The 56,826-nt window shown below is 56.6% G+C and carries 54 protein-coding genes and 2 tRNA genes (1 of these 56 only partly in view); 22 read left to right on the plus strand and 34 right to left on the minus strand.

Translation table 11 applies throughout. The annotated features are described in order from the left end of the window. Positions 1-769 precede the first annotated feature (769 nt). The gene (locus JWR17_RS12055) at positions 770-2,605 is read left to right on the plus strand and encodes an autotransporter outer membrane beta-barrel domain-containing protein (protein ID WP_299831672.1); all 1,836 of its coding nucleotides are present in this window, start codon (positions 770-772) and stop codon (positions 2,603-2,605) included. A 134-nt stretch (positions 2,606-2,739) separates the two neighbouring features. Here the strand turns inward: JWR17_RS12055 and JWR17_RS12060 are convergent, their stop codons facing one another. After that, positions 2,740-3,702, minus strand: coding sequence for a zinc-binding dehydrogenase (locus JWR17_RS12060; RefSeq protein ID WP_299831674.1), 963 nt, complete (start codon positions 3,700-3,702; stop codon positions 2,740-2,742). Positions 3,703-3,841: 139 nt separating this feature from the next. Here JWR17_RS12060 and JWR17_RS12065 point away from each other — a divergent pair, with 139 nt between their 5' ends. Together JWR17_RS12065 and JWR17_RS12070 are read left to right on the plus strand one after the other, a co-directional pair. Continuing rightward, complete coding sequence (locus tag JWR17_RS12065) at positions 3,842-5,923, plus strand: carboxy terminal-processing peptidase (protein WP_299831676.1); 2,082 nt, start codon at positions 3,842-3,844, stop codon at positions 5,921-5,923. A gap of 142 nt (positions 5,924-6,065) precedes the next feature. Then, complete coding sequence (locus JWR17_RS12070) at positions 6,066-7,835, plus strand: bifunctional diguanylate cyclase/phosphodiesterase (RefSeq protein WP_299831678.1); 1,770 nt, start codon at positions 6,066-6,068, stop codon at positions 7,833-7,835. Between the two features lie 45 nt (positions 7,836-7,880). Here the strand turns inward: JWR17_RS12070 and JWR17_RS12075 are convergent, their stop codons facing one another. From JWR17_RS12075 to JWR17_RS12095, 5 genes are all read right to left on the minus strand, one after another. Beyond that, complete coding sequence (locus JWR17_RS12075; RefSeq protein WP_299831679.1) at positions 7,881-8,357, minus strand: sel1 repeat family protein; 477 nt, start codon at positions 8,355-8,357, stop codon at positions 7,881-7,883. Then, complete coding sequence (locus tag JWR17_RS12080) at positions 8,354-8,719, minus strand: hypothetical protein (protein ID WP_299831681.1); 366 nt, start codon at positions 8,717-8,719, stop codon at positions 8,354-8,356. The genes JWR17_RS12075 and JWR17_RS12080 overlap by 4 nt, the downstream gene beginning before the upstream one ends. Next, entirely contained in the window at positions 8,716-9,057 is a 342-nt protein-coding gene (locus JWR17_RS12085; protein WP_299831684.1) for a helix-turn-helix transcriptional regulator, read from the minus strand. The genes JWR17_RS12080 and JWR17_RS12085 overlap by 4 nt, the downstream gene beginning before the upstream one ends. Before the next feature lie 145 nt (positions 9,058-9,202). After that, a complete protein-coding gene (locus JWR17_RS12090) occupies positions 9,203-9,655 on the minus strand; it encodes a YkvA family protein (RefSeq protein WP_299831685.1) in 453 nt (150 codons plus the stop codon). A gap of 483 nt (positions 9,656-10,138) precedes the next feature. Then, a complete protein-coding gene (locus JWR17_RS12095) occupies positions 10,139-10,873 on the minus strand; it encodes an FKBP-type peptidyl-prolyl cis-trans isomerase (RefSeq protein ID WP_299831688.1) in 735 nt (244 codons plus the stop codon). Positions 10,874-11,243: 370 nt separating this feature from the next. Between JWR17_RS12095 and JWR17_RS12100 the strand changes: the two genes are divergently transcribed. Together JWR17_RS12100 and JWR17_RS12105 are read left to right on the plus strand one after the other, a co-directional pair. Next, positions 11,244-13,052 (plus strand): di-heme-cytochrome C peroxidase, encoded by a 1,809-nt coding sequence (locus JWR17_RS12100; protein WP_299831691.1) that lies wholly within the window; start codon positions 11,244-11,246, stop codon positions 13,050-13,052. Between the two features lie 35 nt (positions 13,053-13,087). Next, complete coding sequence (locus tag JWR17_RS12105) at positions 13,088-14,224, plus strand: catalase family protein (RefSeq protein WP_299831695.1); 1,137 nt, start codon at positions 13,088-13,090, stop codon at positions 14,222-14,224. Positions 14,225-14,310: 86 nt separating this feature from the next. On the opposite strand, the gene iolG is transcribed toward JWR17_RS12105, so the two are convergent. Both iolG and JWR17_RS12115 read right to left on the minus strand, forming a co-directional pair. Then, positions 14,311-15,309 (minus strand): inositol 2-dehydrogenase, encoded by a 999-nt coding sequence (iolG, locus tag JWR17_RS12110; RefSeq protein WP_299831698.1) that lies wholly within the window; start codon positions 15,307-15,309, stop codon positions 14,311-14,313. 43 nt (positions 15,310-15,352) lie between these two features. Further along, positions 15,353-16,378, minus strand: coding sequence for a LacI family DNA-binding transcriptional regulator (locus JWR17_RS12115; protein WP_299831701.1), 1,026 nt, complete (start codon positions 16,376-16,378; stop codon positions 15,353-15,355). A gap of 165 nt (positions 16,379-16,543) precedes the next feature. Between JWR17_RS12115 and JWR17_RS12120 the strand changes: the two genes are divergently transcribed. Together JWR17_RS12120 and JWR17_RS12125 are read left to right on the plus strand one after the other, a co-directional pair. Continuing rightward, positions 16,544-17,410, plus strand: coding sequence for an SDR family oxidoreductase (locus JWR17_RS12120; protein ID WP_299831704.1), 867 nt, complete (start codon positions 16,544-16,546; stop codon positions 17,408-17,410). Next, positions 17,407-18,579, plus strand: coding sequence for a phytanoyl-CoA dioxygenase family protein (locus tag JWR17_RS12125; RefSeq protein ID WP_299831707.1), 1,173 nt, complete (start codon positions 17,407-17,409; stop codon positions 18,577-18,579). Before JWR17_RS12120 ends, JWR17_RS12125 begins: the two co-directional genes overlap by 4 nt. Positions 18,580-18,717: 138 nt before the next feature. On the opposite strand, the gene JWR17_RS12130 is transcribed toward JWR17_RS12125, so the two are convergent. Both JWR17_RS12130 and JWR17_RS12135 read right to left on the minus strand, forming a co-directional pair. Further along, positions 18,718-18,794, minus strand: a tRNA-Asp gene (locus JWR17_RS12130). 20 nt (positions 18,795-18,814) lie between these two features. Next, positions 18,815-18,890 (minus strand) — tRNA-Val (locus JWR17_RS12135). Between the two features lie 160 nt (positions 18,891-19,050). Between JWR17_RS12135 and rdgC the strand changes: the two genes are divergently transcribed. From rdgC to sugE, 3 genes are all read left to right on the plus strand, one after another. Beyond that, positions 19,051-19,971, plus strand: coding sequence for a recombination-associated protein RdgC (gene rdgC, locus JWR17_RS12140; RefSeq protein WP_299831710.1), 921 nt, complete (start codon positions 19,051-19,053; stop codon positions 19,969-19,971). 76 nt (positions 19,972-20,047) lie between these two features. Then, positions 20,048-21,007, plus strand: a complete 960-nt coding sequence (locus tag JWR17_RS12145; protein WP_299831713.1) for a bile acid:sodium symporter family protein — start codon at positions 20,048-20,050, stop codon at positions 21,005-21,007. A 235-nt stretch (positions 21,008-21,242) separates the two neighbouring features. Further along, positions 21,243-21,557, plus strand: a complete 315-nt coding sequence (sugE, locus tag JWR17_RS12150; protein ID WP_299831716.1) for a quaternary ammonium compound efflux SMR transporter SugE — start codon at positions 21,243-21,245, stop codon at positions 21,555-21,557. A gap of 14 nt (positions 21,558-21,571) precedes the next feature. Here sugE and JWR17_RS12155 read toward each other — a convergent pair whose 3' ends face one another. Next, a complete protein-coding gene (locus JWR17_RS12155) occupies positions 21,572-23,446 on the minus strand; it encodes an MFS transporter (protein WP_299831719.1) in 1,875 nt (624 codons plus the stop codon). 125 nt (positions 23,447-23,571) lie between these two features. Then, positions 23,572-24,711 (minus strand): TDT family transporter, encoded by a 1,140-nt coding sequence (locus JWR17_RS12160; RefSeq protein ID WP_299831722.1) that lies wholly within the window; start codon positions 24,709-24,711, stop codon positions 23,572-23,574. Positions 24,712-24,977: 266 nt separating this feature from the next. Between JWR17_RS12160 and JWR17_RS12165 the strand changes: the two genes are divergently transcribed. Further along, positions 24,978-28,451: a PAS domain-containing hybrid sensor histidine kinase/response regulator gene (locus JWR17_RS12165; RefSeq protein WP_299831725.1), complete on the plus strand. Its 3,474-nt coding sequence runs from the start codon at positions 24,978-24,980 to the stop codon at positions 28,449-28,451. Positions 28,452-28,511: 60 nt separating this feature from the next. Here JWR17_RS12165 and aceK read toward each other — a convergent pair whose 3' ends face one another. The 5 genes from aceK to cysK all read right to left on the minus strand — a co-directional run bounded on the left by aceK (position 28,512) and on the right by cysK (position 33,692). After that, positions 28,512-30,224, minus strand: a complete 1,713-nt coding sequence (gene aceK / locus JWR17_RS12170; RefSeq protein ID WP_299831728.1) for a bifunctional isocitrate dehydrogenase kinase/phosphatase — start codon at positions 30,222-30,224, stop codon at positions 28,512-28,514. Positions 30,225-30,331: 107 nt separating this feature from the next. Beyond that, positions 30,332-31,213: a DMT family transporter gene (locus JWR17_RS12175; RefSeq protein ID WP_299831730.1), complete on the minus strand. Its 882-nt coding sequence runs from the start codon at positions 31,211-31,213 to the stop codon at positions 30,332-30,334. 116 nt (positions 31,214-31,329) lie between these two features. Continuing rightward, positions 31,330-31,497 carry a hypothetical protein gene (locus JWR17_RS12180; protein ID WP_299831733.1) on the minus strand — a complete coding sequence of 56 codons (168 nt, stop codon included), beginning with the start codon at positions 31,495-31,497 and terminating at the stop codon, positions 31,330-31,332. Between the two features lie 92 nt (positions 31,498-31,589). Then, the gene (locus JWR17_RS12185; protein WP_299831736.1) at positions 31,590-32,528 is read right to left on the minus strand and encodes an aspartyl/asparaginyl beta-hydroxylase domain-containing protein; all 939 of its coding nucleotides are present in this window, start codon (positions 32,526-32,528) and stop codon (positions 31,590-31,592) included. 189 nt (positions 32,529-32,717) lie between these two features. After that, entirely contained in the window at positions 32,718-33,692 is a 975-nt protein-coding gene (gene cysK / locus JWR17_RS12190; protein ID WP_299831739.1) for a cysteine synthase A, read from the minus strand. Positions 33,693-33,815: 123 nt separating this feature from the next. On the opposite strand from cysK, the gene JWR17_RS12195 reads away from it, so the two are divergent. Next, on the plus strand, positions 33,816-34,886 hold the full coding sequence (locus tag JWR17_RS12195; protein WP_299831742.1) for a DUF748 domain-containing protein: 1,071 nt from the start codon (positions 33,816-33,818) through the stop codon (positions 34,884-34,886). A gap of 7 nt (positions 34,887-34,893) precedes the next feature. On the opposite strand, the gene JWR17_RS12200 is transcribed toward JWR17_RS12195, so the two are convergent. Further along, a complete protein-coding gene (locus JWR17_RS12200) occupies positions 34,894-35,409 on the minus strand; it encodes a DUF2442 domain-containing protein (RefSeq protein ID WP_299831745.1) in 516 nt (171 codons plus the stop codon). Continuing rightward, on the minus strand, positions 35,406-35,600 hold the full coding sequence (locus JWR17_RS12205; protein WP_299831841.1) for a DUF4160 domain-containing protein: 195 nt from the start codon (positions 35,598-35,600) through the stop codon (positions 35,406-35,408). The genes JWR17_RS12200 and JWR17_RS12205 overlap by 4 nt, the downstream gene beginning before the upstream one ends. A gap of 231 nt (positions 35,601-35,831) precedes the next feature. Between JWR17_RS12205 and JWR17_RS12210 the strand changes: the two genes are divergently transcribed. From JWR17_RS12210 to JWR17_RS12220, 3 genes are all read left to right on the plus strand, one after another. Next, complete coding sequence (locus JWR17_RS12210; RefSeq protein ID WP_299831843.1) at positions 35,832-36,677, plus strand: MoxR family ATPase; 846 nt, start codon at positions 35,832-35,834, stop codon at positions 36,675-36,677. Between the two features lie 61 nt (positions 36,678-36,738). Further along, on the plus strand, positions 36,739-37,917 hold the full coding sequence (locus tag JWR17_RS12215; RefSeq protein WP_299831747.1) for a VWA domain-containing protein: 1,179 nt from the start codon (positions 36,739-36,741) through the stop codon (positions 37,915-37,917). Between the two features lie 237 nt (positions 37,918-38,154). After that, the gene (locus tag JWR17_RS12220) at positions 38,155-38,523 is read left to right on the plus strand and encodes a hypothetical protein (RefSeq protein WP_299831750.1); all 369 of its coding nucleotides are present in this window, start codon (positions 38,155-38,157) and stop codon (positions 38,521-38,523) included. 587 nt (positions 38,524-39,110) lie between these two features. Here JWR17_RS12220 and JWR17_RS12225 read toward each other — a convergent pair. The 7 genes from JWR17_RS12225 to JWR17_RS12255 form a co-directional block, all read right to left on the minus strand. After that, positions 39,111-39,794 (minus strand): hypothetical protein, encoded by a 684-nt coding sequence (locus tag JWR17_RS12225; RefSeq protein WP_299831752.1) that lies wholly within the window; start codon positions 39,792-39,794, stop codon positions 39,111-39,113. 397 nt (positions 39,795-40,191) lie between these two features. Next, positions 40,192-41,109, minus strand: coding sequence for a biotin-dependent carboxyltransferase family protein (locus JWR17_RS12230; protein WP_299831755.1), 918 nt, complete (start codon positions 41,107-41,109; stop codon positions 40,192-40,194). After that, a complete protein-coding gene (gene pxpB / locus JWR17_RS12235; protein ID WP_299831758.1) occupies positions 41,106-41,810 on the minus strand; it encodes a 5-oxoprolinase subunit PxpB in 705 nt (234 codons plus the stop codon). Before pxpB ends, JWR17_RS12230 begins: the two co-directional genes overlap by 4 nt. Next, positions 41,807-42,559 (minus strand): 5-oxoprolinase subunit PxpA, encoded by a 753-nt coding sequence (locus tag JWR17_RS12240; protein ID WP_299831761.1) that lies wholly within the window; start codon positions 42,557-42,559, stop codon positions 41,807-41,809. Before JWR17_RS12240 ends, pxpB begins: the two co-directional genes overlap by 4 nt. Before the next feature lie 130 nt (positions 42,560-42,689). Next, the gene (locus tag JWR17_RS12245; RefSeq protein WP_299831764.1) at positions 42,690-43,214 is read right to left on the minus strand and encodes a DUF2937 family protein; all 525 of its coding nucleotides are present in this window, start codon (positions 43,212-43,214) and stop codon (positions 42,690-42,692) included. Positions 43,215-43,227: 13 nt separating this feature from the next. Beyond that, positions 43,228-44,001 (minus strand): class II glutamine amidotransferase, encoded by a 774-nt coding sequence (locus tag JWR17_RS12250; RefSeq protein ID WP_299831767.1) that lies wholly within the window; start codon positions 43,999-44,001, stop codon positions 43,228-43,230. Positions 44,002-44,076: 75 nt separating this feature from the next. Beyond that, entirely contained in the window at positions 44,077-44,562 is a 486-nt protein-coding gene (locus JWR17_RS12255; RefSeq protein ID WP_299831770.1) for an MFS transporter, read from the minus strand. A 163-nt stretch (positions 44,563-44,725) separates the two neighbouring features. Here JWR17_RS12255 and JWR17_RS12260 point away from each other — a divergent pair, with 163 nt between their 5' ends. Together JWR17_RS12260 and JWR17_RS12265 are read left to right on the plus strand one after the other, a co-directional pair. Further along, positions 44,726-46,783: a S9 family peptidase gene (locus tag JWR17_RS12260; RefSeq protein WP_299831773.1), complete on the plus strand. Its 2,058-nt coding sequence runs from the start codon at positions 44,726-44,728 to the stop codon at positions 46,781-46,783. 86 nt (positions 46,784-46,869) lie between these two features. Next, positions 46,870-47,343, plus strand: a complete 474-nt coding sequence (locus JWR17_RS12265) for a cyclic nucleotide-binding domain-containing protein (RefSeq protein WP_299831776.1) — start codon at positions 46,870-46,872, stop codon at positions 47,341-47,343. 3 nt (positions 47,344-47,346) lie between these two features. Here JWR17_RS12265 and JWR17_RS12270 read toward each other — a convergent pair whose 3' ends face one another. Then, positions 47,347-47,622 (minus strand): hypothetical protein, encoded by a 276-nt coding sequence (locus JWR17_RS12270; protein ID WP_299831779.1) that lies wholly within the window; start codon positions 47,620-47,622, stop codon positions 47,347-47,349. Positions 47,623-47,719: 97 nt separating this feature from the next. Between JWR17_RS12270 and JWR17_RS12275 the strand changes: the two genes are divergently transcribed. Then, on the plus strand, positions 47,720-48,406 hold the full coding sequence (locus JWR17_RS12275) for an MnmC family methyltransferase (RefSeq protein ID WP_299831781.1): 687 nt from the start codon (positions 47,720-47,722) through the stop codon (positions 48,404-48,406). 19 nt (positions 48,407-48,425) lie between these two features. On the opposite strand, the gene JWR17_RS12280 is transcribed toward JWR17_RS12275, so the two are convergent. Genes JWR17_RS12280 through JWR17_RS12290 form a run of 3 tightly spaced genes read right to left on the minus strand, consistent with a single transcriptional unit; the run spans position 48,426 to position 52,314 of the window. Then, the gene (locus JWR17_RS12280; RefSeq protein ID WP_299831784.1) at positions 48,426-49,649 is read right to left on the minus strand and encodes a cytochrome c; all 1,224 of its coding nucleotides are present in this window, start codon (positions 49,647-49,649) and stop codon (positions 48,426-48,428) included. Positions 49,650-49,658: 9 nt separating this feature from the next. Next, a complete protein-coding gene (locus tag JWR17_RS12285) occupies positions 49,659-51,851 on the minus strand; it encodes a molybdopterin cofactor-binding domain-containing protein (RefSeq protein ID WP_299831787.1) in 2,193 nt (730 codons plus the stop codon). A gap of 10 nt (positions 51,852-51,861) precedes the next feature. Then, complete coding sequence (locus JWR17_RS12290; protein WP_299831790.1) at positions 51,862-52,314, minus strand: (2Fe-2S)-binding protein; 453 nt, start codon at positions 52,312-52,314, stop codon at positions 51,862-51,864. A gap of 288 nt (positions 52,315-52,602) precedes the next feature. Between JWR17_RS12290 and JWR17_RS12295 the strand changes: the two genes are divergently transcribed. The 3 genes from JWR17_RS12295 (at position 52,603) to JWR17_RS12305 (ending at position 53,989) form a co-directional block, all read left to right on the plus strand. Continuing rightward, complete coding sequence (locus JWR17_RS12295) at positions 52,603-52,977, plus strand: YajD family HNH nuclease (protein ID WP_299831793.1); 375 nt, start codon at positions 52,603-52,605, stop codon at positions 52,975-52,977. A 68-nt stretch (positions 52,978-53,045) separates the two neighbouring features. Then, positions 53,046-53,549, plus strand: a complete 504-nt coding sequence (locus JWR17_RS12300) for an RNA methyltransferase (RefSeq protein WP_299831796.1) — start codon at positions 53,046-53,048, stop codon at positions 53,547-53,549. A 62-nt stretch (positions 53,550-53,611) separates the two neighbouring features. Beyond that, on the plus strand, positions 53,612-53,989 hold the full coding sequence (locus JWR17_RS12305) for a DUF2892 domain-containing protein (RefSeq protein WP_299831799.1): 378 nt from the start codon (positions 53,612-53,614) through the stop codon (positions 53,987-53,989). A 118-nt stretch (positions 53,990-54,107) separates the two neighbouring features. On the opposite strand, the gene JWR17_RS12310 is transcribed toward JWR17_RS12305, so the two are convergent. Beyond that, positions 54,108-54,557 carry a YcgN family cysteine cluster protein gene (locus JWR17_RS12310; RefSeq protein WP_299831801.1) on the minus strand — a complete coding sequence of 150 codons (450 nt, stop codon included), beginning with the start codon at positions 54,555-54,557 and terminating at the stop codon, positions 54,108-54,110. A 236-nt stretch (positions 54,558-54,793) separates the two neighbouring features. Here JWR17_RS12310 and JWR17_RS12315 point away from each other — a divergent pair, with 236 nt between their 5' ends. Continuing rightward, positions 54,794-55,387, plus strand: a complete 594-nt coding sequence (locus JWR17_RS12315) for a nitroreductase family protein (RefSeq protein ID WP_299831805.1) — start codon at positions 54,794-54,796, stop codon at positions 55,385-55,387. 48 nt (positions 55,388-55,435) lie between these two features. Here the strand turns inward: JWR17_RS12315 and JWR17_RS12320 are convergent, their stop codons facing one another. From JWR17_RS12320 to rnd, 3 genes are all read right to left on the minus strand, one after another. Continuing rightward, positions 55,436-56,368, minus strand: coding sequence for a D-2-hydroxyacid dehydrogenase (locus JWR17_RS12320; protein ID WP_299831808.1), 933 nt, complete (start codon positions 56,366-56,368; stop codon positions 55,436-55,438). Positions 56,369-56,485: 117 nt separating this feature from the next. After that, the gene (locus JWR17_RS12325) at positions 56,486-56,779 is read right to left on the minus strand and encodes a YcgL domain-containing protein (protein ID WP_299831811.1); all 294 of its coding nucleotides are present in this window, start codon (positions 56,777-56,779) and stop codon (positions 56,486-56,488) included. Further along, positions 56,776-56,826, minus strand: partial view of a ribonuclease D gene (gene rnd / locus JWR17_RS12330; protein ID WP_299831813.1) — the 3' portion only. Its footprint extends 1,083 nt past the window's final position; the window shows 51 of its 1,134 coding nt (coding positions 1,084-1,134); its start codon lies beyond the right edge, outside the window; it ends in the stop codon at positions 56,776-56,778. Before rnd ends, JWR17_RS12325 begins: the two co-directional genes overlap by 4 nt.

Below are 56,826 nucleotides of genomic sequence, written 5' to 3' on the forward strand. Positions count from 1 at the left end.
CAAAAATCCCTTTCATCACTTCATTGCCCAAGCATTACTATCGCATTTCGCGATAAGCCTGCGTTTGTTATCGCCACGCAGGAGGCATTCCTACAATTATGCAAAAATGTAGGACCACTCCTACAAACATCTCAGAAAAGTCCTACATAGCAACTACTATCAATTACGGATAATGCGCGCCACTTTTAACGCCATGGAGGTGTCCCTCGTGAAACAGCTATTTATCAGATCCCGACTAACCTGTGCCGTCGCATTGGCAGTCTGTTGCAACGTTCCGACCGTTTTGGCGGGTAATCTTAACGGCCAACGCGCCACCGTTAACGCCGGAGACGCGCCCGATACATGGCAACTAATAAACGGCTCTACGCTGAACGTAACGCCTCTGGGAACGACCGACACTATTCGGGCTTCGTCCGGCTCAACCGTTAATTTGATCGGTAGCAGCACCTTCAGCTCAACAGGGCCCGGCGTTCAACTTAATCAAAGTACTGCCACTATTAGCGGCGCAAACATTACTAGCACCGGCGATTTTGGATTAAGCCTGATTACCGATCTTGCAGGTACGCCCGGCACTAAGGCAACGGTAACCGACAGCACCATCTCTGGATCTGGCAGAGGTATCAGTAATGCCTTCGGAGAAATCAACCTGTCCAACACAATCGTGAACGGCACCGACGCGGGGGGGACTGGCTTTTTAAACGGTGGAGTAGGGATAGCCTTATTCGCCGGCCAGGCGAGCCTCACCAATAACAGCAGGGTCACGGGGGATATGAACGGCATTCTGATCAGCCCGGATTCTGCCGGGGGATCAAACGTCTCCTCAACGTTAACGGTGGATAACTCGACCGTTACTGGCACTAACGGCAGCGCGATCATTGTTGGTTCGTACGATGATGCTCGCCCGGGCAATGCCACTATCACGATGCAGAACGGTTCCACCCTGTCCGGCGGCAACGGGATTATCCTGGAGGTCGCGAACAATTCGACAGCGGGGATAACCGTCGATAACAGCCGGCTGACCGGGGATGTGCTGGTTAATGCGGGCTCGGCAGCCGACGTCACTCTGCAAAACAATGCAGCCCTCAATGGTAACGTGAACAACGTTGCAAACTTCACCTTGAATAACGGTTCGAGCCTCTCGGGCAACCTGACCGACACCACTAACCTCAATGCACATAATAACTCCAGTGTCACCGGTAATATCGCCAACGTAGAGAACTTCAACCTGACGGGTAATTCGTCGGTGAGCGGCAACCTGAGCAATGTTGAAAACCTGAGCCTGGACAATTCTGTCTGGACTACTGGCGACGGCAATGGCGTCACCAACCTCAGCATGAACGCCGGTACGGTCAAACTGGGCGCTACAGAGGGAACGTTTGAAACCCTGACGGTTGCCACGCTTTCGGGTAACGGCCGCTTCGTGATGGACACGGACCTGGCAGCCCATCTAAGCGACCTGGTGAACGTGACTGGGCACGCTACTGGCAACTACGACTTACAAATCAAGAACACCGGCGCCGAACCACTCAAAGGTGACCAGGATCAACAGGTCGTACACACTGGCGCAGGCAGCGACGCCGCATTCGGCGTGGTGGGTGGTCAAGTGGATCTCGGTACGTTCGCCTACGGGTTGGAGCAACGGGGGACCGATTGGTTTTTGGTGCAGAAACTCGATGATAATGGCGACCCGATCGTCACTCCGGGCACCCAGTCGGTGATCGATTTGTTCAGCGCTGCACCTACTGTCTGGTATGGCGAACTGTCGACATTGCGCAGCCGCATGGGTGAATTGCGTTACGGCCAATCCGCAGGTGGTGGCTGGATGCGCGCCTATGGCAACAAATACAACACCTCGGCCGGGGGTGGCAGCGATTACTCGCAGAACCAACAGGGTATTTCGTTCGGTGCCGACGGTGCGTTGCCAACCTCCGACGGGCAATGGCTGCTGGGGGTGATGGCTGGTTACAGCAAATCCGATCTGGACATTGCTTCAGGCACCAATGGCACCGTTAAAAGTTCCTATATCGGTGTTTACAGCACATGGTTGTCCAGCGAAGGTTATTACATCGACGCAATCATCAAGGCTAACCATTTCAAGAACAGATCTGACGTCCGCATGAGCGACGGCACTCTGTCTAACGGCGACTACAACAACAACGGCATCGGCGGCTCTATCGAAGCCGGCAAACATATCAAACTGGCGGATAACTGGTTCGTCGAACCCTTCACCCAGTTCTCTGCCTTGTGGGTCGATGGTCAAAACTACTCGCTGAACAACGGAATGGATGCCAGCAGCAACAAAGCCGATTCGTTTCTGGGTAAAGTCGGTACAAGCGTGGGGCGTAATTTCCCGTTGGAAAAAGGCGGTTTCGTACAGCCTTATATGAAAGTGGCCTTGGCACATGAATTTGCCAACAACAACAAAGTCCAGGTGAACACAACGACCTTCAGAAACAATCTGTCCGGTAGCCGTGGTGAAATTGGAGCGGGTATCGCAGCCCAACTCACAGACAAATGGCAGGTACATGGCGATGTGGACTACAGCAATGGTGAACACATTGAACAACCATGGGGTGTCAATCTGGGGTTGCGTTATTCCTGGTAAGTAACACCGTTTGAACATTAGTCTGTAGGAGCCAACGTGTTGGCGATATAAGCGACATCGCGGTGCTAGAGAAGCACCGCGTTGCCTGCCTCGCCAACAAGTTGGCTCCTACAGACAGCCGAGACAGCCGTGCGTCAGATCAAACTTTCGTCGATCACCAACACGACCTTGCCCGACACCTGATTGGTCGCCAGTTCCGCAAAGGCCGCTTCGGCGTCCTTGACCGGGAATGAGCGCGCCAATTGCGGCTTCAGGCGACCTTCGGTAAACAGTGGCCAGACATGCTGACCCAGATCCCTGAGCAGGTCGGCTTTGAACTGGTCATCGCGGCTGCGCAAGGTCGATCCCAAAAGGTGAATACGCTTGGCCAATACTTGGGCCAAATCCAGCTGCGCTTCGCGTCCTCCCATTAAACCGATCAACACCAACCGGCCGTCGACGCTGAGGATTTTCAGGTTCAGTGCCGCGTAATTGCCGCCCACCGGATCAAGAATCACATTGAATGGCCCCAAGTCCTTCAAGCTTTCAAGGTTGTCGCTACGTACCACTCCGCCTTGAGCACCAAGCGCTTCGCAATACGCCAAACGTTCTGCCGAGCCGACGCTCACCCATACCGGGTTGCCAAAGGCTTTGCACAGCTGAATGCCGGCTGAACCAACTCCACTTGCACCTGCGTGCAGCAAGACTTTCTCACCGGGCTTCAACGCCGCCAGTTGAAACAGATTCAACCATGCAGTGGCGTAAACCTCAGGGATACCCGCAGCTTCCGGCAATGACATCCCGTCGGGAACTGGCAATACGTGGCGGCCATCCACCACCACTTCTTCGGCCATACCACCCCCCGCCAATAGCGCGCAGACACGGTCTCCAACCTGCCAGGACGAGCCCGCACCGACTTCGCTGATCACCCCGGAACACTCCATCCCAAGCACCAGACTGGCGCCCGGCGGCGGCGGATAGAGTCCCGCACGCTGCAATAAATCGGCGCGATTAAGCCCCGCAGCCGCGATCCGAATCCTTACTTGACCGACGTCACAGGTCAAGTCGGGTTGTTCCAGCCATTCCACATGCCCTTCAACGCCTTGCAATGCCTTCACGGTGCCTCCATAGTGACTCTGGACTGAGCCGGTGCTATAGACGCACGGGCTTTTTGCATTATGCGACCGGGTCCGACGGAACCGGCGATCTAAAAGACGGCCTAATATGCGTTATCAATTGCCCCCGCGTCGAATCAGCATGAAGCATTATCTCCCCAGCACCGCACTCGCCTTCTTCATTGGCCTGAGTGTCATGCCCATGTCCACCAGCGTATTTGCCGCTAACAGCTGGGATAACCTTCAGCCTGACCGCGAAGAGGTCATTGCGAGCCTGAACATCGTAGAGCTGCTCAAAAGGCATCACTACAGCAAGCCGCCTTTGGATGACAAGCGTTCGGTCATTATTTACGACAGCTACCTGAAGCTGCTCGACCCGTCCCGCAGCTACTTTTTGGCCAGTGATATCGCTGAGTTCGACAAGTGGAAGGTGCAGTTCGACGATTTCCTCAAAAGCGGCGACCTGAACGCCGGTTTCACCATCTACAAGCGCTACCTGGATCGTGTCAAATCGCGTCTGGACTTTGCCCTGGCGGAGCTGAACAAGGGCGTCGACAAGTTCGACTTCACCACCAAGGAAACCTTGCTGATCGACCGCAAGGACAGCCCTTGGGCCAAGTCTGACGCCGAGCTGGACGATCTGTGGCGCAAGCGGGTCGAGGATGAAGTGCTGCGATTGAAGATCGCCGGCAAAGAACCCAAGGCTATTCAAGAACTGCTGACCAAGCGCTACAAGAACCAATTGGCGCGATTGGAACAGACCCGCAGCGAAGACGTGTTCCAGGCTTACATCAACAACTTCGCCATGTCCTACGATCCGCACACCAACTACCTGTCCCCGGACAGCGCGGAAAACTTCGACATCAACATGAGCCTGTCCCTGGAAGGCATCGGCGCCGTGTTGCAGAGCGACAACGACAACGTGAAAATCGTGCGCCTGGTTCCGGCTGGCCCTGCCGCCAAAACCAAACAGGTCGCTCCGTCAGACAAGATCATTGGCGTCGCCCAAGGCGACAAAGAGATGGTCGACGTGATCGGCTGGCGTCTGGACGAAGTGGTCAAGCTGATTCGTGGTGCCAAAGGCTCTGTTGTCCGCCTGGAAGTGATTCCGGCCACCAACGCGCCTAACGACAACACCAGCAAAATCGTCGCGATTACCCGTGAAGCGGTGAAGCTTGAAGAGCAGGCGGCGAAAAAGTCGATCCTTAACCTCAAGCAGGACGGCCACGACTACAAATTGGGCGTGATCGAAATCCCGGCATTCTATCTGGACTTCAAGGCCTACCGTGCTGGCGATCCTGAATACAAAAGCACCACTCGGGACGTGAAAAAACTGCTGACCGAACTGCAGGCCGAAAAAGTGGATGGCGTGGTCATCGACCTCCGTAACAACGGCGGCGGCTCATTGCAGGAAGCCACCGAGCTGACCAGCCTGTTCATCGACAAAGGCCCTACCGTGTTGGTGCGTAATGCAGACGGCAAGGTCGATGTGCTTGAAGACGAAGACACCGGCGCTTTCTACAAAGGCCCGATGGCGTTGCTGGTCAACCGCTTGTCAGCGTCAGCGTCCGAGATTTTCGCCGGTGCCCTGCAGGACTATCACCGCGCATTGATTATCGGTGGCCAGACCTTCGGCAAAGGCACGGTGCAGACCATTCAGCCGCTGAATCATGGCGAACTGAAATTGACCCTGGCCAAGTTCTACCGGGTCTCCGGGCAGAGCACCCAGCATCAAGGCGTACTGCCAGATATCGCGTACCCGTCGATCATCGACACCAAGGAAATCGGCGAAAGCGCGCTTCCAGAATCAATGGTCTACGACACCATCAAGCCGGCTATCAAGCCGGTGGTGGATCCGTTCAAACCGTTCCTTGAGCAATTGAAGGCACGGCACGATGCGCGTTCGTCGAAAGACCCTGAGTTTGTCTTCATCGAAAACCGTCTGGACCTCGCACAGAAGTTGATGGCCGAAAAAACCGTCAGCCTGAACGAAGCCGAACGTCGTGCTCAACACACCGACATTGAAGGCAAGCAACTGGCACTGGAAAACATCCGGCGCAAGGCTAAAGGTCAAGACCCGCTCAAAGAGCTGAAGAAAGAAGACGAAGACGCGCTGCCCGCGGATGACGACAAGACTAAACCGGAGGACGACGCTTACCTGTCGGAGACCGGCCGTATCTTGATCGACTACCTGAATTTGAATGGGGCGGTCGCAAAGAAGTAACCACACGGAGCGCATGATTAGAAAATGATGGCCAATTAGTTTCACATAGACGCAATTGGTCATCAAACAGTCATGAATCTGTCGTGAAATAGAGGGGCTGAGCGCAATGTGCTCAGCCCCTTTTTCTTGCGCCGAGATCGCCATGACCGTCACTGAACAGCTGTGTGCACTGAGCTCAATTCTGGGTCAAGGTGATCTGCACAGCTTGTTTCAACCGATAGTGTCGTTGTCGGAGCGCCGAATTCTCGGTTATGAAGCCTTGACCCGAGGGCCTTCCAACAGCCCCCTGCACTCCCCCGTGAACTTGTTCGCCATTGCGCGGCAGGCGGGTCGCTTGAGTGAACTGGAAATAGCCGCCCGGGAATCTGCCTGCCGACGCTTCAGTGAGCAGAAACTCGAGGGGAAGCTGTTCCTCAACGTTTCCCCGGAATCGCTGCTGGAGCCTACACACCCGCCCGGCCGTACATTGGAATTGCTACAAACCTACGGCATCGCCCCCAGCCAAGTGGTCATCGAGCTGACCGAGCAAACGCCCACCGACGATTTCGAATTGCTGTACAAAGCGCTGCACCATTACCGCGACATGGGCTTTACCATCGCGCTGGATGATCTCGGTGCCGGTTATTCAAGCCTGCGTCTGTGGTCAGAACTGCGCCCGGACTACGTCAAGATTGACCGACACTTCATCGATGGCATTCACCAGGACGCAGTCAAACGTGAGTTCGTCGGCTCCATGCTGCAAATGGCCAAAGCGTCCCGTGCGCTGGTGATTGCCGAAGGCATTGAATTGCAGGAGGAGTTGGCGGTGCTCATCGATATGGGCGTGGACTTGGTGCAGGGCTATCTGCTCTGCCGTCCGCAAGAGCATCCGCCCCGGGATGCCCATGCGTTACTGCCTAAAACTGCGCCCATGGTAGCAGCCCTCAATGAAGATGCGCCGGACCTCAGCGCGCTGCTGAATGAACAACCTGCGGTCAATCAATCGACACCGACCGCCAGCGTGCTCGAATATTTTCGCAAACAAGCCAACCTGAATTCCCTAGCGGTACTGGACGAGTCATTGAAGCCCTGCGGCATTGTCCATCGTCATTCGTTGTCTGAAGCGCTGCTCAAGCCGTTTGCCACCGACCTGTTCGCGCGCAAGCCCATCAGCCGCTTGATGAGCGACGATTTTCTCGCGGTGGAGCTGAATCAGTCACTGCAACAGGTCAGCCGCTTACTCACCAGCCGTGCCCGACAGCGTATCGAAGAAGACTTCATCATCACCGCCAACGGGGCTTATTTGGGGTTGGGCCGGGTGATTGACGTATTGAAGCTGATTACCGAATTAAAAATTCAACAAGCGCGTTATGCCAATCCGCTGACCTTGTTGCCTGGCAACGTGCCGATCCAGCAATGCCTTACGCGCCTGCTGCAACAAGGCCGCGAGTCGATGATCTGCTACGTGGATATCGACAGTTTCAAACCGTTCAACGACATTTACGGCTACGGCCGTGGCGACGAAGTGCTGCTGTGCCTGGCGCAATGCCTGAACGACCGCATCGACCCCAGCCGAGATTTTGTCGGGCACATCGGCGGTGATGATTTCCTGATGGTGCTGGGTTCAGAAGACTGGCGTAAACGCCTGAATCTGCTGCTGGAAGACTTCCAGAATCAGTGCCGCCGGTTCTACCGCGCTGAGCATGTGGAGTTGGGTTACTTCACGGCCTTGAATCGCCAGGGCCAACGCCAGGAGTTCCCGCTGTTGTCACTGTCAATTGGCGTCGTTCACCTACGGCCCGAGGCCTGCGGGCACCTGGACGCCAGTCAGTTGGCTGAGATGGCATCACAAGCCAAGCACTACGCCAAGGATATTTCAGGGGCTAGCGTGCATGTGATTGATACGCTGGATCATGAGGTTGTGGAGAGTTAAAGCCGCTTGGGAGAAGCCCTACCCTGCTTCTGCGTAACACCAACCCTAAAACCCATGGGGTTTCCCCAGCCCTTCAAACGCCTTCGCCCGCTCCGGTTCAGGGGGCAGATTCGGACCACCCATCTTGTACAGCTGCGACAATTTAATCGGCGCCAGTGGATGGCCAGCTATAACTGCCATTTCCCACCACTGCGCGGCCTCAAGGGCGTCCGGGGCGTTGCGCAGGTCTCCCGTCAGACTCATCACACCGAGTTGATACGCAGCCTTGGGGTGGCCACCGATGGCGGCCAGGCGCATCAGTCGTGCCCCTTCGTCGCGGGCGCCCTGCCCGTCGCCACGAAAAACCAGGATGTGCCCGTAGAAGCTCTCGGCGTCGTGATCGCCCAAGTAGGCCATCTGCGAATACTGGCCCTCGAGCCACTGCCATCCCCTGGGTTGCTCCACCAACCATGACCACCGATACAGGCGTCGCGCCAACAGATAGGTGAAGCGTGCGCGCAGGTACCAAAAGGGTTGGATCATGCGAGTTCCGGGTAGCTATATTCGAAGACGCGTACTACTTCAGAAGCGTGCCACGACGCTGCAGCGATGCCGTCCGAAGGGCCGGAAAATCGACCCAGTCGTTCGACGCATTCAAAGAAACCGGTGCGCGGCAGGCGGCTGGCGCCTTGGCTGATCACCAACGAACTGCGCAAAGGCTGCTCCGCACGCGCGTCTAATGAGGCCAGATGCTCCAGTGCGGCAGTCAACGTTTGCATGGCAGGGCTGGGTAATTGCAAGCGCTCAAGCAGCGCTCGGTAAGTCAACAAATGTCGCTGGCGGCGAGCCTGGTCCAGTTCAGCCAATAAGCCTTCCCAATGTTGGCGGCTGATACGGACGCTCATGGCTCACCTCGCCAACCGGCGACGCCTAGCTCCCAGGCCAGACTTCGACTGATGGCAGCGTCTGGCACGCGCACGCCGCTTTCAATCAACCCCAGGTAGGAAGGGCTGATGCCCACGGTGCGCGCCAATTGTGCGACTTCAAGGCCTTTGGCCTCGCGCAACGCACTTAACTGATCCAGGCCCGGAAGGACTTCGGGCGCTACTGGGGAAGGTTTTGCTGATTGACGTGGCGGTGATGATTGATCGGCGCCTGCGGCCTTGAGCAAAGCCTGGTACTGGGACCATGGCAAAATTGCGTACTCTGGCTCTCCATCGCGTGAAATTATCTGAAGATCCATAAACACCCCCTGTAGAACTACATCACTTCGCGTGTAGGATTTTCCGTGTAGGGGCATCTTAACAGCGTACTTACGCAGGGTGCGTGCATTGAATACGCCGTGGGTTTACTCGTTCTGATTTATTACCGAGCAAACTCACCGCGAATCAATCTTTGCGATGTTCGAGTTCAAGCAATGCAGGCGTTGCAGGCAACCGTTCAACCACTGCCAGCTTCTCAACCGACTGCGCGGCACGCCAGGCCCGAAAAGCGTCCAGTTCGGCTTCCAGGGTCTTCATGACCCAGCCCAGCACGACGATGTCATCCAGCATACCGAACACCGGAATCCAGTCCGGGATGAGGTCAATGGGGCTGAGGAAGTACATCAGTCCTGCCACCACCGAGACCATTGCCTTGGGGCTGATCGCACGGTACTCTCCGCGCCAATAAGCAAGGCACAGTGCCTGAAGCAGCCGCAGATCGTCTTTGAGCTTACCCAGTCGATTGCCTTCCGCCGAGCCCTTGCGGGCCACCGCGAACAGCAACGCGGGCAGACGTCCAGCGGTGATCAAGCGCTGAGCCATGGGTATAAATCGAACCAGATTCCAAGGTATTTTCATATCGACTCCGTTGAATGTCCGCGACACCTCGTAGGATAAAGGCTACTCGCAATCACCTGAAGGCATGCTGTACAGGCCTGTTTCGATTGAGTTCGCTCCCCCACAGGCTGCATGGAGCGCGCGTTTACTGAAGTACAGATGGCCATTCCATCGCCGTTTAAATGTTATCCACACAAGTTGTGGATAACCTTGTGAACAGAGCCACTTTTTTGACCTGAAACCCCCGTCCCCTATGGCTTTGGCTCAGATCGGGCGTTTTTTACTCACATTAAAAATCATACAAAATCGTTGACTTGGTGGCTCACAAAAGCTACCCCCACCCTCGAATGAAGGTATTGCTTGATCGTCCTACAATCACCCGACGATCAAGCGATCTGTCAACGATATTACGACTGCATTGACTGCGATCTGTTCGCTGTCAAACACCAGATACGACAACGCCCCGTCGGGACGGGGCGTTGCGGTCAAACCAGAAAGGCTCGATTACTTGGCGGCAGGTGCAGCAGGAGCGTCCGCAGCTGCAGCTGCAGGGTCCTTGATGGCCAGCAGTTCAAGATCGAATACCAATACCGAGTTGGCAGGGATAGTCGGGCTCGGGCTCTGTGCGCCGTAGGCCAGGTCGCTAGGGATGTACAGTTTGACCTTTTCGCCAACGTGCATCAGTTGCAGACCTTCGACCCAACCCGGGATCACGCCGCTTACCGGCAGATCGATCGGGCTGCCGCGTTCAACTGAACTGTCGAACACTTTGCCATCAGTCAGCTTGCCTTCGTAGTGAACGGTCACGACGTCGGTCGGCTTAGGCTGAGGGCCATCGGCTTTTTTGATGATTTCGTATTGCAGGCCGGAAGCAGTAGTCGTCACTTCCTTACGCTTGCCGTTTTCTTCGAGGAACTTTTTGCCAGCAGTCGCCGACTCTTCGCTCATCTTGGCCATACGCTCTTCAGCGCGTTTCTGCAGAGCAGCAAAGGCTTCGACCAGCTCGTCATCCTTGAGTTTCTGCTCTTTCTTGCCGACGGCATCTTCGATGCCTTGGGCTACGGCTTTGGAGTCCAAATCATCCATACCTTCCTGAGCCAGGCTTTTGCCCATGTTCAAGCCGATACCGTACGAAGCTTTTTGGGCCGGGGTTTTCAGCTCTACGTTGGTATGCGAGTCACAACCCGCCAGTACCAGACCAACCAGGGCTACCGCCGCCGCCAACCGATGCTGTTTCATGCTAATTCCTTGTTCATGCGCCAAAAGGGCAAACGAGTAAAGCCGCGAGCTTATCAGGCTGCCGCGATCAATGGCTACCGGCATGAGAGGCACAAAAGATAGATAAGTTCAGGTATCCAAACGTTTTCTTGCAGCGTGAGCCACTCGTACAGCATTGGTTCAGCTCCGGCAAAGGCGGCCAATGGCCTGCTCCGGCCTTCTCACAAACAAGATCGAGACCAGGCCATTGAAACAATTTTTGTCGCTCAGGGCCTGTTCCAGCGCAGCGTAGCGTGATTACTTGGGATTTCGTATCTGAAGAAATGGCTACTTGCCACTAACGCACCGGCTCAGGCATAAGGTGGCTACAAATAGACAAGGAGGTTCCACGTTGCGCTTTTTAACCCGTGCGTTATTGCTGATTGCGGCACTGCTTGGCCTGGTATTGGCGGTCGTTCTGTATTACGTCATCAATCCAGACCTGCCGGTCTATGTGCCTGCCGAACAGGTCCATTATCTTGATCAATGGACCGAGCAAGACCGCCAGACGTATTACTTCACGCCTCAGGGCACTGAGGTAAAAGGCCTGCGCTACGATTGGTTCGGCGCGCTGGAGCTGCCCTTCTCCGAAAAGCGCTTCGCCACCCCCGAATATTTGGCGCGTTTCGGTTTCCTGGTAGACCCCAAACAACACGCGACGCCTGCGAACCCGGGCAACCTCCCCGTTGGCTTTACCCAACACACCAATCCTGGAAGCAACGAGCGGTACCTGGACATCACCTGCGCAGCTTGCCACACCGGAGAGCTGCGCTTTAAAGGCCAGGCCGTGCGCATCGACGGCGGTGCAGCCCATCACGTATTGCCGTCCAGTGTGCCTACTTTGCGCGGTGGCAGCTTTGGTCAGGCATTAGTGGCAAGCCTGTTCTCGACGTATTACAACCCGTGGAAATTCCAACGCTTCGCGCGCACCGTTCTTGGCGAAAATTACGACGCTCAACACGAGCAATTGCGCACGGATTTCAAGCAATCGCTGAATACCTTCGTCCACGAAGCCTGGAACGACACCCATCGTGGGCTTTATCCGACTCAAGAAGGGCCTGGCCGGACCGACGCGTTTGGACGCATAGCCAATGCGGCCTTTGGCGCCGGGGTCTCCGAGAAGAACTATCGCGTGGCCAACGCGCCTGTGGATTATCCGCAGCTTTGGGACATCTGGAAGTTTGACTGGGTGCAGTGGAACGGTTCTGCCCAGCAGCCCATGGCTCGCAACATCGGTGAGGCACTGGGCGTGGGCGCCACATTGACGATGTTTGATGCCGCAGGCCAAGCCTTGACCGGCGATGCCCGTTACCCGTCAGGCGCGCGAATCAGCGATCTCCATACCATCGAGGTCACGCTGCAAGGGCTAAAAGCGCCGGTATGGCCGCAAGAGCTGCTGGGCGCCATCGACCGTTCACGGGCTGCTCAGGGGAAGACCCTGTTTGCCAGGAACTGCGCAGGCTGCCACGTACCTTCGGTAGAGAAAACCCCTGAGCGTGATGTTCTGTTACTGAAAAATCTGCCCGTTGCGTACATCGGCACCGACCCGAACACCGCCGATAACATTTTCAACCAGCGTTACGACCTGAGCGCCCTCAAGTGGGACCCGAAAGAACTCGCAGCGTTAAACGTTAAGGTCTACCCCACCGCAGAAGTGCCACTGGACACCAGCCATGTCTCCATGACCACCGGTCTGGCGTACATCACGGCCTTTGTTGAAGCCCGGGCTTACCGCGATATGAAGCTGACACCGGCCCAAACCCTGGAATTTGATGGCTTCGGACTGCCCATCAGCGTCCGTGAAGAGCGCACATACCGCGCGCGACCATTGGACGGTGTCTGGGCTACCCCGCCTTTCCTGCATAACGGGTCGGTCCCAAGCCTCTATCAATTGCTCTCGCCTCAGGATGAACGTGCGGCGACCTTCTATACCGGCAGTGTCGAGTTCGATCCGCGACATGTGGGCTATAGCACCGAAAATTTCGCCGGTGCCTTTCTGTTTGACACAAAAATCTCCGGCAACCACAACAGCGGCCATGAATTTCGCACGGGCCCACTTGGCAACGGCGTCATTGGCCGGCTGCTGCAGCCTGAAGAACGCTGGGCGCTGGTGGAGTACCTGAAGGTAATCGGCGGCCCACTCGACACTCAGCTGCAGTAGTTTTCACGCAGCCTGAATTGCACAAGGATCAACACATGCTGACCACCCTTTGGGTTCGCCTCGGAGCGCTTCTGGGAAAAGTTTTCCTGCTACTGCTGGCGCTCGGCTTGATCGGCTGGGTGCTGGCGACCGCGTGGTTTTCATGGCACCACCGCGGCCCCGTCTCAGCCCAGGAGCAAATTCCGCCCGGCGAATCCGCCATGACCCAAGGCATCATCCAGACTGCGATCAGCGTCGTCGATCAACATCGGGAAAGCACACGGTATCTGCGCGATGCCCATGCCAAAGCCCATGGCTGCGTGAAGGCGGAGGTTCAAGTAATGAATGACCTCGCCCCGGCGCTGCGCCAGGGCGTCTTCGCTGAGCCCGGAAAGATCTGGCACGCGTCGATGCGCCTCTCAAACGGCAATGCTTATCCCCAGATGGACAGTGCCAAAGACGCTCGCGGCATGGCGATCAAACTGATGGATGTGCCCGGTGCGCAACTGTTGGCCCAGCAACAAGGGCGCGGCGAGCAGGATTTTGTGATGTTCAACCATCCCAATTTCTTCGTCAGTGACGTCGCTGAATATGCGCAAAACATTGCCGCCCAAGCCGCCGGGCAAACTGCGCAAGCGTTTTTTCCAGGCTGGGACCCGCGCACGTGGCAAGTCCGCCATCTGTTCATCGCCCTGAGTACTCTGGCGCCGGCGCCAAACAGTCCGACCGAGAGCACTTATTATTCGGTATCGCCGTATAAATATGGCGCCGCCAACGCCAAGTTCAGGGTCGCGCCAGACCCGCAGAGTTGCCCCCAGTACAGCTTGCCGCCGCAGAACCAAAAGTTGCCGAACTTCTTGCGCAGCGCCCTGAATCAACAGTTGTCGGCAGATCGGATGCCCGCGTGTTTCGTGCTGCAGATCCAACGGCAGGACCCAGGCAAATTCATGCCCATCGAAGACACCAGTATCGAATGGAAAGAAAGCGATGCACCCTTCGAGACCGTGGCCAAGGTGCGAATTCCCGCGCAGGACTTCGATACCCCAGCGCTTAATCTGGCGTGCGATAACCAGTCATTCGATCCTTGGTTCGGCATCGCTGAACACCGACCGATTGGCGGCATCAACCGCCTGCGCAAAGCGGTGTACGAAGCGGTGAGCGAGTACCGGCACAGTCGCAACGCCGAGCAGTAAGGGTGCATCAGACATACCGCGTCGCTTCATTCGCGAACAAGTTCGCTCCTACCGGTGGGCTCCTACCGGTCTTTGACGACCGAGAACTAATAACTCACCTTCACTGTCCGCCCGGTGTTGATCGACTCCAGCGCACAATCCGCCAACCGCAACGCATACAGACCGTCCCGCGCGCTGGTAGGCAGCGGTGTGTCGTTGTTGAGCGCATCGATAAAATGATCCAGCTCGTTACGGTAGGCCTCGGCATAACGCTCCAGGAAAAAATTCAACAACGGCTCGCGGGCCTCGGTCTGGGCAGCGTTCCAGAGCCGCAGCGTGCTTGATCGATGGTTGTCGTTAAGCAGCATGCCTTTGGCACCCGACACTTCCACCCGCTGGTCGTAGCCATACAGCGCTTCGCGGCAGCAATTGATGTGGCATTGCTTACCGGAAGCTGTACGCAACAGCACCATGACACTGTCGTAATCGTCGATCTCCACCAATCCCGTATCCACCAGTCGGCTGGCAATGGCCGTGACTTCGGTGGGTTCTTCCCCCAGCAACATGCGGGCGGTATCGAAATCGTGAATGGTCATGTCCCGCAGAATCCCTCCGGAATGCGCCAGGTATTCACGGGACGGCAGTCCTGGGTCTCGACTGGTGATAATGACCTGCCGTACTTCGCCAATGTGCCCAGCGGCGATGGCCTTGCGCAGGGCCAGCATGTCGGGATCAAAACGCCGGTTGAAACCGAGCATTACCTTACCCTTGAGGCGTTCGACCTCATTCACCGCATGGCGCGCCTTGTCGGTATCCAGATCAATGGGTTTCTCGCACAGCACCGCTTTACCATTGGCCACGGCCTTCAACATCAAATCGATGTGGGTATGAGTGGGCGTACCGATCACCACGGCGTCGATGTCATGCCGCTCCATCACCGCCGCGCAATCGTACTCGGCCTCGCAGTCAAACTGCGCGCTGAGCGCATCGACCCCTTCGCGCCACGGATCGGCAATCACCAACAAGTTGGCTCGGGGGTTGGCGGCGACGTTGGCCGCGTGGATCTTACTGATACGGCCGGCACCGAGGACAGCGATACGTAACATGATCGAACTCCTTTGTTTATTGTTGCTCAGGCGTTTGAGCGCATTAGTTGGGCAAATTGAACGGGGTCACTACCTGTACCTCTGAAGAAGGAATAGGACCGGTTTTCCACAATCGGTGAAACTGCAGAATGTGCAGAAATACGTGTCGGGCATCAATGTTCAGGTTGTGATCAATGATCGCTGCGATTTTTTCTTCTGCCAGCAGCTGGCGATTTTCTTCATCCAGATCGTGACCGATGAACACCTCTAGGGGTCGACCAAGCGCGGCGAAGGCATCGACGATTGCTCGATTACCACCGCCGACGCTGTACACCGCCTTCAGTTCGGAATGGGCGTTAAGCTCCTCTGTCACGCGCTTGAAGGTTGGCTCGTAAACGCCGTAACCGCCGCTGATGTCCAGCACCCGAAGGTGGGGTGCACGTTTACGTAGCCACATGCGAAAGCCCATCTCGCGCTCCTCTTCCCCGCGAAAACGATCACTGCTGAACACCACGGCCACTTCCTGCGGGCTGGAGTCGAGCCACCGTGAGAGCAAATACGCAGCAGTCTGCCCGGCCGTGCGGTTGTCCATGCCCACATAACCAATGCGCTCGCTTTGCGGTAAATCAGTCACCAGGGTCACCACCGGAATCCCGGCAGCGGTGAGTTGATTTACCGCCAGATTGATCTGCGGCTCATCGGCGGCCTTGAGCACCACGCCCTGACTGCCAATCTCGGCGCAGCGCAGGATCAAGTCATGCATCTGCTGCGGGTCGATGTCTTCGAACAGATGAAATCGAGGGTAAATCCGGAACGGCGCCAGCCCGCCCAACTGCGTGGTCATGGCCACCTGCACCGCATTACTGAAGCGTTTCGGCGTGTGCATGATCACGTCGATATGAAAAGTTCGACCCACGGCCAATCCGGTTTTCTCCTGAGCCTCGAGTTCCTCCAGGGCCTGTTCGATACGCCGATTGGTTTGGTAATGAACGCTTCCGCGCTGATGCAGCACGCGGTCAACGGTGGCTTTACTGACGCCCGCCTGAGTCGCAATTTGCTTGATGGAGAATCGTTTGGCACGGCTGAGCATGGTGTGCAGACGCCTGCGGCTGAGGTTTTTATGAGGTTTGTTCGGGCCATTGTGAGGTTCCCGTAATGCTAGTCTCTGTTCCGTCAGGTGTATAGCCGAACATAGCTTTACCCCATCGGCCTCCACTGCACCGTTCTGACAACAATAAAATCAACGGAGAAACCCATGTCCGAAGCCAATCTCTCAGCCCCGTTCACTGGGCAATATTTTGTCGTAACCGGCAGCACTCAAGGGCTTGGCGCAGCAGTGGCCCGCACCTTGGCCCAGCGTGGCGCCGCCGGTTTGATTATCTGCGGGCGTAGCCGGGGCAAAGGTGAAGAGCAAGCGCGGCAACTGACAGCGCTCGATTGCCCAGCGTTTTTCGTCGAGGCCGACATGGAACGCGTCGATGACTGCCGTGGGGTAATTGATGCGGCCCGCCAGCACTTTGGCACCCTGCACGGCTTGGTCAATTGCGCCGGAATGTCGGACCGCGGCACCATTCTCGACACCTCACCAGAACTGTTCGACCGGATCTTCGCAGTCAACGTGCGGGCGCCGTTTTTTCTGATCCAAGAAGCCATCAAGCTGATGATCAGCACCCAGGTCGAAGGCTCCATCGTCAATATCCAAAGCGTCACCGGGCATGGTGGCCAGTCGTTTCTCACCGCGTATGCAGCGTCTAAAGGTGCCCTGGCGATCTTGACCAAGAACGTCGCGTTTAGCGCATTGCGCAATCGAATTCGGGTCAACGGCCTGAATATCGGCTGGATGGACACGCCCCACGAGGATGAAATTCAGCGTCAGTACCACGGCGCGCAAGACGGCTGGTTGGCCGCCAGTGAACAACAGCAGCCTTTTGGTCGCCTGCTCAAGCCTGAGGAAGTAGCGCAAAGCGTCGCCTTCCTGCTGTCTAAAGAGTCGGGAATGATGACCGGTGCCGTGATCGACCTGGAACAAGGCGTCATCGGCTGCGGCGACGGCCCTAGCCCGCGCCCCGCCGCTCCGCTGTCGCTTGCTGGTTCAGGAGCACAGGCTGGAGACCGGCCATGAATCCGTTGAAATCGACTTCCTGCACCTTTGTGCAAGAAGACTCCGTGGCGCTTCGGGACTTTACTGCCCTGTGCGAGCAGGCGGTGGACCCGCTGAATTATCCGCATTGCGCTGATGTGCAACATAAGGTGCCGATCTACGAGGCAAACACCCTGCGTGAGGCGCTGAATGGCAACCCAACGGCATTGATGAGCGAGCTGCATGTGCTATTCCGCCAAGGCCCCGGCGTGATGGTGGTTCGTCAGGCCTACAGCGATCACCGGCTGGTGGATCGACACAGCCAGGTATTCGAAGCGATTTTCGCCGACGAAGCCAGGCAAAGCGTTGCCGCCGATCATTTCGCCAAAGCCGGGGCCAACGGACGCATCTGGAACTCGCTGCAAAAAGCTGCGATGAAGTCCCCCGAGTCGTTTATCGAGTACTACGCCAACCCGTTGATTGGGCTGATTGCCGAATCATGGTTAGGACCGGGTTTTCAAATCACCGCCCAAGTCAACGTGGTACACCCCGGCGGCCAGGCGCAACAGCCCCATCGCGATTACCACATGGGTTTTCAAACCGTCGCCGAGGTCGGGCGGTTTCCACTGCCGCTGCATGTGTTATCGCAATACCTGACCCTGCAAGGGGCTATTGCCCACACCGAGATGCCAGTAGAAACCGGCCCGACGCTGCTACTGCCGTTCTCTCAGCAGTACGACCTGGGCTACCTGGCGTGGCGTCGACATGAGTTTATTGGGTACTTCGAAGAACACGCGGTGCAACTGCCCTTGAGCAAGGGCGACATGCTGTTTTTCAACCCCGCGCTGTTTCATGCGGCAGGGACTAACCGCACCACTGACCAGCACCGAATGGCCAACCTGCTGCAAATTTCCTCGGCATTTGGCAAACCCATGGAAACCCTGGACCGCGACCGAATGATGTTGGTGCTGTATCCCGCGCTGCTCCGGCATATGGAACAGGGTGAAACGAATGCCCAGGGGCTCGCGGCGGTGATTGCCACAGCGGCTGACGGCTATGCCTTCCCGACCAATCTGGATACCGACCCGCCACTCAAGGGGCTTGCGCCGCAGACCGGGCAGCAAATGATGCTGGAAGCGCTGACCCAACGCTGGTCGTTCGAAACGTTTGAGCGCCAGGTCACGCGGATGCGCAGCAAGCGCCAGGCCTGACTTCATTCTTTTGTGGCTTTGCGGCTTTGCGGCAATCGGTAGAACGGGAATGGCTTTAGCTAAATTTCAGACAAAAAAAAGCGACCCTAAGGTCGCTCTTTTTTGCTTCAAGGAGTTCAAGGGCCTTGAAGCGGAATATGGCGCAGCGGACGGGACTCGAACCCGCGACCCCCGGCGTGACAGGCCGGTATTCTAACCGACTGAACTACCGCTGCGCGTAACACTGAGAAGGAATTGGTGGGTGATGACGGGATCGAACCGCCGACCCGCTGCTTGTAAGGCAGCTGCTCTCCCAGCTGAGCTAATCACCCTTCACTCTCGGTGTGGCGCGCATTCTATATAGCGACCCCACCTCTGGCAAGCACTTTGTTAAATAATTTTTTTAATCCTGCCAAAGGCTTAGCACAGGGTTGGCCGCAGGGGCTGAGGAGGGAATAATGCCCCCCTTTGTATAAAGGAGAGATTCACCCCATGTGGTTCAAAAACCTGCTTGTCTATCGCCTGACCCAAGATTTGCCTTTTGATGCTGAGGCGCTGGAAACCGCATTGGCGACCAAACCGGCCCGCCCATGTGCCAGCCAGGAGTTGACCACTTACGGTTTCGTCGCTCCCTTCGGTAAAGGTGAGGATGCTCCTTTGGTCCACGTCAGCGGCGACTTCCTGCTGATCGCCGCGCGTAAAGAAGATCGGATTTTGCCTGGCAGCGTTGTGAATGACGCATTAAGGGAAAAGATCGAAGAGATCGAAGCCGAACAAATGCGTAAGGTCTACAAGAAGGAGCGAGATCAGCTTAAGGACGAAATCATTCAAGCCTTCTTGCCTCGCGCCTTTATCCGTCGCGGTTCGACCTTTGCGGCCATTGCGCCAAAACAAGGTCTGATTCTGGTCAACGCCTCCAGCCCGAAACGCGCCGAAGACTTGCTTTCTACGTTGCGGGAGGTGATCGGCTCGTTGCCGGTGCGTCCGTTGACCGTGAAAGTTTCGCCTAGCGCGACCATGACCGAGTGGGTCAAATCCCAGAAAGCCGCTGACCACTTCTTCGTGCTCGACGAGTGTGAACTGCGTGATACCCATGAAGACGGCGGCATCGTCCGTTGCAAACGCCAGGACCTGACCAGCGAAGAAATCCAGCTGCATTTAAGCACCGGTAAAGTGGTCACCCAGCTGTCGTTGGCCTGGCAGGACAAGCTGTCTTTCGTCCTCGACGACAAAATGGTCGTCAAGCGCCTGAAGTTCGAAGACCTGCTGACCGATGAAGCGGAACAAAACGGCGGTGAAGAAGCCCTCGGCCAATTGGATGCAAGTTTCACGTTAATGATGCTGACCTTCGGTGAATTCCTGCCGGAATTGTTCGAAGCGTTGGGCGGCGAAGAACTGCCACAAGGCATCTAAGCAGCAAACAGTCAGTGCGTTTGTGCGCTACCACTAACGGTAGCGCACGCTTTCTTCTTATAAAAAGGAACGGACCATGCGTGCTTTGGCTACGTTGAGTCGCTTCGTCGGTAATACCTTCGCTTATTGGGTGCTGCTGTTTGCAGTGTTGGCGTTTCTGCTGCCCGAATGGTTTATCGGTTTGAAAAGCGCCATCGTGCCGCTACTCGGCCTGGTGATGTTCGGCATGGGCCTGACGCTCAAGCTTGATGACTTTTCAGAAGTCGCCCGCCATCCGTGGCGTGTGGCTTTGGGCGTGATCGCGCATTTCGTGATCATGCCCGGTGTGGCCTGGTTGTTGTGCCAGGCGTTTCACCTGCCCGCTGAAATCGCAGTCGGTGTGATTCTGGTGGGCTGCTGCCCAAGCGGGACGTCGTCCAACGTCATGACCTGGCTGGCCCGTGGAGACTTGGCGTTGTCGGTAGCCATCGCTGCTGTGACCACCCTCCTCGCCCCACTGATGACGCCGGCATTGATCTGGCTACTGGCCTCGGCCTGGTTGCCGGTGTCGTTCATGGAAATGTTTTGGTCCATTCTTCAACTGGTGCTGCTGCCTATCGTTCTCGGTGTCGTCGCGCAGCGGGTTCTGGGTGCACGGGTGAAAGCCGCAGAAGACGTGTTGCCGCTGGTGTCTGTGGTCAGCATCGTGATGATCGTCGCCGCAGTGGTTGCGGCCAGTCAGGCGAAAATAGCTGAATCCGGGTTGTTGATCATGGCCGTGGTGATCCTGCACAACAGCTTCGGTTTCGTACTGGGCTACTTCACCGGCAAGCTGTTCAAACTGCCACTGGCCCAGCGTAAGTCGCTGTCACTGGAAGTCGGCATGCAAAACTCCGGACTGGGGGCCGCACTGGCCAGCGCACACTTCTCGCCACTGGCAGCGGTGCCCAGTGCGTTGTTCAGTGTTTGGCACAACATATCGGGGGCGTTGCTATCGACTTACTTCCGACGGATGAGTGAAAAGGCGGATCGGCGGGCGGCTGAGGCGAAGGCGTAGTCCTAAACCGTGTCGCATCCTATAGGAACCAACGTGTTGGCGAGAGGCGTGATGCGGCGGGTCAGGTAGAACGCCTCGCCAACGCGTTGGCTCCTCAGAGGGAAATCGCCAGCCTGATGCAGCACGAAGGCTTGCCCTTGGCCCGGTAATGTGCAAAATATTGCCCACAGCCAGGACGACCTGACTGTTCCGCCAGAAAATCACTTCGAGGACGACCTCTTGTCTGGAGGTCATCATGTCCTGGATCATTCTTGTTTTCGCCGGTCTGTTTGAAGTCGGTTGGGCCGTCGGCCTGAAATACACCGATGGATTTACCCGCCCTCTGCCCACAGCCCTCACCATCGCCGCGATGATTGTCAGCCTCAGTTTGCTGGGCCTTTCCATGAAAGAATTGCCGCTGGGCACCGCCTATGCAATCTGGACCGGCGTCGGTGCAGTTGGCACCGTGATCGCCGGGATCATTCTGTTTGGCGAATCCATGGCGCTGATTCGTTTAGCCAGCGTTGGGCTGATTGTGTGTGGTTTGTTGGGGTTGAAGTTGAGCAGTTGAGACGGATATCCGGGCTATCGAATCGCGCCTCTCAACTCGGTCACCTGCGCCTGCAATCTGGCCGGTAACGCTGCATCGCCAGACACCGCAGGCCCGGCGACCAGGGTAATTCGCGACCACAATCGACGAACAACCCCCTTGTTCGGGTCGCGGCTGAAAAAGCTGCCCCACAACCCTTGCAAGGCCAACGGAATCACCGGCACCGGTGTGTCTTGCAGTACGCGGGTCAAGCCACTTTTAAATTCGTTTATCTCGCCATCGGTCGTCAGTTTGCCTTCGGGAAAGATGCACACCAACTCACCGCCTTTCAGGTACTCGGCGATTTTCCTGAACGCCTGATCGTAGATCAACAGGTCTTCGTTACGCCCGGCAATCGGCACCGCGCCCGCTGTGCGAAAGATAAAATTCAGCACCGGCACGTTATAGATTTTGTAATAAGTCACAAAACGGATCGGCCGCCGCACCGCGCCACTAATCAACAGCGCATCAACAAACGACACGTGATTGCACACTAATAATGCCGCGCCTTCGTCTGGAATCAGCTCAAGGTTGCGGTGTTCAACGCGGTACATGGAATGGCTGAGCAGCCAGATCATGAAGCGCATGCTGAACTCGGGAACGATGTTAAAGATGTACACGTTCACTGCGATGTTCATCAGCGATATGACTAAAAACAGTTGGGGGATCGACAGTTTGACCACGCTGAGCAACACAATCGAAACGATGGCCGACACCACCATGAACAGCGCGTTAAGAATATTGTTCGCTGCGATGACTCGCGAACGTTCTTTCTCCACGGTGCGCGATTGGATCAAGGCGTACAACGGGACGATATAAAAGCCGCCAAAGATGCCGATACCTAACACGTCGAACAATACCCACCACGCCTGCCCTATTGAGAGCACTGCCAGCCAGTCGTTGGCCTGGACGTTTTGCGGAAAGCTGCCCGAGTGCCACCACAACAACAGGCCAAACAGGGTCAAACCCATTGAGCCAAACGGCACCAGTCCTATCTCGACCTTACGCCCGGACAAGCGCTCACAGAGCATCGAGCCCACGGCGATGCCGATGGAAAACACCGTGAGGATCAAAGTCACGACGGTTTCGTCGCCGTACAGCCAGTCTTTCGCATAAGCCGGAATCTGCGTCAGATAAATCGCGCCGACAAACCAGAACCAAGAGTTGCCGACAATCGAGCGCGACACCGCCGGCGTTTGTCCCAGGCCCAGGCGTAAGGTCGCCCAGGATTCGCTGAAAATATTCCAGTTGACGCGGGTTTCCGGCGAGGCGGCCGCTGCGCGCGGAATGCTGCGGCTGGCGATGTAACCGAGACAGGCCACCAACAGCAACGCGGTGGCAACGATGGGGGCGTAATGGGCAGAGGACATCATGATCCCGGCACCGATGGTTCCGGCGAGAATCGCCAGGAAAGTGCCCATCTCCACCAGGCCGTTGCCACCGACCAGCTCATTCTCGTGCAGGTGCTGCGGCAGAATCGAATATTTCACCGGACCGAACAGCGCCGAGTGGGTACCCATGGCGAACAGCGCCAGTAGCATCATCGACAGATGATCGAGCATAAAGCCCGTGGCGCCGACCATCATGATCCCGATCTCGCCCAGTTTGATCAGGCGGATCAATGCGTCCTTGGGGTATTTCTCACCGAACTGCCCAGCCAGCGCTGAAAACAAAAAGAACGGCAGGATGAACAGTAACGCGCAAAGATTGACCCATATGGAGCGATCACCCTCGATGCTGAGTTTGTAGAGTATGGCCAGGATCAGTGATTGCTTAAGGACATTGTCGTTAAAAGCCCCGAGGGACTGAGTAATGAAAAACGGCAGAAAGCGCCGTTTCCCCAGCAAGTTGAATTGCGATTGTTGACTCATCGACCTTGCATCCCATTACGCCGCACACGGCTTTTCAGTGGCCGACATTGAAAACGTTCAGCACGCAGATGTCGATAGGACGCGTCCGGTTCTGTTGCAAGCTGTTTTCAAAGAATGAGGGAACGTTATCGACCCCGCGAAGCAATGCACGGCGAAACGAACAGTTCACCTTTGTAAGCGCCACGAACCGTGCGACTCATGACGATGACCCACAGCAGGGTCAGACAGATGACCAACACGCCGCCCATCACCGAAAAAAACGTCAGATCGAGCCGCGCCGCGAGCTTGAAGGTGGCCAACGCATAAACCCCCAACGGAAAGGTAAAGCCCCACCAACCAAGGTTGAACGGTATGCCGGTGCGCAGGTAGCGCAAGGTAATCAGCATCGCAATCAGCATCCACCACAGGCCAAAACCCCATAAGGTAATCCCTGCCACCAGACCGATGCCGTCAGCAATTTCACCCAGGCCCGGCAGGCCATTAGCGGCGAAGATCGCCGGGGCGTCCGCGCCCATTACCAACATGCCCAACGCTCCTGTACCAATCGGACCCAGCGCCAGCCAACTCGAAGCAGCCATGTTTTCATGGGGCAGTTTATGCAGGGCCATGCGCAACAATAAAATCGTCAGAATGCTGAACGCCACTGGCACCGAGAACGCCCACAACACATAACTGGTGATCAACACACCGAACTGTGATGCGGTGTCGGCCAAGTGTGGTGCCAGCAACCCACCACTGGCCGCTGCCACCTCGGCAGCGACGACGGGCAACAGCCACACGGCGGTCATCTGGTCGATGCTGTGCTCCTGACGGGTGAACATCATGAACGGAATCAACACACCGCAGGCCAGTGCCATGGCAACGTCCAGCCACCACAACACTTCAGCGATAGAGACTGCAGCGTTGCCCCAACGTGACAGACCGAATAATAGAAAACCGTTGATGATGGTCGCCAAGCCCATGGGAATGGTGCCAAAGAACATCGAGACCGTAGAGTGGCCGAACACACGGCGCGCCTCGTCAAAAAAAAGCACCCAACGCGCTGCGTATAACAGGCTGAACAACACAAACAGGCCAATATTAACTAACCACAGCCCCTCGGCAACGTGAAGCAAGCCGGGGATGTGCGTCGCCAATTGCGCCAGGGCCAGCGCAAGAACGCCGGTGCCCATGGTAGCGGCGAACCAATTCGGGGTGAACTGGCGGATCACCTCTCGAGGGCGGTTCAACTGGCTGAATGGGCGAGGTATATCGAGAATGGGCATGCTGATCTCCTGTCCCCTGATGAGGTGGAAAAAGCATATAGCAGGATCATCTATCTATATAACGGGTAGTTTCGCTATAGGTCATCTGTTTTGCCTATATAACGATCCGCCTTCACCGCCGCGCTGTCCGGCGAAATACAACCCCTGTAGATAAGTAAGAACTGATTACCCGTCACCGACCTTGGTCGACACAGACTAAGCCCAGGCATCATGCGAAACTGTCGCGCCTGTGCTGTTCAGAGCGCTGGCGCTAATGGGAGCTTTACATGTCGTTGTCCAGCGGGCTGATTGCTGCGGTCGCCCTTGCTTACATGGCCATCATGTTCGCCATCGCCTTCTATGGCGACCGGCGCAGTACGCCGCTGCCGCCACGTATTCGCGCATGGGTCTACAGCCTGTCATTGGCGGTGTATTGCACCAGCTGGACTTTTTTCGGTGCTGTCGGTCAGGCAGCGGAACAACTCTGGTCGTTTCTGCCGATCTACCTCGGGCCGATATTGCTGCTGATGCTGGCGCCGTGGGTGCTGCAAAAGATGGTGATGATCAGCAAGCAGGAGAACATCACTTCCATTGCCGACTTCATCGCGGCGCGCTATGGCAAATCGCAATCGCTGGCAGTGGTGGTCGCGTTGATCTGCCTGGTGGGGGTGTTGCCCTACATCGCGTTGCAACTCAAAGGCATCGTCCTGGGCGTGAACCTGTTGATCGGTGCAGTGGCTGAATCCACTGGCGTTCGCGCTCAAGATACCGCGCTGATTGTTTCGTTGGTCCTTGCCCTGTTCACCATCCTGTTTGGCACCCGCAATCTCGACGTCACCGAACACCATCGCGGTATGGTGCTGGCGATTGCGTTCGAAGCGCTGGTCAAGTTATTCGCGTTTCTCGCCGTCGGCGCCTTCGTCACCTTCGGCTTGTATGACGGTTTCGACGACCTGTTCAGTCAGGCAATGCTCGCGCCGCGCCTGGAAGAGTACTGGAAAGAAACGGTCAATTGGCCATCCCTGGTGGTCCAGACCGGCGTGGCGATGATGGCCATGATCTGCCTGCCACGGCAATTCCACTTGATCGTGGTGGAAAACATCGAGCCACAGGATTTACGCTTGGCGAAATGGGTGTTCCCGGCTTATCTGGCATTGGCGGCGCTGTTCGTGGTGCCCATCGCCTTGGCCGGACAGATGATGCTGCCGAGTTCGGTGCTGCCCGACTCGTTTGTGATCAGTCTGCCCTTGGCGCAAGCGCATCCGGTGCTGGCATTGCTGGCATTCATCGGCGGCGCGTCGGCGGCGACGGGCATGGTGATCGTTGAATGTGTGGCGCTGTCGACCATGGTTTCCAACGACATGTTGCTGCCTTGGTTGCTGCGTCGACAAACCGCAGAGCGCCCGTTCGAGGTGTTTCGTCAGTGGATGCTGTCGGTGCGCCGCGTAAGCATTGTGGTGATTCTGCTGCTGGCGTATGTCTGCTACCGGCTACTGGGCTCGACGGCCAGTCTGGCGACCATCGGCCAGATCGCCTTCGCCGCGATTACCCAACTGGCCCCGGCGATGCTCGGTGCGCTGTATTGGAAGCAAGCCAACCGTCGCGGTGTGTTTGCCGGATTGGCGGCGGGAACGTTTCTGTGGTTCTACACCTTGGTCCTGCCGATTGCCGCCATCAGCCTGGGCTGGTCGCTGAGCAGTTTTCCGGGGTTGGCGTGGCTGCACAGCAACCCGCTCCACCTGCCGATTACCCCGTTGACCCAAGGCGTGGTGCTGTCGCTGGCGGGTAACTTCACCCTGTTTGCCTGGGTCTCGGTGTTGTCACGCACCCGGGTTTCCGAGCATTGGCAAGCGGGACGTTTTATCGGCCAGGAGATCAGCGCCCGTCCGCGCAACCGTTCGTTGCTGGCTGTGCAGATTGAAGACTTGCTGACCTTATCGGCACGTTTTGTGGGTGAAGAGCGCGCCAGACAAAGTTTTATTCGCTTCGCCTACCGTCAAGGCAAAGGGTTTAACCCGAATCAAAACGCCGATGGCGACTGGATCGCTCATACCGAACGACTGCTGGCCGGTGTGCTGGGCGCGTCGTCGACCCGAGCCGTGGTCAAGGCGGCCATCGAAGGCCGCGAAATGCAGCTCGAGGACGTGGTGCGGATCGCCGATGAGGCGTCAGAAGTGCTGCAATTCAATCGGGCGCTACTGCAAGGGGCCATTGAAAACATCACCCAGGGCATCAGCGTAGTGGATCAGTCGCTGAAGCTGGTGGCCTGGAATCACCGTTACCTGGAAGTGTTCAATTACCCGGAAGGGCTGATCAGCGTGGGCCGGCCGATTGCCGACATCATTCGTCATAACGCTGAACGCGGCCTGTGCGGACCAGGCGAAGCCGAGGTGCATGTGGCGCGCCGGCTGCATTGGATGCGCCAAGGTCGGGCGCATACCTCGGAACGCTTGTTCCCCAACGGTCGGGTCATTGAACTGATCGGCAACCCCATGCCAGGCGGCGGTTTCGTCATGAGTTTCACTGACATTACGGCGTTCCGCGAGGCCGAGCAGGCCCTCAAGGGCGCTAACGAAAGCCTTGAGCAACGGGTAATCGAACGCACCCACGAACTCTCTCAATTGAACGTGGCGCTGACCGAAGCCAAGGGCACAGCGGAAACCGCCAACCAATCGAAAACCCGTTTTCTCGCAGCGGTCAGTCACGATTTGATGCAACCGCTGAATGCTGCGCGGCTCTTTTCCGCTGCGCTTTCTCATCAGGACGATGGGCTCTCCAGCGACGCTCAACAATTGGTGCAGCACTTGGACACCTCGCTACGCTCCGCGGAGGATTTAATCAGTGACCTGCTGGATATTTCCCGCTTGGAAAACGGCAAGATCACGCCTGTCCGCCAGCCGTTTGCGCTGAATGCATTGTTCGATACCTTGGGCGCCGAGTTCAAAGCGTTGGCCAAGGAGCAAGGCGTGAAGTTTCGTTTGCGCGGCACGCAGCTGCGGGTCGACAGCGACATGAAGTTGCTGCGGCGAATTCTGCAAAACTTTCTGACCAATGCTTTTCGCTATGCCCAAGGCCCCATTCTTCTGGGTGTTCGGCGCCGCAAAGGCCAGCTATGCCTTGAAGTGTGGGACCGTGGCCCTGGCATTCCGGAGGACAAACGTCAGGTTATTTTTGAGGAGTTCAAGCGTTTGGACAGCCATCAAACCCGTGCCGAGAAAGGTCTGGGCCTTGGTCTGGCGATTGCCGACGGTTTGTGTCGCGTTCTTGGGCATGATTTGCGAGTCCGCTCATGGCCGGGCAAAGGCAGTGTGTTCAGCGTGACGGTGCCGCTCGCCAGCAGTCAAACAGCCACGGTGCCAGCGCCCTCCCCGGTTAAAAGCCAGCCACTGAGCGGCACCCATGTGCTGTGCATCGACAACGAAGACAGCATCCTGATTGGGATGAACAGTCTTCTGACACGCTGGGGATGTCAGGTGTGGACCGCCCGTAATCGCAGTGAATGCGAGGCGCTGTTGAGCGATGGCGTGCGACCGCAACTGGTGCTGGTCGACTATCACTTGGACGAAGGTGAAACCGGCACTGCGCTAATGGCGTGGCTACGTACCCGCATGGACGAGCCGGTGCCAGGCGTAGTCATCAGCGCCGACGGCCGTCCTGAACTGGTGGCACACATCCATGCCGCCGGGCTTGATTACCTGTCAAAACCGGTCAAGCCAGCGGCGTTAAGAGCGCTGCTGAGTCGGCATGTGAGTTTGGGTTAACAGGCAGGTTAATATCTACCGCCGCGCCAACACGTTGGCTCCTACAGAGGTTCACAGAAATCAGGGTGTCATTCGCCCTTTGCGCCGGTACGGAAACACGTCGATGACTTTCCCGGCACTAATGGCTTGCTGCAGGCTTTTCCAGTAATCGGCGTCGTACAGTTCGCCATGTAACGTCGCGAACAGCCGCCGCTGGTTCAGGTCTGCAAACAGGAACGGCGGAAACTCTTCCGGAAACACATCCAGTGGGCCGATGGAGTACCAGGGCTCGGCAGACATTTCGTCTTCAGGGGTGCGCGGCTCCGGGATATGGCGGAAGTTGGCTTCGGTCAAAAAACAGATCTCGTCATAGTCGTAAAACACCACCCGACCGTGACGGGTCACGCCGAAGTTCTTCAACAGCATGTCGCCGGGAAAGATATTCGCCGCCGCCAGTTGCTTGATCGCCAAGCCATAGTCCTCCAATGCCTCATGTACCTGAGCGGCGGTGGCGTTCTCCAGGTACAGGTTCAACGGTGTCATTCGCCGTTCAGTCCAACAATGACGGATCAGCACGGTATCGCCTTGAACTTCCACCGTACCCGCCGCGACTTCCAGCAGTTCGGCGAGACAGTCCGGGGCAAACTTGCTCAAGGGGAAGCGAAAGTCAGAAAACTCCTGGGTATCAGCCATACGCCCTACCCGATCAACACGTTTTACCAGCCGGTACTTTTCGATCACCGTTTCGCGGGTGATGTTTTTCGACGGTGAAAAACGATCCTTGATGATCTTGAATACGGTGTTGAAGCCCGGCAAGGTGAACACGCTCATGACCATGCCACGCACGCCGGGGGCCATGATGAATTGATCGTCAGTCGTGGCCAGGTGGTTGATCAAGGCCCTGTAGAACTCTGATTTCCCATGTTTGTAAAAGCCGATCGAGGTATACAGCTCGGCGATGTGTTTGCCTGGCAAGATCCGCTGCAGAAAGCCGACAAACTCAGCGGGTACCGGCACGTCGACCATGAAATACGAACGGGTGAACGAGAAAATAATCGACACATCAGCTTCATCCGTAATCAGCGTATCGATTTGAATGCCCTGGCCTTCGCGGTGCAGCAGCGCAATCACCAACGGCCACTGGTCGTCCAGGGTGCAGATTCGCCCGACCAGATAAGCGCCTTTGTTACGGTACAAAACCGAGGAAAACAGTTCGACGCACAACGCCGAGTCTTTGCACACCCAATCGGGCAGATTCTCTCGCAGCTGTGTTTCCAGGCGCTGTAAGTCTCCCGGAAAATCAGCAAACGGAATATCGAACGGGAAGTCGGCAAACACCTGGCACAGCATGTTAGCCAGCTCGCCTTGGGGCCGATAAATCCGGGTGTGTGCGGTTGTGCCGTGACGGGGCAATGACGAACGTGTGGTATGAATGAACATGCAGCCGTCGCTGATCAGGTCATGACTGAACATTCTGAAAAACAGTGAGTTGAACCAGGTTTGCGCCAGCTCGTTATCGAATCGCAGATCAATCAGGTCGATGTAGGCGCTTTTAACCAACGGCCAACGAGTCGCCGCCAATAGGCTTCCCACATCGAAAGCCGCGCGAAGACGGAGGCTCGTTTCGCTGACTTTCTCATCATACAGCGTGATCCGCGCTGCCGAAGCGCGTTGCGCTTCCTGCCACTGCCCTTGCTCGAAGCGCCCACGGGCGCCGTCGGTGATCTGCCGAAAATGCTCACGGTAATCGTCGAAGCCATCAAGGATCATCCGTGCGATGTCGGCGGCGGGCATAGACAGACCTCTGCGGGGGTTCAGAGGTCTGAGCTTAGTCAGCGGATTGAGACGTGGGAAATTATTGGCGGCGTGTCAGGCGAAGAGCCTCGCCAACAAGTTGGCTTCTACCGGCGAGCAGTTTGGCCACCTCGGGGCTTGCGGAACACAAACACCAACCCGATGATGATCAGCAGCATGCCGAACAGGCTCAGTAGCGCCAGTCGATTGCCGAAGACCAGGTAATCCATGATCGCCGTGACCGCAGGCACCAAGTAAAACAGACTGGTCACATTGACTAAGTTTCCGCGAGCAATCAGTCGGTAGAGCAGAAAGGTCGCCAACACCGATACCACCAGCCCCATCCACAACACCGGCACAATAAACCCGGTACTCATTTCAAAATGAAACGGTTGAAACGGTACGAACACTGAACACAGCAGCAGCCCGGCGAGATATTGCACAGGCAAGGTGCCGAGTGGGTTATCGGTGATGCGTTTTTGCATGATGGAGCCAAAGGTCATGCTTGCCAGCGCTAGCAGCCCAAACAGCATGCCGGCCAGGGACATACCACCCAAACCGATGCCTTGATAGACCACTAAAATCAATCCAGTCAGCCCCAGGCTCAGGCCAAACAAACGTGCCCAGGAACGACTGCGCTCCATCAGCACCGCCGTCAGAATCGGCTGCACGCCCATGATGGTCGCCATCACACCCGGCGTGACCTTAAGGTCCAGCGCCAGCAAATAGAAAATCTGATAAGCGCCTAATAACACCGCGCCGGTGGCGGCTGCGTACAACAGCGGTTTGCGGGAGCCAGGCAATTTAAACCCCAGCAACGGGGTCACTATCGCCAGTGCTACCAGCGCGAGGGAAAAGCGCACCAGCAGAAAGGTAAACGGCGCGGCATGGGCCAATCCCCACTTAGAGAAAATCGCGCCGCTGCTCCACAGCAGGACAAACAAGGTTGTCGTGGCCATTGAGGCCAGGGCTTCGCGTGAAAAAAACATAAGTGTCACCTGTGATTCAAGCGCGCTGAATGCGCTACGTCACGACTCGGTCAGACCGAAAATCAGTGAGTGTTTGAATGGTTTTGCGGGCGTAAGGACCGGTGAAATAGAACCGATCAACCCAGCAAGACGATGCCTGGCGGTGCGACAACGCATACGACCAGGCTGGTCACAGGTGAAGGTGGGGGGTAATGGCTGCGGAAGACCAACTGCCGACACCCACGAGGTTCGGCAGCAGCCAAGGCTGCGGCGGCGAACATAGAGTCGAAGTGGGAAGCAGGCATGGTGCACATCTTCGTAAGAATGGGGTTGGGTGCTGGTGATAAGCACCGACGCCGACTATAGGCAGCGTCCGGTGCATCTTGCAATCAGGTTTTCAGCCAAACAACCAATAACCGAGCAAGGTCAGCACAATCACCGCCAGCACCGGCCGCATGATGCGGTAACCCTTGGGGTAACGCCGCTTGAACTGTTTGACCTTAGCGCTGAATCCGTTGCTGAAACGCTTGCTGTAAGCGTAGGCCTGGTTGATCCCGCCCACCCGCTCATCGTCGAGGTTCTGCGGTGCCGTGGCGCGACCGAGAAATGCACTGATGGACCGATTGATCCGGGTCATCAACTTCGAGCGTAACGGCCGCTCGATGTCGCAGAACAGGATCACCCGAGTCTGGGGCGTCTGGTTCTTGACCCAGTGCACGTAGGTTTCATCAAACATCACGTCCTGGCCGTCTCGCCAGGCATAGACCTGACCGTCGACGTAGATTCGGCAATCGTCAGAGTTTGGCGTCGACAAGCCCAAGTGATAACGCAACGAACCGGCAAACGGGTCACGGTGCGGGTTCAGGTGGCTGTCACCCGGCAACAGGGCAAACATGGCGCCTTTGACGTTGGGCAGCCGATTGACCAGCTCTACCGTTTTTGGGCACAGCAACTCGGCGGAGGGCAAGGCTTTGTCGTACCACTTGAGGTAAAAACGCTTCCAGCCTTTTTTGAAGAACGAACCGAAACCGGCGTCGTTGTCCTTGGCGGCGGCGCGAATATAGCCCTCGTCGAACAAATGCATGGCTTCATCGCGGATGACTTCCCAATTGTCCTTGAGCAGGTCCAATTCAGGAAATTTGCTGCGATCCAGGTACGGCTTCGACGGCACGCCCGAGAACAGGTACATCAACGCGTTATAAGGGGCAAACAACGCCGAGTGGTTGACGAACTGCCGCAGCAACGGCAACCGGGCCTTACCGCGCAAATGGACGTACAGCGTGCTCCCCAGGAAGAGCATCAGGATTGCTACCTTGGCAGCAAGAGATAAGGTCATGAAACACTCCTGAAAAATAGGCAATCACATTGCACTACGCGGCACTGTTGGTTATTGATCCCGGGACGGCCGCCAGCAGTAGCCGTCTCCACATTTCGTCTTCGCGAAATGCGCACTCAAGCGGATTCCAAGCCGGCCATGATAAGCCTTCAGGAGCCAGGTAAAAAGCAGCCTGTGAGCAATGACTATTTACTGCTGGTTTTCCTGATCAGTAAACAGGTCGCTGAAGAGCATGCTCGACAGGTACCGCTCGCCCGAATCCGGCAGAATCACGACGATGGTCTTGCCCTGCATTTCCGGAGTCTCGGCCATCCGCACTGCTGCTGCCATGGCCGCTCCGCAAGAGATACCGCACAGAATTCCTTCTTCGCGCATCAAGCGCAACGCCATCGCCTTGGCTTCGTCATCAGTCACCAATTCGACCCTGTCGACCATGGAGAGATCCAGATTTTTCGGAATGAAACCGGCGCCAATGCCTTGAATCTTGTGGGGACTTGGGGTGATCTCCTGTCCGGCCAATGCCTGGGTGATGATCGGCGACACGCTGGGCTCAACCGCCACCGACAAAATCGGCTTACGTTCGGTGTGCTTGATATAGCGCGAAATCCCGGTGATGGTGCCGCCGGTGCCAACGCCCGCCACCAGTACATCAATCGCGCCGTCGGTGTCGTTCCAGATTTCCGGGCCGGTGGTTTTCTCATGGATCGCCGGATTCGCCGGATTATCGAATTGCCCGGGCATGAAATACGTCGATGGATCGCTGGCCAGCAGTTCTTCGGCTTTTGCGATGGCGCCCTTCATTCCCTTGGCGGGTTCGGTCAGGACTAATTCGGCACCCAGCGCCTTGAGCACTTTACGCCGCTCGATACTCATGGACGCGGGCATGGTCAGCATCAGCTTGTAACCACGCGCGGCGGCCACGAACGCCAGGCCGATACCGGTATTGCCTGAGGTCGGCTCAACGATGGTCATGCCCGGCTTGAGTTTGCCGCTGCTTTCAGCGTCCCAAATCATACTGGCGCCGATGCGGCATTTAACTGAATAACCAGGATTTCGCCCTTCGATCTTAGCCAGGATGGTGACCCCACGTGGCGCGATACGGTTAATTTGGACTAATGGCGTGTTACCAATGGAATGGGCGTTATCAGCATAAATACGGCTCATGGCAGTGTCCTTGTGCACGTTCTCGAATGGGCAAAGCCTATGCCGCCAGCTTGTGTGCGTCCAGTGCAGCGAACGGATACGTAACCGGGCAGTCAACAGCTTTAAGGAAACGGAGACTTTCATATGAAACGTCGCTATAGCATTGCGCTGTGGACTGTTGCAGTAATCGTGGTTTTACTGGTTGCGCTACAGATCGCCCTGCCCTATCTGGTGCGTAATTACCTCAATGACAAACTCGCCGACATGGGCGATTACCGTGGCCAGGTTACCGATGTCGATCTGGCCCTGTGGCGCGGCGCTTATAGAATCAATGGACTGGATATCGTTAAAGTCACCGGCAAGGTGCCCGTCCCGTTTGTAAAAATCCCGGTCATCGATCTCGCAGTAAGCTGGCATTCCCTGTGGTACGACCACGCCGTGGTGGCGAGGGTACGCTTTATCAATCCCGAGCTTAACTTCGTCGATGGCGGCCAAAACAAGGAAGCCTCGCAGACCGGTCAAGGCACCGATTGGCGCGATCAGTTAAATAAACTGTTACCGATCACCCTGAATGAAGTCCGGGTCAGCGACGGCCGAATAACGTTCAACAACTTCACCTCGACACCAAAGGTGAAAATTGAGGCGGATAAGGTCAACGCCAGCCTTTATAACCTGACCAACGTTGCGGACGCTAAAGGCCAGCGTGAAGCGCGCTTCGATGGCAAAGCCCTGCTCATGGGCAAGGCGCCATTGGAAACCGCAGCCACCTTTGATCCATTCAGCAATTTCGAAGATTTCGATTTCCGCTTTCGCACTACCGGAGTCGAGCTTAAAAGTCTTAACGATTTTGCTTCGGCCTATGGGAAATTTGACTTCAACGCCGGCACCGGCGATGTGGTGATTCAGGCCAAAGCGGTCAAGGGCCAACTGACCGGTTATATCAAACCGCTGTTGCGTAATGTCGAAGTGTTCAACTGGCAGCAGGATGTGGAAAATCAGAACAAAGGTTTCTTCCGCTCAGTTTGGGAAGCCGTTGTCGGCGGTGGCCAAGCGGTATTGAAGAACCAGAATAAAAACCAGTTTGCGACCCGCGTCGACCTCAGTGGCAGCGTGCATAAACAAGACATCAGCGCGTTTCAGGCTTTTTGGCAGATTCTGCGCAACGGTTTCGTTCAAGCGTTCAGTGCGCGTTATGACAACGGGAAAACACCTTGAAGCAGGGCTACGGTTTTTTGCCGGTTCCCTCGGGGGCCGATGCGCCATACAAAGCGGGCGCTTCGGCGGCCAGACGCAGGTTACTCGCTTGATGCTGCAGCGCATCCCAACCCAAACAGGCCAAGGCCAGGGTGCGTGGGGTAGATTCTCGCGCATTGCTGTAACGAGTGATGCTGCGCGTACTCACGCCCAGCGCCTGCGCCGCTTGAGCCAACGGCAGACCGGTACGGGCGCGCCAGGCAATGAAGATGCGCGTGTTTTCGTCTGTCGCTGCCTGAGCTTGGGCATCCAGATACAGGGTGTCGGCGCCCAGTTGGATGTCCAGCTCAGGCCATTCTACGGTCCAGCCATCATCGCCCATCTGCGCGTCGGCAAAAGCGCCCTCGCGCTGAAGCGGACGCAGCCCTGGGTAACTGGCCACATCATTGGTCAGGTCCAGCGTAAATTGCTGGCCATTGATGAACGTCAATGCCAACCGATAGCCAGCGGTTACCTGCACTGCCTGCAGGCGGGGGCGTTTCATGGATGCCATAGCGTCCATTCCTCCAATAATTGTTGTTGGTGAGCCCGTATCCATTCCAGTGCTTCCTCCAGTATTGCGGCAGGCGCTTGTCCACGCATGGCCACCACCTGGTGCAAGCAGATCAGTACGTCTATACCGCCACCGGTCAAATGAACATGCGGCGGCAGATGATCCTTCTCGCGTAACTGAATACGGTATTTATCGCGAAATCGCTATTTAGTAGACATGCAAAACACGGTATAGCCAGTCTGGCTATACCTCAAGAGTATTCAGCTACCTGATGTGAGTCAAAGTGTGACGGGCCATTCAGAGACTGAATGCAGCGTCTGCGTTCACAGTCGCCCAACCTGCGCGTTATAGTCCGCACATTGAGCAACCCTTATCACGCCCTTGTCGGCGACACCGTTTTCGAGGATTTCAAGATGAAGTTTGAAGGCACCAGCGCCTACGTCGCTACCGACGACCTGAAGCTCGCGGTCAATGCTGCCATCACCCTGGAGCGGCCGTTGCTGGTCAAAGGCGAGCCCGGCACCGGCAAAACCATGCTCGCCGAACAGCTGGCCGAGTCGTTCGGTGCACGGCTGATCACCTGGCATATCAAATCCACCACCAAGGCTCATCAGGGCCTGTACGAGTACGATGCGGTCAGCCGTCTGCGCGACTCGCAGTTGGGTGTGGATAAAGTCCATGACGTGCGCAACTACTTGAAAAAAGGCAAGCTGTGGGAAGCATTCGAAGCTGAAGAACGGGTCATTTTGCTAATTGATGAAATCGACAAAGCCGACATCGAATTCCCCAACGACCTGCTGCAAGAACTCGACAAGATGGAGTTCTACGTTTACGAAATCGACGAGACGATCAAAGCGAAAATCCGTCCGATCATCATTATTACCTCCAACAATGAAAAAGAACTGCCGGACGCTTTTTTGCGCCGCTGCTTCTTCCACTACATCGCCTTCCCCGACCGCGTCACCCTACAAAAAATCGTCGATGTGCATTACCCGAACATCAAAAAAGAACTGGTCAGCGAAGCCCTGGACGTGTTCTTCGACGTGCGCAAAGTCCCCGGTTTGAAGAAGAAGCCGTCAACCTCGGAACTGGTGGATTGGCTAAAACTGCTGATGGCCGACAACATTGGCGAAGCGGTGCTGCGTGAGCGCGATCCAACTAAAGCTATTCCGCCACTGGCGGGCGCGCTGGTCAAAAACGAGCAAGACGTACAACTGCTCGAACGCCTGGCTTTCATGAGCCGCCGCGGCAACCGCTGAAGTTGAATCAAGCTGCCTTAACCACGCAGCGTCCAGACACACGACATCAAGGGCGACAGCCATGCTGCTCAACCTGTTCAATGAAATGCGCGCAGCCAAAGTGCCGGTATCGGTGCGTGAGCTGCTCGATTTGATCAACGCCCTGAAACAGCGGGTTACCTTCGCTGACATGGACGAGTTCTACTTTCTTGCCCGAACGATTCTGGTCAAGGACGAACGCCATTTCGATAAATTTGATCGAGCGTTCGGCGCCTATTTTAACGGCCTTGAAAAGCTCGATGAGCATCTCCAGGCGCTGATCCCTGAAGATTGGCTGCGCAAGGAATTCGAGCGTTCATTGACCGAAGAAGAGCGCGCGCAGATTCAGACCCTGGGTGGGCTGGACAAGTTGATCGAGGAATTCAAGAAGCGTCTGGAAGAGCAAAAAGAACGGCACGCCGGTGGCAATAAATGGATTGGCACTGGTGGCACCAGCCCGTTTGGCTCAGGCGGATTCAACCCCGAAGGCATTCGCGTCGGCGATGCCGGTAAACGCCAAGGCAAAGCAGTGAAAGTGTGGGACCAGCGCGAGTATAAAAACCTTGATGACTCGGTTGAGCTAGGCACACGCAACATCAAAATCGCCCTGCGCCGCCTGCGCAAGTTTGCCCGTCAAGGCGCCGCTGAAGAACTCGACATCGACGGCACTATTGATCACACCGCACGGGACGCTGGCCTGCTAAACATCCAGATGCGCCCGGAACGCCGTAATACCATCAAGCTGCTGTTGCTGTTCGACATCGGCGGCTCCATGGACGCTCACGTTAAAACCTGCGAAGAATTATTCTCCGCCTGCAAGACCGAGTTCAAGCACTTGGAATACTTTTATTTCCACAACTTCATTTATGAATCGGTGTGGAAAAACAACATGCGCCGCGGCGCCGAGCGCACCGCCACTCAAGATTTGCTGAATAAATACGGCGCTGATTACAAAGTGATCTTCATCGGCGACGCCGCCATGGCGCCCTATGAGATCACCCAAGCTGGCGGCAGCGTAGAACACTGGAATGAAGAACCCGGTTACGCCTGGATGCAGCGTTTCAAAGAGAAGTACAAAAAACTCATCTGGATCAATCCTTACCCGAAAGACACCTGGGCCTACACCACCTCAACCAACATCGTCCGCGATCTGATCGACGACCAGATGTATCCACTGACCTTGCGTGGGTTGGAAGAAGGGATGCGGTATTTGGCGAAGTGAAATAGGGTTCCGAATATTCTTACTAAAAACGAGCGCTCATCGCTCGTTTTTTTTAGCGTGTCGGATTGACACGACATCCAGACACTGATTAGTTCGCGGCATCAGTCAAAAACAACTGATCATTATTCATCGCCAATGGGTGCGATGATATCAATCAAAAACGTATCAATCATTAGACATTGTATTCGGGCAACATCCATCCGAACGCAACTCTATTCGATTAAAAAAGGTAAAACCATGAAAAATGTTATCAGTAAAAACGCGCTAGTAGTCGCATTGATTATTTCGATTTCTAGGCTAGCAATGGCAGCCGAGACTTTCTCGTCCGCAGAACCGCTTGAAACAATACGCACACTTCCAACCGCTAGCGAGGCCGAAATTTCAGCTACAACAGCCGTACCTGCCATAGAATTACCCGACAAACTCAACACAATCATTGAAAAACCGAATAGCGGGTCAGACGTAAAAATTTACAACTTTTTCGCATGGCGAAAACAAAACATTATGTTAGATCTGACGGCAATTCCTGCTACATCTTCTTGGCATATCGAATCGAGATCCAACGGGGAGTGGGCAACCGAAGTTCCTGGGGCCACATGGATATAATCGGGAGCTCATAACTTCCAGCTTAGGATTTCCAGGAAGCCTAGCAAAAAATTAACTGGAGACAGCGGATATAAAATTATTTTTGGATCCGCCCCGTACCTCGCAAGCGGAAAAGTAAATGGGACACCACAAAACTTCCACTCTATTGGGGTACCACAATGTTTTACCAGAATCTCATATGGTCTGCACAGCTCAAGGATTCATCAGGCTATCCTGTTGACGGCGCAACTGTCGTTTTGGATTTAGTTAAGGACTACCGGTCTGCCGCAAACAGCGACTTTATCGAGATAATGACAGACAAAACCGGAATGGCTCAAGGTTACAGCACCATAGGAAAATGTTTCGGAAGACATAAATCCTCGCCCTTCATTACCTATAATGGAAACTTTAACTATCACTGGATCGTCGAGTACAATACTGGGTCTTGGGTTATGTACGTCAAAGGTAATAAGGCTTCAGGCATTGGTAGCAGGTCCACGGTAACCATATCGACCGCCCATATCTGCAGCCAGATCATGCAGCGTTAGCCTAAAAGCATGTCAGGCCGAGCACCCTCCACTTTCATGCTCGGCCCTTCACCCATTAGTTCACGAAGCTGCCGCTCCAAAGTGTTTATAAACCTGCGACTTCCATGAGCTGGACCACTCTTCATTACCACCCGGGTCAGAAAAAATGGAACCATAATCTATAGCTCCCGCTAAATCGCTCAAGGTTAATTCAACAACCTCACCCTGTTTCTCTTTCAGCAGTTTAGCCCATTCCAAGACCACAGATGAATGCTGAAGCATTAAAACGCCCAATCCTGGAATTGAATTTAAACGTTCATTTAGCATTTTCGTCGTCATCGCATCAAAAGAATTTGAAGCGCACGTTATTTGCATGGCTCCTGACCCAGACATTGTAAAACCGGAGACTTTATCCGCGCCGTCTGGAAAATCACTGAATAATGACTGCTTAAAATTGTTAAACAGCTCATTCATGTCCTTTAACCTAGTGGCTGCATACGCCTCTAGCCCTCGCATCCTACTAAACTCAGCAATCTCCTTATCTCCCCACGGCTCGACATAAACACAGCCGTCAGCCCGAGTGGTCCCCACAAGCGCCGCTAGATCAGCAGGAGAATAGATGACGTCGGGCTTGGACTTGTTCAGATGCGATCCGGCGGCGTCCGTCTGATCCATCACCTCTACGCTCTCCTTAATTTGACTCGCATTAATTTTATCTGTCGGCGCAACTGAAAACGTGACGTGCAATGACTGACTAATATTCATGTCCATTCCTCGCTGACAAAAGTGTCAAGTAATTTAACGGCCAGCCGCTGAAAAATATGACCTGATACTGAGGAAGGAAATATCTGAGCAAGATGTAGGATTTAACCTACGACCAAAGTGGCATTATCTTTGGAGAAACTTAAATGATGGTCGTATATTTATAGGTACGCATACTGCATTTTTGCGTTAAGGAAGATAACAAAAGCTCATCTGTACCTGTAGGAGCCGACTTGCTCGCGATCGGCTGCGCAGCAGTCGTAATCCAATGAACGCATTCCTTCTGCTAGAACTCGGTTCGGCATTTGTGGGACCGCTTCGCGATCCATGGCTAGCAAGCCCGGTCCTACACGTTAATTATTTCAGCGAGTTATGCGTTGCTCAGTGGGAGATTGAGGTGTCAACAAAAGTTTTGCAGGTAGCGCACATGCTGCTGATGCGCGGTGGTTTGCAGTATCGGCTTCAAACGAATGACGCTACCGGGCAGGCATTGGGCCAGTCTGGCCAGGGACAGCGGTGTCAGGGCACCTAGCCGGGGATAGCCGCCGATGGTTTGCCGGTCGTTGAGCAGGACGATGGGTTGACCGTCCGGGGGGATTTGGATGGCGCCTAACGGAATGCCTTCGGAAATCATCGGCGCGCCCATATAACTCAGCTCCGGCCCCAACAAGCGAATACCCATGCGGTCGGCGCGGGCGTCCAGGGTCCAGTCGCAGTTGAACGCATCGAACAGGCTTAACCCGCTGAACTGACCTATTTGCGCACCCAGCACTACATCCAACGGAGTATCCAGGCTGAAATCGGGAATCTGCTGATCGGATAACCCATGGAGGACAAACGCCAATCCGGAATAACTCAGCGTGTCGCCCTGAGCCAAGGGTTTGCCCAGCCCATCAAGCCCGCCAAGTTCTTCACGGACCACGGTAGAGCGACTGCCCAACGCCGCTAGCGCATCAAAACCACCCGGCGCCGCAAGATAGGCACGCGCACCCAGGATTGGCTGGGTGAAGCGCAACCGCTGGCCTTTGCCCATGAAAAAACTGCGCCATGGCTCAAGCGGTCGGCTGTCGAGCATGGCGCCCAGGTCGGCACCGGCCAAGGCCAGACAGCAATCCTGCTCAGCGACCAAGGTCAACCCACCCAAGGTGACTTCAATGACCGCCGCGTCCAATGGATTACCCAGAAGCCTGTTAGCCCACGACATTGACACCCAATCCGCCGCCCCGCCCTGGGTGACGCCCAAGTGGCGCACGCCAAAACGTCCGGCATCTTGCAGCAGGCACAGGGGCGTACTGACTTCAACTAACAAGGCACTCATGTCAGTGCCTCCTGAGGTGTGTCGTCGCCACCCAGACGAACAAACTCAGCGCGGTCGATGGCTGCAAAGCTCACGCGGTCACCGGGCTGCATCAAGCTGTAACCCTCACGCTGGCGGTCGAACAGTTTGCTGGGGGTGCGACCGATCAAATTCCAGCCGCCCGGCGACGCCACAGGGTAAGCGGCGGTCTGGCGCTCGGCGATACCGACGCTTCCCGCTGCGACGCGTTTACGGGGAGTATTCAAACGCGGGGCGGCGATGATTTGCTCCACTAGCCCCATGAAGGCGAAACCCGGCGCGAAGCCCAGCGCGAAGACCTGATACTCACGCTGACTGTGGCAAGCGATGACTCGATCAATGCTCAATCCGCTGCGTTTCGCCAATAAGCTCAACTCGGGGCCAACCGTCGCGTCGTACCACACCGGCAACACGTGGCTTGTGCCGTTGGCGTGCGAATCGGGCGCAAGATCGATCATCGCTGCGTGTATCAATTCATGGGCCTGGTTGGGGCTCAGCTGCGTCAAATCGTAATGGACCATCAAGGTGGTGTAGGACGGCACCAGATCAATCAGACCGCAGGCAAAGTGATCGCGCAAACGGGCCGCGGCGGCCAGCATCCACGGCATATTGGCTTCGTCGATGGCATCGAACAGCCGCACCATCAGGCAGTCGATGGCCACCACTTCAATGCGCACTTTCATGGCGCTGGCTGCTCACCCAATGCATGCCGAATGCGCTGAACAGCAGCCACTGAACTGGCGTTGTCGCCATGCACGCACAAGGTATCGGTGGTTAACAGCAGGTCGCTGCCGTCAGAAGCCACCAGCGATTCGCCGCGTGCCAGGGTCAGTGCCTGGGCAATAATTGTTTCCGGATCATGATGAACCGCGCCGGGTAATTGCCGTGAAACCAGATGGCCCGCGCCATCGTAGGCGCGGTCGGCGAACGTTTCGAACCACAGTTGCACTCCGAACTCAGCGCCCAGTGCCTGCGCAGCGCTGTTATCTCGGGTGGACAGCAGCATCAGCGGAAGTTGCGGGTCATAGCGGGCGATGGCCTGGATTACGGTGCGCAGTTGTTCGGGTTTGGCCATCATGTCGTTGTACATCGCACCGTGGGGTTTGACGTAGCGCACACGGCTGCCCTGCGCCCGGCAAATGCCGTCCAGGGCACCAATCTGATAATGCAGCAGGTCTTCAAGCTCAGCTGCGCTGCACGCCATTGACCGTCGTCCGAAACCCACCAAATCCGGGTAGGCCGGGTGCGCGCCGATCATCACGTCATGGGCTAACGCCAGGCTCACGGTTTTACGCATGACACTGGGGTCACCGGCATGAAAGCCGCAGGCAATGTTGGCGCAGTCGATAAACGGCATGACCTCGGCATCCAGACCCATGGTCCAGGCGCCGTAGCTTTCACCTATGTCGCAATTCAATAACAGGCGGCCCAAAGGAAATCTCCTGCGTGCGTTGAAGTTTCAGGGGACTGCATCATGGGTGGATGCTTCCAGAAATCACATTCGGCCTTCGCCAACGTGTTGGCGAGGCGGACAATACGGTTTACCCAGGGTCCGGTGTCGCCTACCGATCCCGTTCCAACACCGGCGCTCTGCGGCGGCCGCCGAAGATGACCCAACCGATCAGCAGAAAGATGCTTTCCACCACCAGCGCCAGCAGCAAGGCGCAAACGATGCCCCAGGCAATGACTTCCGGGACTAACAACACTTGGTAGGTGTAGCCGTTAAGCGTTTCCTGACGAATGTCCGGGTTAGCGGCGGTCGCTACATGCCAGGCCCGGGCATACCATGGGCCCTGCATTGCCTGCCATTCCTGATCCAGCGCCCGGTTGCGCATCAACAGTTGGTTGAGGCTGTCCGCATCGCTGCGAAACACCGGGTCTTCGCTGGCACGGTAGTGAGCGACTAACGCTTGCAAGTCGCCGTTGAAAAACTGCTGAGCCGTGTTTTTATAGCCATTGAGGCCCTGTTGCGCCTCGATCAAATGCGCTTCGACACGCTTGCTGTAATCACTGATGAAGCCCGGGATCTGCACCCCAATCAACAAGCCCGCCGTAAACAGCACCAATCGCAGATAGCTTCGCAGCATAGGTCCTTCCCCTTCAGGCTTTGCCGTGGGCCACGCACTCGCCGCGACGCCATAAATTCCACTCGCCTGGCTCATATCGCGTCCAGGTTTCGTTCTCGGTCAGTGGTTCAGTAGCAATAACTGTGACCACGTCGTTCGCCGTAGTTTCAGCCTGAAAGTCGACAATCACATCGACGTCTTTTAACCGCGCCGGGCCGAAAGGCGCGCGGCGGGTAATGTGCGCCAGCTTGGTGGAACAAAAACAAAACAACCAATCACCGTCGCTGAGCAGGCAATTGAACACGCCTCTGTTGCGGTATTCAGCACAGGCTTCCACCAGTGCTGGCAGCAGCTGCTCGATTTCCATCGGTTCTGGAAACGCTTCACGGACCCGATTCAGCAAGTCGCAGAACGCCGCTTCGCTGTCGGTATCGCCCACTGGACGGTAAAAGGTCGCTCTGGGGTTGAAGTCCGCCAACTGGCCGTTGTGTGCAAAGCACCAATTGCGGCCCCACAACTCGCGGGCAAAAGGATGAGTGTTAGACAAGCAGACTTTGCCCACATTGGCCTGACGAATGTGGCCAATCACCACTTCGCTTTTGATCGGATAACGCTGCACCAATAACGCAACCTGTGATTCGCTGCTCGCGGCAGGGTCCTGAAACAGACGCAAGCCGCGGCCCTCATAAAAAGCGATGCCCCAGCCGTCTCGATGCGGCCCGGTGCGCCCACCGCGCTGCATCAGCCCGGTAAAGCTGAACACGATATCGGTCGGTACGTTGGCACTCATGCCCAAGAGTTCACACATGCTTATCTCGCTTCAAACCGTTCAGCACTGCGGGGAGCGCCTGAACAATCAGGCGCGGTGCCAACGAAGCGATGCCTACAGGCGCGGCTCAACCCGTACCCGGCTGCTGGCGCCAGGGGGTGGAGTAGGTTTGCGACCGTAACGATTGTCGTCAACGGCTGCATAAGGTTCGTCGTCGACCGGCTCGGCAGCGACGTGTTCGGCAGCGGTCGACGGCTGATTGGCCTTGCGACGCTTTTCGATGGGCCAGCGGATCAACACAAAAATCAGGTATAAGCCCGCCGCGATCATCGCGTACATGGCCAGATCCGACACTGCGCGCCAGACATTGGTGCCGACCTTGAAGGCCAGGTCCAATGCCGTGATCGCCACAGCGGGAGCGAATTGCTCTTTCACCGGGTCGATGATGGTAGGGCTGAACAACAGCACCGCAACCAGTACCCGCAGTGGTTCGCGCAGCCAGCGCCACATCCAGCCGGTGAGCTTGAATGCTACCCAAAGGCAGCCGATTGCAGCGAAAGCGTAAACGCCCCAAGCGATCAGGTAGTCGTTCTCGTTCATGACGTTCGTGGTAAGCCAGGCGAAGAGGCGCTTATGATAACGGCTTTTCGTTAGCCCGGCTTCCCCGACGTCAGTAATCGACTGTCATCGCAGGGTAAATTCCGGCCAAGCCCTGTCCTTTCAAGGTCGTTCCAGGGTCGATCGTTCTTATAGAGAGTTCCGTATGTCATCACCCGTCAATCACCCCATCGCACCGATCGCCCGCCAGGACGCTGGCTCTGACCCTTATGCCTGGCTACAAAACCGCGACACCCAGGAGGTGCTCGACTACCTCAGGGCCGAGAACGATTACCAGCAAGCGCATCTGGCGGATCAAGACGGACTGCGGGAAACGCTGTTTCAGGAGATCAAGGCCCGCATTCTTGAAACAGACCTGTCGCTGCCCTCGCCCTGGGGCCCTTTTCTTTATTACACCCGCACCACCGAGGGCGATGAATACGCCAGGCATTACCGCTGCCCACGGCCAGCTGATGATTCGCTGAAAATCGACGATTTGAACCAGGAGCTGCTGCTGGACCCCAACGTGCTGGCCGCCGGTGGCTTTTTCTCCCTGGGCACATTCAGCATCAGCCCGGATCAGCAACGCCTCGCTTACAGCCTTGATACCAGCGGCGAAGAGGTTTATCAGCTGTACGTCAAAGAGCTGACCACGGGCGCAGTGACTAGCTTGCCGTTCGAGGACTGCGACGGCAGCATGACCTGGGCCAACGATAGCCAGACGCTGTTCTTCGGCGAACTGGACGAGACCCATCGCCCGCACAAGTTGTACCGCCACCGGCTGGGTAACGACTCGGCAGACCTGGTGTTCAACGAGCCGGACGGGCGCTTTTTCCTGCATTGCTACCGCAGCAGTTCGGAACGGCAATTGGTGTTGTCGCTCAACAGCAAAACCACCAGCGAAGCCTGGGTACTGGACGCTGCGAAGCCCGACCAAGCCTTCATCTGCCTGGCACCAAGGGTCGAAGGTCATGACTACTCTCCAGACCATGGCAAAGTCGATGGCGTCTGGACGTGGCTGATCCGCAGCAACCAGGACGGCATTAACTTCGCACTGTATCAAGCCGCGGAAAAAATCAGCGGCGTGCCGTCCCGGGACGACTGGAAAAGCCTCATCGCCCACAGCGAAAGCGTCATGCTCGAAGGCATTAGCCTGAATGCCAAAGGCATGACCTTAAGCCTGCGCGAAGGCGGTTTGCCAATCATCGAAGTGCACCCCCAAGGCCAGCCCGCTTATCGGGTGCAATTGCCCGACGCGGCGTATAGCTTGCACGTTCAGGACTCGCTGGAATTCGACAGCGACAAGATCCGCCTGCGTTACCAGTCGCTGAATCGGCCGTCGCAAGTGCGCCAATTGACCTTGGCCAACGGCGAGCAGACGGTGCTCAAAGAAACTCCGGTGCTCGGCCCGTTCGACGCCGACGCCTACGTCAGTCAGCGTCTGTGGGCAACCGCAGCCGACGGTACGCAAGTGCCCATCAGCCTGGTGGTCAAACGCGAACTGCTCGGCAGCGCAACGCCGCTGTACCTCTACGGCTATGGCGCTTACGGCGAAAGCCTCGACCCCTGGTTTTCCCATGCGCGCTTGAGTTTGCTGAACCGCGGTGTCGCTTTCGCCATTGCTCACGTGCGTGGCGGCGGCGAACTGGGCGAAGCCTGGTACCGCGACGGCAAGCAGGAACACAAACAAAACACCTTCAGCGACTTTATTGCCTGCGCCGAACATCTGATCAGCAACGGCCTGACCCGTGCCGAGCAGTTGGTCATCAGTGGCGGCAGCGCGGGCGGCTTGCTGATCGGGGCCGTCCTTAATCAACGTCCTGAGCTGTTCAAGGCGGCCATTGCCGAAGTACCGTTTGTCGACGTGCTGAACACGATGCTTGATCCCGACCTGCCACTGACTGTTACTGAATACGACGAATGGGGTAACCCGCAGGAAGCGGAGGTCTACGAGCGCATCAAAGGGTATGCGCCGTACGAAAACGTGGTTGCTCAGTCGTATCCGGCAACCTTGGTGATCGCCGGCTATAACGACAGCCGAGTGCAGTATTGGGAAGCGGCCAAGTGGGTGGCAAAATTGCGCGCCACCAAAACTGACGACAACCTGCTGCTGTTGAAGACGGAACTGGGCGCCGGGCACGGCGGCATGAGCGGGCGCTATCAAGGCCTGCGCGATGTGGCACTTGAATACGCGTTCATTTTCAAAGTGCTGCAACTGAGTTGACGGAGCTCGTTCATTTCGAGCCTTACTAGAGGGTCTGGATAGCAGACTCTCTCTGACCCTCATCAAAAAACAAGACTGCCAAAGCCATGTCAGATACGAATTCCTTGAACAATGAAATCCGCGACTTGCTGATGGACAGTGGTTTGTTCAACGCCCTGCTGCCGGCCGACTTCACTGCCGTTGCCGGTTATTTCAGCATCACGACGGTGGAACAGGGCAAAGCGATTTTCCAGGAAGGAGATGCTGGCAGCTTCATGTGCATCATTAACTCGGGCACGGTGTCGGTGCGTAAGCTCAACAGCGACGAGCAACCGGTAGAGATCGCGACCTTACGCAAGGGTCGGGCGTTTGGTGAAATGGCGGTACTGGATGGCGAACGTCGCTCCGCCAGTTGCATCGCTGCCACCCATTGTCATTTGCTGAACCTGGGCAAAGACTCGCTGGACAAGATGCTGAATGACGCACCGAAGATCGCGGCGAAAATCATTCGCGCGATTGCCGTCGCGTTATCCCGACGGCTGCGCATGGTCGATGGGCAATTACTTTCGCAGCAAGTTTAATCGCTACGGGTTTTTCGGCGGGCTGCCCGGCTGGTCGTTTTGTAGGCCAGGCAGTGGCTGATCCTTGGGCGGGCCTGGTATGTCTATTTTCGGCAGCAGTGGCGGGTTGCCTTCGTTCCCCCCGGTACGCGGAATGCTTGGCGGTGATACTTGCGGGTAGGGCGTCGGCGTTGCAGTACCGGGCTCCCCTGTGCTGGGAACAATTTGCAGATTGTCTGCACGAACGGCAGTTACCGAGAGCGTCATCAAGACAATCGCCGTTAGAATAGAGCGCTTCATCAATGGCCTCCAATGCCAGGCGAATTTTAGTCCGGCTCAGGCTACTCCTTGCACGACAAAGTTGCCTTCTGAAAAATCACCCTTCAATGAGTTTTCCATGAAACGTTTCGTTCTCCTCGACACCACTCCGATTCCCGATAACGGCGGTGCCTTGTGCCTGTTCGAGTACGGCGAAGATTTTGTGATCAAAATTCAAGGTGGCGATGGTGGCCAGTTGATGAACACGCGGATGCATGGCTCCGAGGACGCACTGGCCGAGATCCCGTGCAAAAAAGTCACGCACCGTGTGCTTCCAAGGGTGTTGATCGGCGGTCTGGGCATGGGCTTCACCCTCGCCTCCGCGCTTAAACATTTGGGCAAGAATGCCGAGGTAGTGGTCGCCGAATTGGTGCCGGGTGTGGTGGAGTGGAATCGTGGGCCGTTGGGTGAGAAAGCTGGCAATCCCCTGCTCGACCCCCGGGCAAAGATCGTGATTGAAGACGTTGCGCAGGTACTCAAGAGCGAGCCCCACGGCTTCGACGCGATTATGCTCGACGTTGACAACGGCCCTGAAGGCCTGACGCAAAAGGCTAACAGCTGGTTGTATTCATCGGGTGGTTTGAACGCGTGTGCACATGCGCTACGCCCTAAAGGTATCCTCGCCGTGTGGTCGGCCAGTGCGGATTCAAAGTTCTCCGACAAGCTGCGCAAAGCCGGTTTCAAGGCCGAAGAAGTTCAAGTCTTTGCCCACGGCAACAAAGGCACCCGGCACACCATCTGGATTGCGGAAAAGCTCAAAGGCTAGAGCCATGCGTCCTGCTAAATCAATGCCACGCGCCTTCTCTGCTTTTCGCTACATCTTCCGGTTTGACCAGCGGGTCGTTTTGCCCGAAGCGACGCAGTACAAACGTGCTCACTGCGGCTAACTCGATATCGCTGTAAGCCCGAGCGAAGTCCGGCATGCGTTGGTCAGGCCCTGCTTTGGGAAGGTTGTGCCCGATCAGCAGCGTTGCAACCAGATTGGTGCCCGCTGGGTCGTTCACGGCTTTCAGCCCTGCAAGGGTCGCGAGTGGCGTTTGGTTTCCGGTTCCGTCCAACTGGTGGCAAGCAGAGCACGCGTCACCAAAAACCTTCTGGCCCAACGCATAACTGCTGTCCATGGATGCCGCATTGACGGCAATCGCTGGACGCGACACGCCCTCGGCTCTGGCGGTGGTGGTTTTCAAGTAGACCGCGATCGCTTTCAAATCTGCCGGATCAAGGAATTGCAAGCTGTGCTGGACCACATCCGCCATGGGTCCACCCGCACCGCCATAACCAGGCGCGTAGCCTTGCGCCATGTAGCTGATCAACGCCTCGTTTGGCCAGGCACCAATACCGTGTTTCACGTCAGAACTGATGTTATAGGCCTGCCAGTTGCCCAGCAGATTGCCCGCCAACGAATGGCTGCTGCTGACCGCCTGGAACAGGTTGCGCGGTGAGTGGCATTCGCCACAATGCCCCGGTCCCTGGACCAGATAAGCGCCGCGATTCCACTCCGCCGATTGCTTGGGATCTGGCGCAAAACGGTCGTTGGCATTGAACACCAGATTCCAGAAAAACATTCCCCAGCGCTGGTTGAACGGAAACGACAGGTCGTTTTCCTGGGGCTTTTGCTGAACAGGCGCGAGGCTGAACAAGTAAGCCTTGATTGCCAGAATGTCTTCGCGGGGCATCAGCGTGTAAGAGGTGTAAGGGAAAGCCGGGTAGTAGTGCTTGCCGTCTTTGCCGACACCCTTTTGTAAGGCGCTGACAAAATCGTCGTCGGTCCAATTACCAATCCCGGTTTCTTTGTCAGGGGTGATGTTTGGCGAGTACAGGGTGCCGAATGGCAGCTTGAAGCCCAGCCCGCCCGCAAAGGGTTTGCCGCCTGGCACGATGTGGCAGGCCACGCAATCGGCCGCGCGGGTCAGGTATTCACCTTTGCTGACTAACTCAGAGTCGGCAGCATTGGCCGACAATGCCAGCCCCGTCGCAATAAAGCCGAGGGCGTATTTAAATAGGTTCATGACAGCTCCTCAGACGGTGAAATAGCCGGCGCGGCTCAACGGCACGCGTCGAACACGTACCTGCGACGCGGCGTGCAATGCGTTCATCAACGCCGGTGCAGCCGGCACGACACCGGTTTCACCCACACCGCCCGGGCTTTCAAGACTGTGCATCAAATGCACCTGCACCGGCGGTGCGTCACTCATGCGAATCTGCCGATATTGGTTAAAATTGCTCTGCAGCACCTGCCCCTTGTCGATGAGGATTTCGTTGAACAAGGCTGCCGACAGACCAAACAACGTGCCGCCTTCCACTTGCGCCGAGACCGAAGTGGGATTGGTGATAAGGCCGCAATCAATCACCGACGTCAGGCGCTTGATACGAACCCCCTTTTCGCCGTGCATTTCCAGCTCCACGACAGTGGCAATGAAACTGCCAAACACCGCACTGACCGCCACTCCACGTCCCTGCCCGGCTGGCAGCGGCGTCTTCCAATCGGAGAGCTCAGCCACACGCTTGAGCACCGCCTGTGCACGCGGCTGTCCTTGCATTAACGCCATACGGTAATCGACTGGATCGGCCTTGGCGTTGTGCGCCAGTTCGTCGATAAAGCATTCCACGGCGTAGGTGCTTCGCAGGGGGCCGACACCCCGCCACCAGGAAACCGGAATGGTTTTCGGGTCTTCGCGGATGTAGCGCACTTGCAAGTGAGGCAGTTCGTACACCGGATCGATGGCGACTTCCACCGCGTCGCCGTCGACGCCACTGGCGGGCAGTTGCCCTATATAGGCGGCAACCACTGAGGCCCCGGCAATCCGGTGTTCCCAGCCAATCGGTCGTAAATTGGCGTCCAGCGCGGCGTTGAGCCGGTCGACGTAGTGCGGACGGTAACGGTCATGGGTCATGTCCTCTTCGCGGCTCCAGATCAATTTGATCGGGTAGCTCACTTGGCGAGCGATATCCACCGCCTGAAAGATGAAGTCCGACTCCAGTCGACGGCCAAACGCACCGCCGATCAACTGGTTGTGGATAACTATTTTTTCCAGCGGCATGCCACACACTTTCGCAGCACCAGCCTGGGCAAAACCCGGCGCCTGGCAACCGACCCACAGCTCACAGGCGTCGGCTCGCACATGGGCGACACAGGTCATGGGTTCCAACGGCGAATGGGATAGAAACGGTTGTTCGTAAACCGCTTCGAACTGATGCGCTGCAGTCTTGAACGTGGCTTCAATATCACCGGTGCGCTTGGCAACGGCGCCATCCCTGGAACTGGCATCAAGCAACAGTTTGTCCAACTGGGCCGAATCGAGCTTGGCGTTTTCGCCCATGTCCCATTCGATCACCAGCGCCTTAAGGCCCTGCTGACAAGCCCAGAAATTGCTGGCAATCACTGCAACCGCGTTGCTCAGGCGGATCACGTCTCGAACGCCCGATACTTTTCGCGCAGCGCTGTCGTCGACGCTGCGCAGGGTGCCGCCGAATACCGGACAGGTCAGGGTTGAAGCGATGGACATGTCCGGAATTTGCAGGTCAATGGTGAACAGCGCCTTGCCGTTGACCTTGTCGGGGGTGTCGATGCGTTGCGTAGCAGTGCCCAATAACTTGAAGTCGGCAACCGCCTTGAGCGGCACGTTCTGCGGCAACGGCAGCTCCGACGCAGCGTCGACCAAGTCGCCATACTCTGCGGTCTGGCCGTTCGGGCCGATAACCCGACCGTTCTCGGCGTGGCACAGGCTTGGCGCTACGTTCCAGCGAATGGCAGCAGCCTGCACCAGCAAAATACGCGCGCTGGCTCCGGCTCGGCGCAACGGATCCCACGTGTAGCGCGTGGACGACGAACCACCCGTGGCCTGAAACTGCAAAATCGTGTCGGTGTACAACGCAGCGTCGGGCGGCGCTTCCTTCAGGTCAATTTTGTCCAGACCGACCTCAAGCTCTTCCGCCACCATCATCGAGATGCCGGTATGAATGCCTTGACCCATTTCGATTTTTGGCGAAATAACCGTCACCCGGCCGTCGTGCCCCACACGTACGAAAGCGCCGTAGCCTTTGCCGGCATTGTCGCCCAAACGTGCAGCATCAGTGGCTTGACCGGCGGCACTGCGCGCCATTAATGGTGGCAACCAAGTACTGATAACAAGGCCGCCCAGGGATAACGCGCCACCTTTGAGCAAACCACGACGCGACACTGTCGATACAGGTCGATTTACATTAGACATGATCGATCCCTCAGGCTTGGCTGACGCTTTTGACGGCGGCGAGAATTCGCGTATAGGTGGCGCAACGGCAAAGATTGCCCGCCATGGCGGTAACAATCTGTTCGTCATTGGCGTGGGGATTGGTTTGCAACAAGGCCACTGCCGACATGATCTGCCCGGACTGACAATAACCGCACTGCACCACTTCGTGTTCCAGCCAGGCTTTCTGTACTTCCTGGCCGACGGGTATCAGCTCAACGCCCTCGATGGTGGTGACCGCGTGGCCGACGGCGGCGCTCACCGGCAACACACAGGAACGCACCGCCCGACCATCAAGGTGCACCGTGCAAACGCCACATTGGGCGATCCCGCAACCGTATTTGGTGCCGGTCATCCCCAGCACATCACGTAAAACCCACAGCAACGGCATTTGCTCGGGCACGTCCACTTCATGGGACTGCCCGTTGATCATAAGCGTTTGCATGGCGACCTCTACCGACTGCGTGAGCCAAGCCGACTCAATGCTCTAGATTGCCACAATCCCACGGACATATAAGATCAAAAATCCCTCCTTATGAGCCCGAACGAGCATTTGTTCACCCCCAGACGGCCTGATTACGAGAAAGAATATTTCTCATTCGCAGTGGCGATACTTTTGCCAGGCCCTGCGCACGGCCTATTACAAATCTGAAAGGCCGATCACGCCGCAAAGCGCTAGACTTGTTCCCATTACTGAACATGCACGCATGTGCACACTTGAACAGGTGACACCATGAGCACGGCAAACCCACCCTCCCACACCGCCAAACTGGACCGCATTCTGGCCGACAACCAGCGTGACCGTGAGATGGGTTACCGCGACAAGGCGCTGAAGATGTACCCCCACATCTGCGGCCGTTGTACCCGGGAATTCGCTGGCAAACGCTTGAGCGAATTGACCGTGCATCACCGCGATCACAACCACGACAACAACCCGCAGGATGGCTCTAACTGGGAGCTGTTGTGCCTGTTCTGCCATGACAACGAGCACTCCCGCTACACCGATCAGCAGTATTTTGCCGAAGGCTCGACCAGCAGTCCGAAAATAGCCAAGGCCACCCATAACCCGTTTGCGGCGTTGGCGGGCTTGATGAAAAAAGATGAGTAGATAGCGGTACGCTGCTCCCTCCCCGATCTGCCGTATAATCGCCGGCTTTCCTTCAAGAGCACCGGCACGTGGCAAATCAACGGTACAGCTGCATTGGTTTATACAACCCCAAGTCACCGGAGAACGTAGGCTCGGTGATGCGTGCAGCTGGCTGCTATGGCGTGGCGTCGGTGTTTTACACCGGGACCCGCTACGAGCGCGCCCGCGACTTCATCACCGACACCAAGAAGGTCCACCAGGACATTCCGCTGATCGGCATTGATGACCTGAAAAAAATCCTTCCTCTGGGCTGCGTTCCCGTGGCTGTGGAGTTGGTAGAAGGCGCGCGTTCGCTGCCTGAATACACCCACCCTGACCGCGCGATGTATATCTTCGGCCCGGAAGACGGCTCGCTGGATAAAAGCATCCGCGACTGGTGCGAGGACGTGGTCTACATTCCCACTAACGGCTGCATGAACCTGGCTGCGACGGTCGCCGTGGTGTTGTACGACCGCCTGGCAAAGGGCAACAACACTCGCTCAGGACCAAAATTCGGAACCCGACTAGCGACCAGTGACGGTATTTCCGATTGAACAGTTTTGTACTCGGGCAGTCAGCTTAAGTGAACTTATTCATCTGATCATGGAGAACGAACATGAGCGATATCCCAGTCGTTGAACGCATTGACACCACCCCTTTTCAGAGCCACCCGAAACAGAACGTCCATGGCATGGAGCGTGCCGGCTCCCTGGCGGGCGGCATTCTGATGGTGGGTAAAGGCCTGCGCCGTGGTGGCTTTTTCGGTTTGATTGAGCTGGCGATTGGCGGCGCAGTGTTGGCGCGGGGGATCACCGGGTACTGCGGTGCGAAAAACCTGATCGAGAAAAGCCGCGACCAAATGACCCAGGCACGTTCACGCATCGAACGCGCGGGCGCGGAGTTGGGTCAGCTGAAAACCAAAGCCGAAGCCGCCACCGAAACCGCGACGGTCACGGGTAATGACTCGGTGAAAAGCCCGGTTTCAGATATCTAGATTCGATCCTCTGTAGGAGCCAACTTGTTGGCGAGGGCGGCACTGCGGTATTCCAGATAGACCGCGCTCCCAACTGCATCGCCAACAAGACTGCGCACCGCAAAACCGTGGGCAAGGGTCAGCCAGCACGAAAGATCAGGTGCTCTTCCCAATCATCTTCCGACACGCTGTCTTCGCTGAGCATGCGCCCGGACTGAGAAATGCGAGCCTGATGGACCGCATCGCGATCGCCGCACACCAAATGGTGCCAAAGCGGCAGGTCTTTGCCTTCACTGACCAGGCGGTAACCGCAGGTCGGTGGCAGCCATTTGAACTGATCAGCCTGGCCAGGGGTTAGCTGAATACAATCGGGGACAGTGGCTCGGCGGTTGCTGTAATCGGTGCACTGGCAGGTTTTCAGGTCCAGCAACTTACAGGCGATGCGCGTGTAATAGACGCTGTTATCGTCTTCATCCTCAAGCTTTTGCAGGCAACACAGGCCACAGCCATCGCACAGCGACTCCCACTCGTCCTGATCGAGCTGTTCGAGGGTTTTGCGTTTCCAGAAGGGTTCGACTTTAGCGGCCATGGATTTGGGCAATCAGCGTTAGAGAGTGAAAAGGCCGCCAGTCTAGTGGCACTTGGGGTTTGGGCCAAGCGGTTGCGACTGTCGGTAATACGGTACTTGTTATATGAGCGGCGGCAACGTAACTTTGTGGGTCCATTTCGACGATGCCTGCCGGCCACGGCCCATCTCGTAGGCGCCAGCAGGGCCGGTTCCAGACTGCTGGATATTCCTTCGACCACTAGCCTGTCAGGATGTATATGAGCGTTAATTCCCGCGTCGCCGACTACCCGATTGACCCACAATTTACCGAGCGTTGGTCGCCCCGCGCGTTCACCGGCGAAGCCATCAGCCAAGAAACCCTGCTGAGCTTTTTTGAAGCCGCGCGCTGGGCACCTTCTGCTTACAACTCGCAACCGTGGCGCTTTCTGTATGCCCGCCGCGACACCCCGAACTGGGAACGTTTCCTTGGCCTGCTGAACGAATTCAACCGTGGCTGGGCACAGCACGCATCAGCGCTGGTGATCGTCATGTCAAAAACTACCTTTACCCCGCCAGGCGCTACGGAAGAAGGTCCGGCCTTATGGCATACCTTCGACACCGGTTCGGCATGGGGCCACCTGGCCCTGCAAGCCAGCCTGAGCGGATGGCACACACACGGCATGGCCGGATTCGACCAAGAGCTGACCCGCAAGGAGTTAAAGATTCCCGAAGGCTATGCGCTGCATGCAGCGGTAGCGATTGGCAAACTCGGCGACAAAACCACCCTCGCCGACTACCTGCAAGCCCGGGAAACTCCGAGCCCACGTCGCCCACTGTCCGAGCTGGCGGCCGAAGGCGATTTCAGCCTGTAATCAACGCGGGATCTGCTCCGCTTCAGAGCAGATCCCCCTGGCAAATGCTCAGTAACCGCGAGTGAAATCCACTTCGCCGCGTAGTGCCTCGCCCGCTTCGAACGCTTGCACGTTTTCGATAAACAACCGCACCATCGCCTCGGGCGAGGTCGGTGCCGAGCTGTGTCCGGTCAATAGCAAGCCCCACGCGGTCCAGAAGGGGTGGCGCTGGGGCAACGGTTCCTGACGGCAAACGTCGATGACCGCACCCGCCAAATGACCGTCCTTGAGCGCTTCTACCAGATCCGCATCCACCACTGCCACGCCACGTCCGACGTTGATGAACAGTGCACTCGACCTGAATTTGGCGAACAGTTTCGCGTCGTACACATCATGGGTTTCGGGGGTGTTAGGCAGCAGGTTAATCACGTAATCCACTTCGCCCACCAGACGCTCCAGATCAGCCAGACCGCCCACTTCAATGAAGGGCGCCTGAACACGCGGTGTGGAAGCGATGCCGTACACCTCGACGCCGAATGGCAGCAGAAACTGCGCCACGCTCAGGCCGATATCACCCGCGCCGACGATCAATGCCTTGCGCCCTGCCAGGCTGTGACTCAAGCGGCTGTCCCACTTACGTTCCACCTGGCTAACCAAGCGCGCCAGCACTTCGCGCTCATGACCGAGCATGTAGGTCAGCACGAATTCAGCCATCACTTGGCCGAAAATGCCGACAGCCCGAGTCAGCCGGTATTCCCTGGGAAGACCTTCAGCCAGTAAAGGCGTGATACCGGCCCAGGTCGATTGCAGCCATTGTGGCGTGTGGCCCTGGCGCAGCAAGGTCGCCAGCAGGTCTGGCGCACCCAGCCAGACTGGGCACTCGGCCGCCAGCCGAGACAATTCGGCGCCATCGCCGGTGCTCATCACTTCAATATCGGGTGCCCACTGGCCAAGCAATTGGGTGTAAAGCGGGTAATCGTGTTCAGCAATCAGAACGCGCATGGTTCAAAACCTTTAAAAACAAAACATGCACCCGTCGACAAGGGTTTGCCCCGTCGCTATGCGCACTCAATAAACGTCAGATGCGCGCGGTGGTCCGGCGCCCTGGTCCAGCGCCATCTACAGTGGGTCGTTGCGGCGCAGCAACTCTTCCGGCAAGTGCTCGATGTATTCGTCTTCTGCCGGGGGCATTTGCAGGTGATAACCCTGCTTGTCGAGGTTGGCGAGCACTTGATCGATGTCCTCGCGGGACAGCTTGCGCTCGGGGCTGAGCACCAGGTCGAAGGTGTGCATCGGCGGCCCGAAAGCCATCAGCAAATCTGCTGGCACTTTTTTCAGCGCATCGCTTTTGAGCACATACAGGTACATCTCGTTTTTACGCGGGCTTTTATAAATTGAGCAAATACGTTTCAAAGCTGTTCTCCAGCAGCGGCCAGGCAGTCAAGTAGCGCCTGGCCCAT

The organism is Pseudomonas sp., from assembly GCF_028293835.1.
In the GTDB taxonomy this organism is placed as follows: domain Bacteria; phylum Pseudomonadota; class Gammaproteobacteria; order Pseudomonadales; family Pseudomonadaceae; genus Aquipseudomonas.

What these genes read in the sequence shown, in the direction of transcription:
- JWR17_RS12055 (WP_299831672.1), top strand. Translation starts at nt 770, where the DNA reads ATGAACGGCATTCTGATCAGCCCGGATTCTGCCGGGGGATCAAACGTC.
- JWR17_RS12065 (WP_299831676.1), top strand. Translation starts at nt 3,842, where the DNA reads ATGAAGCATTATCTCCCCAGCACCGCACTCGCCTTCTTCATTGGCCTG.
- JWR17_RS12070 (WP_299831678.1), top strand. Translation starts at nt 6,066, where the DNA reads ATGACCGTCACTGAACAGCTGTGTGCACTGAGCTCAATTCTGGGTCAA.
- JWR17_RS12075 (WP_299831679.1), bottom strand. Translation starts at nt 8,357, where the DNA reads ATGATCCAACCCTTTTGGTACCTGCGCGCACGCTTCACCTATCTGTTG.
- JWR17_RS12080 (WP_299831681.1), bottom strand. Translation starts at nt 8,719, where the DNA reads ATGAGCGTCCGTATCAGCCGCCAACATTGGGAAGGCTTATTGGCTGAA.
- JWR17_RS12085 (WP_299831684.1), bottom strand. Translation starts at nt 9,057, where the DNA reads ATGGATCTTCAGATAATTTCACGCGATGGAGAGCCAGAGTACGCAATT.
- JWR17_RS12090 (WP_299831685.1), bottom strand. Translation starts at nt 9,655, where the DNA reads ATGAAAATACCTTGGAATCTGGTTCGATTTATACCCATGGCTCAGCGC.
- JWR17_RS12095 (WP_299831688.1), bottom strand. Translation starts at nt 10,873, where the DNA reads ATGAAACAGCATCGGTTGGCGGCGGCGGTAGCCCTGGTTGGTCTGGTA.
- JWR17_RS12105 (WP_299831695.1), top strand. Translation starts at nt 13,088, where the DNA reads ATGCTGACCACCCTTTGGGTTCGCCTCGGAGCGCTTCTGGGAAAAGTT.
- iolG (WP_299831698.1), bottom strand. Translation starts at nt 15,309, where the DNA reads ATGTTACGTATCGCTGTCCTCGGTGCCGGCCGTATCAGTAAGATCCAC.
- JWR17_RS12115 (WP_299831701.1), bottom strand. Translation starts at nt 16,378, where the DNA reads ATGCTCAGCCGTGCCAAACGATTCTCCATCAAGCAAATTGCGACTCAG.
- JWR17_RS12120 (WP_299831704.1), top strand. Translation starts at nt 16,544, where the DNA reads ATGTCCGAAGCCAATCTCTCAGCCCCGTTCACTGGGCAATATTTTGTC.
- JWR17_RS12125 (WP_299831707.1), top strand. Translation starts at nt 17,407, where the DNA reads ATGAATCCGTTGAAATCGACTTCCTGCACCTTTGTGCAAGAAGACTCC.
- rdgC (WP_299831710.1), top strand. Translation starts at nt 19,051, where the DNA reads ATGTGGTTCAAAAACCTGCTTGTCTATCGCCTGACCCAAGATTTGCCT.
- JWR17_RS12145 (WP_299831713.1), top strand. Translation starts at nt 20,048, where the DNA reads ATGCGTGCTTTGGCTACGTTGAGTCGCTTCGTCGGTAATACCTTCGCT.
- sugE (WP_299831716.1), top strand. Translation starts at nt 21,243, where the DNA reads ATGTCCTGGATCATTCTTGTTTTCGCCGGTCTGTTTGAAGTCGGTTGG.
- JWR17_RS12155 (WP_299831719.1), bottom strand. Translation starts at nt 23,446, where the DNA reads ATGAGTCAACAATCGCAATTCAACTTGCTGGGGAAACGGCGCTTTCTG.
- JWR17_RS12160 (WP_299831722.1), bottom strand. Translation starts at nt 24,711, where the DNA reads ATGCCCATTCTCGATATACCTCGCCCATTCAGCCAGTTGAACCGCCCT.
- JWR17_RS12165 (WP_299831725.1), top strand. Translation starts at nt 24,978, where the DNA reads ATGTCGTTGTCCAGCGGGCTGATTGCTGCGGTCGCCCTTGCTTACATG.
- aceK (WP_299831728.1), bottom strand. Translation starts at nt 30,224, where the DNA reads ATGCCCGCCGCCGACATCGCACGGATGATCCTTGATGGCTTCGACGAT.
- JWR17_RS12175 (WP_299831730.1), bottom strand. Translation starts at nt 31,213, where the DNA reads ATGTTTTTTTCACGCGAAGCCCTGGCCTCAATGGCCACGACAACCTTG.
- JWR17_RS12180 (WP_299831733.1), bottom strand. Translation starts at nt 31,497, where the DNA reads ATGCCTGCTTCCCACTTCGACTCTATGTTCGCCGCCGCAGCCTTGGCT.
- JWR17_RS12185 (WP_299831736.1), bottom strand. Translation starts at nt 32,528, where the DNA reads ATGACCTTATCTCTTGCTGCCAAGGTAGCAATCCTGATGCTCTTCCTG.
- cysK (WP_299831739.1), bottom strand. Translation starts at nt 33,692, where the DNA reads ATGAGCCGTATTTATGCTGATAACGCCCATTCCATTGGTAACACGCCA.
- JWR17_RS12195 (WP_299831742.1), top strand. Translation starts at nt 33,816, where the DNA reads ATGAAACGTCGCTATAGCATTGCGCTGTGGACTGTTGCAGTAATCGTG.
- JWR17_RS12200 (WP_299831745.1), bottom strand. Translation starts at nt 35,409, where the DNA reads ATGAAACGCCCCCGCCTGCAGGCAGTGCAGGTAACCGCTGGCTATCGG.
- JWR17_RS12210 (WP_299831843.1), top strand. Translation starts at nt 35,832, where the DNA reads ATGAAGTTTGAAGGCACCAGCGCCTACGTCGCTACCGACGACCTGAAG.
- JWR17_RS12215 (WP_299831747.1), top strand. Translation starts at nt 36,739, where the DNA reads ATGCTGCTCAACCTGTTCAATGAAATGCGCGCAGCCAAAGTGCCGGTA.
- JWR17_RS12220 (WP_299831750.1), top strand. Translation starts at nt 38,155, where the DNA reads ATGAAAAATGTTATCAGTAAAAACGCGCTAGTAGTCGCATTGATTATT.
- JWR17_RS12225 (WP_299831752.1), bottom strand. Translation starts at nt 39,794, where the DNA reads ATGAATATTAGTCAGTCATTGCACGTCACGTTTTCAGTTGCGCCGACA.
- JWR17_RS12230 (WP_299831755.1), bottom strand. Translation starts at nt 41,109, where the DNA reads ATGAGTGCCTTGTTAGTTGAAGTCAGTACGCCCCTGTGCCTGCTGCAA.
- pxpB (WP_299831758.1), bottom strand. Translation starts at nt 41,810, where the DNA reads ATGAAAGTGCGCATTGAAGTGGTGGCCATCGACTGCCTGATGGTGCGG.
- JWR17_RS12245 (WP_299831764.1), bottom strand. Translation starts at nt 43,214, where the DNA reads ATGCTGCGAAGCTATCTGCGATTGGTGCTGTTTACGGCGGGCTTGTTG.
- JWR17_RS12250 (WP_299831767.1), bottom strand. Translation starts at nt 44,001, where the DNA reads ATGTGTGAACTCTTGGGCATGAGTGCCAACGTACCGACCGATATCGTG.
- JWR17_RS12255 (WP_299831770.1), bottom strand. Translation starts at nt 44,562, where the DNA reads ATGAACGAGAACGACTACCTGATCGCTTGGGGCGTTTACGCTTTCGCT.
- JWR17_RS12260 (WP_299831773.1), top strand. Translation starts at nt 44,726, where the DNA reads ATGTCATCACCCGTCAATCACCCCATCGCACCGATCGCCCGCCAGGAC.
- JWR17_RS12265 (WP_299831776.1), top strand. Translation starts at nt 46,870, where the DNA reads ATGTCAGATACGAATTCCTTGAACAATGAAATCCGCGACTTGCTGATG.
- JWR17_RS12270 (WP_299831779.1), bottom strand. Translation starts at nt 47,622, where the DNA reads ATGAAGCGCTCTATTCTAACGGCGATTGTCTTGATGACGCTCTCGGTA.
- JWR17_RS12275 (WP_299831781.1), top strand. Translation starts at nt 47,720, where the DNA reads ATGAAACGTTTCGTTCTCCTCGACACCACTCCGATTCCCGATAACGGC.
- JWR17_RS12280 (WP_299831784.1), bottom strand. Translation starts at nt 49,649, where the DNA reads ATGAACCTATTTAAATACGCCCTCGGCTTTATTGCGACGGGGCTGGCA.
- JWR17_RS12285 (WP_299831787.1), bottom strand. Translation starts at nt 51,851, where the DNA reads ATGTCTAATGTAAATCGACCTGTATCGACAGTGTCGCGTCGTGGTTTG.
- JWR17_RS12290 (WP_299831790.1), bottom strand. Translation starts at nt 52,314, where the DNA reads ATGCAAACGCTTATGATCAACGGGCAGTCCCATGAAGTGGACGTGCCC.
- JWR17_RS12295 (WP_299831793.1), top strand. Translation starts at nt 52,603, where the DNA reads ATGAGCACGGCAAACCCACCCTCCCACACCGCCAAACTGGACCGCATT.
- JWR17_RS12305 (WP_299831799.1), top strand. Translation starts at nt 53,612, where the DNA reads ATGAGCGATATCCCAGTCGTTGAACGCATTGACACCACCCCTTTTCAG.
- JWR17_RS12310 (WP_299831801.1), bottom strand. Translation starts at nt 54,557, where the DNA reads ATGGCCGCTAAAGTCGAACCCTTCTGGAAACGCAAAACCCTCGAACAG.
- JWR17_RS12315 (WP_299831805.1), top strand. Translation starts at nt 54,794, where the DNA reads ATGAGCGTTAATTCCCGCGTCGCCGACTACCCGATTGACCCACAATTT.
- JWR17_RS12320 (WP_299831808.1), bottom strand. Translation starts at nt 56,368, where the DNA reads ATGCGCGTTCTGATTGCTGAACACGATTACCCGCTTTACACCCAATTG.